Source organism: Desulfobacca acetoxidans DSM 11109 (genome assembly GCF_000195295.1).
In the GTDB taxonomy this organism is placed as follows: domain Bacteria; phylum Desulfobacterota; class Desulfobaccia; order Desulfobaccales; family Desulfobaccaceae; genus Desulfobacca; species Desulfobacca acetoxidans.
Genome location: NC_015388.1, coordinates 2,824,960 through 2,881,067, shown reverse-complemented (window position 1 = coordinate 2,881,067; position 56,108 = coordinate 2,824,960). Strand labels below are relative to the sequence as shown.

Genomic DNA, 56,108 nt, shown 5'->3' with positions numbered 1-56,108 from the left:
CCATCGCAGTGGCTGGCTAGCGGGAAGTTTATTGGTAGGCGCCGGGATTAGCATTATTTACTACGCCGAGCATTTTTTCGGCTTTAAGGCCGAGTTGCTGCCATTTCTGCAGATGGCGGCGGTTGCCTTTATCCTGAGTTTACTGATGAACTGGCAGGACCGTCTCGAAGTGGTTATAGGCGGTGCCGCTATCCTGGTAGCAATTTTGGAGGTTGGCGTTTTTTCCCTCCATGCCTGGCAGCAAAATTTAACGCCGATAGAGTATTTGCAGCAGGCGGTACAGGAATTTTGGACGGCGATTGTGCAACTCCTCCAAAAAGAGCATCTGCTTGAGAAGGAAATGGCGCTCTCCGGTCTGAACGCAGAAGTGGCGAGTGCCTATATTATTCAAATAACCCCGGCTTTGCTCCTGATAAATAATATGGTGGTGGTTTTGCTTAACTATGTTCTCAGCCAGCGCCTCGGGGATAGCGCCGCTTGGAGGAAACAGGGAGGACCGCTAAGCTGTTGGGGCTCCCCCGGTTGGTTGGTTTTCATTTTTATCGGCGCCGGTTTTCTGCTGTTGGCGCCGATCCATCTGCTCAATATGATCGGTGTAAACCTCCTGTTGCTGAGCGGAATGCTCTATTTTTTTCAGGGGTTGGCCATCATAGTCTTTATTTTTCAGCGTTTTCAGGTACCGCGGTTTTTTCGCTGGTCCAGTTATGTGCTGCTCGTGCTGATAAAGCCGGCAATTTTCCTGGTGGTGCTCATCGGGCTTACCGATCTCTGGTTTGATTTCCGCCATCTGCATCGGCCTCCACCCGAGTTGTAATCCCACATGGCCTTCATTTCGGGAAAGCCACGCACATTTAATAATGAGGTATAATTACGTGAAAGTTATCTTAATTGATGAGATCCCTAGCCTAGGCACTATAGGCTCTATTGTTGACGTTACTCCCGGCTATGGCCGCAACTATCTCATTCCTCAGGGCAAGGCGCTGGAGGCCACTAAAGGCAATCTGGCCCGTTTTGAACAGCAGCGGGCCCGCCTTCTGGCGCAGCATGCCAAAGAGATCGATCAGGCCAAGGCTATGGCCGCCCGCTTGGAGGAAATTACCCTGACCATTCAACAACGCGTGGGAGAATCCGAGCGTCTTTACGGTTCAGTTACTAACGTTCATATCGCTGAGGCCCTGGCGAAACTGGGACTGGACATTGACCGGAAGAAGATCGATATGCCTGAACCGATCAAGACCCTTGGGGTGCACGAGGCTGTCATCAAACTGCACCCTGAAGTCCGGGCTGCCATAAAAATAGAGGTTCAAGCGGAGAATACCGCCGGATAGTGGTTTCCGGTTTCCGTTTGTTACCATGAAAATAGCGATTGCACAGGCAATAAGATCATATTGTTCTGTCAGGCAGCGGCTGTTGTACCAGAAAAACGGTAGTGCAGACCTCCAGGTCTGCGTCATGAGGAGCCCTTGATGATCCCGGACTTGCGGTTTCTGTCTTGCAACAGGATCTGGAATGAGCCGCATGATGGAAAATACCCTCTGCACAGGCTGGAAGGCCTGTGCTACCAGAAGATGATTTTCATGGTCGGCGGGTGACCTGCAGGTAATGACAATTAGACTCTTTCACCTCCAAAAGCAGTTGCCGGATGGTGAAAGATTATTGGTATGGAGCGGATTCAGGGGAAGAGGCCTGCAAGAGCTCAAGATATTGCTCATATAGCGCCTGCCAGACCAGAACCGGCCGAAACTGTTGTACCACCCATTCCCGCCCGGCCTCTCCCATCCGCTTGCCCAGGTCTGGATTCAAGATAAGCCTTTCGATCGCCATAGTCAGGGCCGGGCTATTCCTGGGGGGGACGATAATCCCGGTGATCTCGCTTAGGGTGGCTTCGGGGCAGCCATCAACCGAGGTGGTAACGACAGGTATTCTCATGGCGGCGGCTTCCAACGGGGTGTTTGGGAACCCTTCCCGGTAGGTGGGTAGAACCATGATATCCATGGCGGCATAAAAAGGCGCCAGATCATTTACCCAGCCGGTGATGATGACTTTGGGGTCAGCTTGCAAGCGTTGCCATACTTCGGCAGGGATGGGATCCTGGGTCTCCAAGTCGCCGACCAGGAGCAACAAAAGTTCGGGGAATCTCCGCCGCAATTCCCTCCAGGATGCCTCCAGTTCAATTATTCCTTTATCCCGCACAATCCGTCCAACGAAGCCAACTACGAGAGAATCTAACGGGATGTTATATTGCTGCCGGAGGGTTTCCCGGCAATGGGGCGGCAATAGACCCGGATTAAAACGAACCTGAGAATCTACCCCATTGCTGCTGCCGTTTGCCAGGACCACGATCTTATCGGCTGGACAGAGGCCTGTTTCAATAATGGTCTGTCGGATAGCGCGGCTCACCGCCACGACGCGATGGGCCCAGCCACAAGCAATCATCTCCGTCCAGCAGAGCAATCGCCTTTTCAATCCGGTGGCGGTTACAAAGGGGAGGCCTCGCAGTCCATACATAATGACTCTGGCGCCGGCTAACCGGGCGGCGATTACTCCCAGAAGACCTCCTTTGGGGGTGTGGGCGTGAACAATGTCAGGGCGAAGGCGTCGGCACAATCTGTAGAGCTGAAGCAAAGCCTTGAGATCCGCCCAAGGTGTTATTCGACGGGGCATGACAATGGGGGTTACGGGAATCTGTTCTCTTTTAATGACGGCAGACAGCTCCTTCCCGGGAGAGGCAACCCCATGGATACGAAACCCTCGTTTTTTCATGAAGGCTATCTGACCCCGAAAAAAAGTAAAGGTTTCCGGCACTGTGACAATGTGCAGCAGAGTTATCTGTTTAACCATGATATGGCGCGCCGTGTAAGCCGGTGTTGGAGCAGTTGAGGGCGAATACGAGATTCGCCCTACACATCTAAAAAGAACTATTGCCTGAAGGTTGATAACGTGTTACTTTAAAAGAAAATTCTTCTCTTGCCAACCATTTTTTGACAATACTGTGGCCACGGTGGGGCGCCGTTGCGTTAGTAATGGAGGATATCCCGCTTTAAGGGCCTTATTTTCTGATAGGATTTTTTATGGAAGAAGTGCAGAAAATAGTAGCCATGCCAACGTTAGAGGTACACCGGACGCTCAACCTGCTTGCCGATGCCATATTGGAAAAAAATGTTGATCTATCTTCTCTGGCATTGGTGGGTATTCGCACCGGCGGGGCCTTTTTGGCTCAGCGGTTGGGAGAGATGATTCAGATACGCACCTCGGTAGCCGTACCGGTGGGGATTCTGGATATTACCCTCTACCGGGACGATTGGACCCGCATCAGCCACAAACCTCAGGTAGGTAAGACCGAACTGGACTTCTCTCTGGACGATATCGATGTGGTGTTGGTCGATGATGTCTTATTTACCGGTCGAACCGTGCGGGCCGCTATGGATGCCCTGACGGACTTTGGCCGACCACGGCGGATTGAGCTGGCGGTCCTTGTCGACCGGGGTGGAAGGGAACTGCCCATTTGTCCTGACTTCGTCGGCCGCACCTTGGCGCTAGTCGGCGGCCAGAGAGTTAATGTCTATCTGACGGAAATGGGGCGTACTGATGAGGTGGTTATTGAAACCGCCCCCAGAAATAAAGGGTAAGATACATGGGAGAAGATTTATTGCCACGGTCGGCGGCCAGGTTTCTGGCCAGCCTGCCTGCTGAAATACGTGAAGTCATAAGTCCGGTGGCAGTTAAGGTGCATGAGGCCCTCCTGAGTCAGGCAGACAGACACCACATTATAGAATTATTGGCAGCCAATCCGGTGGGTGAGCCGCCGGTTGAACTGGCCCTGCTCGAGGCCCTGGCGCGAATGACGCACCCGCTCCTGCCGGAGGTTTTACAGGCGCATTTCGGGGGCAGCACAAATAAATCTCTCAAGAAGGCTCTAAGAAAGGCCTATCACCGTTTAAAAACCGAGGGGGTAAAGATTCCGGCAGAGTTGCTCAAGCCGGAGACTGCGCCGATGCTACTCCCGCCGGTCAGCCCGGAACCGGGGCGTGGTTATGTCAGCCGCATTGAAGGCAATGGCAGCCGTATGGTTATTCTGCAATTGCCCTGGGAAAGAATGACTTTTTATCTCTTCCTGGCGATCTGCAACGATAGTGAGGGCCTCAAAGATGCTTACCTGCTTCAGATCAGCAAAAAAGGGGCTAAAAAATACCTCGAGGACACCAGGAGAAACATGCCGGGAGAACTCGTGGAGGTTCCGGCTTCCTATGCCCTAAAACTCATTGAGAATGCCTACCAGCTCCAGCCGGACGCTTCCGAGGAGGGAGGCGCCGCCTACAAGAAGGTGCGTTCGCAGTTATTGAAGCGGCTACCCCTGGAGGAAGCACCTGACCTTACAGAACTTCTCCCCGAGTTAGATGTTGACGAAGCTGCACAGTACTTGAAAGAAGCAGGAGAGTTGTTAAAAGAGGAAGATTTCTGGAATTGGAACTTTAGCTCCGAGGAATTGACGCCCTGGCTGGAAAAGATCGTTGCGATCGATGAGAGTCCCCTCATCCTCTCTCCCGAGCAACGCATCTCCCGGATGGCAAGGGTCATGGAGGAAGCCCATCAAGAATTCTTCCCGTTTGAGAAAACTCGCCTGTTGAGTCAACGTCTGTTGGAGATGGCCTATTATCTGGACCATACCGGCAGGCCGCATCTGGCCCGGCAGGCTCAAGCCGCCGGGGAGGACCTGTTGCGGGAACGCACTATCCTGGAACAGAAAAACCCTTTCCTTGCCAATCTGTTGATGCGGCCGCTGAAAGAAATGTATGATGCGGCCAAGGAGAGCCAGGCGCAACAATCACAGGAACGTCAAGGCTTAATTATTACCGATGCTTAGTGGTAAGGAGACAATCATGACCTACACCTTGGAGGTCAAAACCAACGCATCCACCGAGCTGCTGGATATAACTGCGGCGATACGGGATCTGGTTGCCAGGCACGGCCCCATGGATGGCGTCTGCTTTTTGTATTCCCCACACACCACTGCCGGGATCACGATTAATGAGAATGCCGATCCGAGTGTCAAAGCCGATATTTTGATGGTGTTGAACAAGATCATACGGGCGGATGAACCGTACCGACATGCCGAGGGCAATTCTCCGGCCCATATCAAGACTACGCTCACCGGTTCCACGGCAGCAGTCCTGATCGAGTCGGGGCGCCTGGTACTGGGGACCTGGCAGGGAATCTTTCTGTGTGAGTTTGACGGTCCACGCCGGCGGCAGGTAAAAGTCAAGTTTCTCCAGGGTTGAACTCGTGAGTCTTCCTGCCTATTTCTCCGAAGTGCGTTTGGGCGACAATATCTCCCTGGCGGAGGTACAGGCCGGAAGCAGAAAAATTACGGATCGTCAGCTCCTGAAAGATTTTTTGGAATATATTCATATCAAAAAGGGGCTATTGGAACCTTATAATGGGGAATATCCCCTGATTGACGGCCGGGAATTGCTGCCTTCTTTTGAAGTTAATTTTTGCGAATATAAATTTCTGCCTTCCTTTAGTATGATTGTTCTCAACCGTCCTTTGGAGTACCAGCAGGAAGTATTTCAGTTTGACCTCCTGCACAGCCTGATCGAAGCTCCGGCGGATAAAGGACCTGTAAAGCCGCGCCGGCTGAGCAGCCGGGATCGATTGCAGAAGGATAGCCTCGAGAAATTTCTGCCGCATCTGACCAAGGAGCTGCGGGTTGATTTCAAGGCCAGGTTTCTACAGCACGATCTTACCGACCTGTCCTCTTATGAAGAGGTATTAGCTTTTCTGCTGCATATGGATCGAGCCCATGTTATTGCCCGCGACCAAACCGGCGTTTTTCGCCTTTTAGGTTGCTATGCCTCTTTTCCTTCCGATTTAGATGCCGAATTGAAGACCTTCGGCCGGCGTATCGGCAAATTCAAGCTCAAGGATCATGCCTCGTATGAAAAACATCGCACCTTTGTCTATCAATTTTTAATGGAGCTCTATGGTTTCCCTATTTCTTCAGAGCGCCGCACCTCCAGCGCCCTGTTCGCCCGAAAATTAAGCCGTCTGAAAGAACAGTATATTATAAAGGTGTTGGGCGCCTCAGACCGGGTGATTACCAGCTTGAACGGCATGGAACAGAAGCGGTATCCGGTAGTGGAAAAAACCGCCTTAGTGCGAGTGCATTCGGATCGCCAGGATATCCATGAAAATCTGCGGGAAAAAGGCTTTTACGTAGACGCCGACCGTCGGGTGGTGATTGTCAAGGTCACCTACATGCAGCATAAATATGGCCGTAATAATGTCCAGGAGGACCGTGCCCTGTCGGTCATCAGACAGGAGCTTATTCACCCCATTAGCGGGGAGCGAACCTCTTTAAATATTATCAAAGACACGCGCAGCTTCCTGGTGACGTTGAACGATATCATTCGGGGCGAATACCTCGGAGGGATTTCTTATCGACAGGAAGGTATAATCAACTCTACCAAAAATCACGATGACCGCCTGAAATTCTTGTATGCCTGGCTGAGCAAAAACCAGCGCCGCCTAACGGCCTATAGCCGGGAGTTCTTCGAAGAATTTAAGAAGACCCTACATACCTATATTTTAAATCCGGAGAACAAGCAGTATTTTCAGAAATATCCTGAATTGCATCGCGAGGTGCTCTCCAAGATCGCCTATTTGCAGCAATCACATCACATTCAACAACTGGAAAAACTGGCCTTACGGCGTCCTCCGTACGATCATCGACTGACCCTGGTCAAAATGCTGGCTCTGGCGATAGAGTTTATTGAAGACAATTATGAGGAAATACTTCATTACTATGACGATCTGTTCGATAAGTGTCTGACCATCCTCATGCTCATCGGCTCTAACCCCTGTTTAAAAAATATCGCCCAGTTGACCGAGGCACCCCAACATCACTATAAACGCACCTTATGGATAATGCTTCGGCGACTGCAGGTCTTGCGAGAAGATCTTTTGCATGATCGCCATCGGATAAAAAAAGCCGAAGAAGAAGGAACTTTTGCCCGACTCCTTCTGAGAGAGTCTTCTTCTCACCCGACGGCGGCTCAGGAGATTTCCGGTCAGCGGATTAAATAACAGGCTACGGGGCATCTACAAAATCTATTTCTAAAGGATACTTCATACCTGTTTGTACAGGGAAATAACCTCGGCACAGGCTCGAAAGCCTGCGCTAGCAATAAACCATTTTCATGGTTTGTAGGTGATTTTGCAAGCATGGCAGATAGTATTAAATAGTATGTCCGGCAAAGATAGGCAGCCCACGATATAAGGATTGCTTAGGGAGAGTTATGACAAAGAATATCATTCCTTTTGAAAAAGCCAAAAGGTCTGTAAAAGAAGTTGTGGAAAGGTTCTATCAGGATTTGGATGACATCGAAGAAATTGTCATCATAGCCAAAGACCGCCACGGAGAGTGGATTTTCGCCAATTCGGAGTTGGCCAACGAATTGGAATGGGTCGGTAGTCTCTATCGATTCATCAATAAAAGTATCCTGGATGATTCGGACGAAATGGATTATTTTTCAGACTAGCATGAAGCCGGGACGATAAACCGGGATAACAAGACCGCACCGCCAAAAAACCCGGCTCAGACCCGAACAGAGGTCTGGGGGGAAAACAGAAGCAGCAGAATTAATGACTCAATATCAACCCTACACTAATTCTGACGATCATACTGCAGGTAATTACGGCAGACATCTCGGACAAAGGCCTGGGTCTCGGGGATGTTGGGAACATCCTGCCGCTTTTCTACCCTTTGCGGTCCGGCATTATAGGCAGCCAGGGCCAGAGGAAGTTTAAAACCGAATTTCTCCAATAACATCCGGAGATAACGAGTTCCTCCGTGGATGTTTTCCTGAACGTCATAAGGATCGCTCACCTGTAATTGCTCGGCGGTACCCGGCATCAATTGCATCAGGCCTTGGGCGCCTTTGGGAGAAGTGGCGGCAGGATTAAAGTTCGATTCAACCCGGATGACGGCCTTGATCAGCGCTGGCGGCAGATTATGCCGGCGGCTGGCCGCCTCGATCAGGGGTTCCAGTTCCCTGGCCGACCGCCGCCGACCGGCAGTCGAGGCACAGAGTTTAATCCTGCCACGTCCGGCATATGTGGCAATATGGCTGGTTGGCGTTGGCCGGTTGGAAAAATAATAACAAATCACCCCTTTTTTGCATACCCGGATGAACCTCTCGGCATGGAGGGCTTCGGGCAGGAACAGCAACGCCAGGATGCTCACCAGGGTCAGGGAAAAGGTATGGATCAGGGTCCGGTTGCCCAAAGGCATCACTTTCTCAATTCTCATGTAGACTGGCAATACTCGCGGTGCTTATAACTTACCAGGATTACTTGCCAATATGTAGCAGATTGTCAACTCGAGGTCAAGCTTTTTCGCCATCGGTGATCGTGTTATAATATTTTCAACCTGCCGCGCCTCTTGACGACGCAGCTATAGATTGCCGGATTATTCTTGATTATTGCCGAGGTGCAATTGTCATCATGTCGGATATACAGATTCACTATAAAGTTTGGTTGGAGCAGGACGGGGAGGTCCTTTTTGGCCGCGGCCGGGTAGAACTTTTACGCGGTATCCTGGAATACGGCTCCTTGGCGGAGACAGCCCGCAAGATGGGGATGTCATATAGAGCGGCCTGGGGGCGGCTGAAATCCTCGGAAAAACGGTTGGGCCGTCATCTGGTGGAGAAGGTACCGGCAGAGGGGCGAGGGCAAAAGCTGATTCTGACTCCGCTGGCCAGATTGTTTATCGAAGAGTTCTTGTCCCTGGAACAAGACATGGCAGTGTTTTGTGAGGAGCACAAAGGAAGTTTTTTACGGCTCCTGCGTCGATCAGTCCAACATGCTTAATGAATTGGAAAAAAAGGTTGTCCACGGACTCCAGCGGGATCTTGAGGTCTGCTCGCGGCCTTTCCAAGAAATCGCGGCGGAACTGGAACTGGATGAAGAAATCCTGGTAACGGTTATCCAGCATCTGATGGAGCAGGGTTATATACGACGCTTCGGAGCCACTATCAGGCACCGCATCTCCGGTTTTCAAGCAAATGCCATGGCCGCCTGGGTCGTTCCGGCGGCGGAGGTGGAGCGGGTAGGCCATCTGATGGCCGCCTGCCGCGAAGTAACCCACTGTTATGAGCGCCAGGTAGCGGGCCCCTGGCCCTATAATATGTTTACCATGATTCACGGGCGGACACAGGAAGAATGCGAAGCGATCGCCCGGCGTCTAGCCGCCCAGACCGGCATTGCCGATTATGAACTTCTCTTTAGCGACGTTGAATTAAAAAAAACCACGATGCGGTATTTTCAAAACCGGGAACGATGAGTATCGGGGGTTTGGGAAGAAGGGTTTGACCGTCACGATGTGCCGCATTATTGCGGTATAATATTCAATCTTGCCACAGCATATAGCCTTTAAGACTTGGAATGGTGGGATGCACTTCGCTTTTCCACCCTCCGGATTATGTTTTTTGCTCAGCACTCAGGACTGATGAAGGAATGATGATGATCACACATTCGGAACAGCTTTTCCAGCAGGCCCGGCGTCTGATGCCGGGTGGGGTCAACAGCCCGGTGCGGGCTTGGCGGGCTATGGGAATGTCGCCGCGGTTTATCGCCCGGGCGCAGGGGCCGCACATTATTGATGTTGATGGCAACGTTTACCTCGATTTTGTCGGATCCTGGGGCCCAATGATTGTTGGCCATGCCCATCCCAAGGTTTTGGAGGCGGTACAGAAGGCCGCTGCCGCCGGTACCAGCTACGGCGCGCCCACCCCGGCGGAAGTAGAGCTGGCAGATTTATTGATCGATGCCGTTTCGGGATTGGAGATGGTCCGACTGGTTAATTCCGGTACGGAAGCGACTATGAGCGCCCTGCGGTTGGCGCGCGCGGCTACTGGACGGAAAAAAATCATCAAATTTGACGGCGGCTACCACGGGCACGCTGATACCTTGCTGGTACAGGCGGGCAGCGGCGTCCTCACCCAGGGCATCCCCGGCAGCCCGGGCGTACCAGAGGAGATTGCCTCCCTTACTATCTCGGTAGCTTACAATGACCTGAACGCTGTAGTGCAGGCAATGGAGCACCATGCCGGGGATATCGCTGCCCTCATCGTGGAACCGGTGGCCGGTAATATGGGGGTGGTTCTCCCACAGCCGGATTTCCTACCGGGCCTGCGGCGCTTATGTGACCAGAGGAGTATCGTTCTTATCTTTGATGAGGTGATTACCGGGTTTCGAGTGGCCTGGGGCGGCGCCCAGAAAAAGTTTGGGGTCACTCCTGACCTTACCTGTCTGGGAAAAGTTATCGGCGGCGGCCTGCCGGTAGGGGCGTATGGTGGCCGGCGGGACCTGATGGAACAGATGGCGCCGGTGGGGCCGGTTTACCAGGCCGGCACTCTGTCCGGCAACCCGCTGGCCATGGCGGCCGGATTGGCAACCTTAAAAATCCTTGCCGAACCTGGGACCTATGAAGATCTGGAGGAAAAAGGCTGCTATTTTACAGAGCAGATTTCGGCCCTGGCTCATCTAATGAAGCTTCCCCTGCGCATCAACCGGGAAGGGTCCATGTTCACGATATTCTTTACCGATTGTCCGGTTAATAATCTGGTGGAGGCTCAGACCAGTGACACGGGACGATTCCAGCAGTTTTTTCAGGCAATGTTAGCTCAGGGGGTCTATCTGCCCCCGTCCCAATTTGAGGCCTGGTTTGTGTCACTGGCACATTCCCCGGAAGACCTGCAAAAGGCTCTGTCGGCTGGCGAAAAAGCTCTCTTAGATTGTAAGTAGTCATTGTATCGGTACATCTTGCCCTTTCGGCAGGTTTTGGGCTGAACAGTGGAAAAATCTTCCATGCCATCAATTGGAGATTCTTATTGATACTTAAGATAACAAAAAATCAATTGAAGAAAAATCCATAGACGTCTTAATATTGGACGAACCTAGTCTTATTTTCGACCCGTGATCAAAAATTAATTTTTGAGTCAATTAAAGATTAAAAATAAAATTCTCATAAATTACGCTGATTTCTTCTTTGTCCGTATTTTGAAGACGGCGGTTAATATTCCACTTAACTATTGGAAATAAATATTAGAATGTTTAGACCAAAGGGGAGCAGGGAGGTTTGTCTTAGCAATAGGGCCATGGCAAATCCGGGGCGTATTTTGAACAATCTTATGAGGCGATTTAGCAATAAAAAATGATTTTCAGTTAATTTTTCCTCCAATTCTCCTGGTGTCTTCAGGCGCCAGCTCCTCTTGTTTAACTGCCTACTTAGCCGAATCCGGGTTAGACTACCCGCCATGCCACCAAGTCCTAAAAGTCTTCTACGGGGTCTCCAGTTTAGCTTTTAGTATCAAATATGGCAAAAATATTGCAATATAAGGACGGATGATGCGTCTTTCTAACTTTCAAAGGAGGAGGTGAAAAAGGTTTATTGGCAGGAGTGTGAGGTTGCTTTATCGAACTAAGGAGTCCTTATAGCTATCTTTATCGATGAGGAGGGAATTATGACAGGTGCGGTGGATAAAGTTCCGGGAAAAGCATGGGTAGTCACCTTTGCGGGCACCGCGGTGAACCTCTGCTTGGGTATCTTGTATGCCTGGAGTGTGTGGGCCAAGGCGCTGATTAATGAAAAAATGGCCGGTCAGGCCATGACCGGAGTGAATGAGGGTTGGGTATACCTGACCAATGCCGAGGCGGCCACGCCTTTCTCGTTGTGCGTCCTTATTTTTGCCTTATTCATGATTCCAGGAGGCCGCATCCAAGATAAGTTCGGTCCCAAAGTCGGCGCTATCACTGGCGGTCTCTTCCTGGCCATCGGGTGTATTATCGCGGGTGTGTCCAAGAGCTATGCCGGTTTAATCGTCGGTTTCGGCATCTTCGGCGGCATTGGCATGGGCATCGGCTATGCCGCGCCCACCCCGGCGGCTTTGAAATGGTTCGGCCCCCACAAACGTGGCTTGATCGCCGGATTGGTCGTCGGCGGCTACGGCGGCGCTGCCCTCTATATCGGCCCGCTAGCGGCTTACCTGTTACAAGGCGGTATCACTTATAGCTTTGTCTTCCTGGGGATCTTATTTGCCGTGGTGGTTATCATCGCTGGCCTGCTCCTGGCCTGGCCGCCCCAAGGCTACGTGCCGCCGGTTCAGGTGGTTAAAGCTGGCGCGGCGCCGCCGAAGGCCGCCGGTACCGTCATCGACTGGAGTGCGGGCGACATGGTCAAGACGTGGCAATTCTATGCCTTGGTCATTATGTTCATCGGCACCACCCAGTCCGGTCTGATGATTATCGCCAATGCCGCCAAGATCCTGGCGGAAGCAGCTAAAGGCGTGCCTTTCCTGGTGGCCAACGCCTGGATCCTGGTCTCCTTCGGTGGTGCGGTCAACGCCCTCGGGCGGGTAGGCACCGGCATGTATTCTGACAAGATCGGCCGCGGCAATGCCTACGCCCTTAACTGTCTGGTCTCGGCCCTGTGCCTCTTCCTGATGCCCTGGATTACCGTTTCAGGCAGCGTCTTCCTGCTCTTCCTGGCCGTGGGTATTGCTTACTGGCAGTACGGCGGCGGTCTGGCCCTGATGCCGTCGTTCACGGCCGACTTCTTTGGACCCAAAAACCTGGGTTTCAACTACGGTCTGGTGTTCATCGGCTGGGGTTTGGGCTTCTTTATGGCCAGACTGGCTGGCACGATTAAAGACATCACCGGCAGTCTGAACTGGGCTTATATCATTTCCGCGATTATTCTCGTGATAACGGTCCTGCTCAGTTGGGCCACGAAACGGCCTCTGCTGGAAAGTGAAAGATAACTCCGCCTGAAGCCAAGGCGAAAAATCGAGAGAAGGTAGGGGGTACACCCTACCTTCTCTTTGCTTGGGTGAAGGTGAGGAGGTAAGGCGAGTTCTATGGCTTCCGCGGCGTCAGTTCCCTATCTTTTTGATTTTCATAACATCCAGATTGAGAGCCTGATCGGTTTTATCTTGGGAATGTTATTTTCGGTGCTTTTCAATGCCGAGGGTCAGGCATACCTAGCCACCGTTTTGGGAGACCGCCGCGAAGCTCCGAAAGACCGCTTTCATTTCAATGCCTTCCTGCACCTGGACATTTTGGGAACCGCAGCGTTCTTGTTGGGAGGTTTCGGTTGGCCGAAACAGATCTCCGTTGAGGAGAAAAATTTTCCTCATCCTAAGCTCTACACCATTATCACCCGCTTAAGTGGGCCGCTGGCCAATCTGTTGGCTGCCGGCATTGCGGCCAGCATGATTAGCATTCTCATGGCCTTAATGCAATTACATCCTCAGATTTTTTTAGGGGTTGTGGCTGTGAACGTCACTGTGGCCGTGTATAATCTCATCCCCATCCCCCCACTGGCGGCTGGCAATTGCCTGGTGGCCCTCTTATCCGACCGTCTTGCCCCGTTGAAAACAAAGCTGCAGTTCATCGGCCCCTGGGTGATTGTGGCCTTTCTGGTATTCGAACGCCTGTATCCAACCGGCATTTTCGAGGGGTATCTGAATCCCTTGGTCAGAACCGTTTATGGATTTATCACGGGGTAGCCTGGGTGCTGAATAGTTTTAAGGCGAACCCAGGATTCGCTGCGGGCAGTGGAAATCTACGTTTGCCGGATAATTGGTATCAGTCGATCGTTTTGCGGGCGCGCCGGGCTTGCCACTCCGAAGCCAGTTGTTTTTCCCGCCCCTGTTCTCCAGGCTCATAGAAGTTTTCCGCCGACAGTTCCACCGGCAGATACGCCTGTTCAACATAGTGTCCCGGATAGTTGTGGGGGTATTTGTAGCCTTGGCCGTGTCCCTGAGCCTTGCCATCGCGATGGGGGTCTTTTATATAAGGGGGAACAGGGGCAATGCCAGCTTCTTTTACTTTATCCAAGGCGGCGAAATAGGCCTTGGTGGAATTGCTCTTGGGTGCCAGAGAGAGATAGATGGTAGCCTGGGCGAGATGATACTGCGCTTCAGGCAGGCCTACCCAGGTGAGAGCCTGGGCGGCGGCGACGGCCTGAACCAGGGCCTCTGGGTCGGCTAGGCCGATGTCTTCGGAGGCCAGGATCAGCAGCCGACGGGCGATGAATTTCGGATCTTCACCGGCCTGAATCATGCAGGCCAACCAGTAAAGCGCAGCGTCCACCGCGGAGCCGCGGACGCTTTTAATGAAAGCTGAAATGGTGTCATAATGGGCGTCGCCATCCCGGTCATATAACAGAACCCGGGCTTGCATGGACTCTTGGGCTTCTTCCAAATGTATGACAATGTTTCCCTCGGCATCCGGGGGAGTGCTCAAAACCGCCAGCTCCAGGGCGTTGAGGGCATTGCGTCCATCGCCTCCGGCCATCCTGGCCAGATAGCGCCAGGCATCATCAGTCAGCGACGCCGGAAAGGTTCCCAACCCCCGTTGCCTGTCCCGCAGAGCCCGATCCAATAAGAGGCGAATCTGTTCCTCGGTGAGCGGTTGGAAGACGAATACCCGTGCCCGGGATAACAGCGGCGCGATTACTTCAAAATACGGATTTTCGGTAGTAGCACCGATAAGGATCAGGGTCCCCGCTTCCACATGAGGCAACAGAGCGTCCTGTTGGGCTTTGTTAAATCGATGAATTTCGTCTATCAGCACGATGGTCCGCTGTTGTTGGAGCCGTTTCTTTTCCGCCTGGGCCACAACTTCCCGGATGTCTTTCACGCCGCTGAGCACTGCGCTCAGGCTAACGAAATGACTACGGGTGACGCCGGCGATAATCTGGGCCAAGGTGGTTTTGCCGCACCCCGGCGGGCCCCAGAAGATAAGGGAGGAAAAGAGCCGGTCGGCCTCGATGGCCCGACGCAACAGCCGACCCGGACCGATAATCTGTTCCTGGCCGACGAATTCCTCTAAAGAGGAGGGCCGCATGCGGGCCGCCAGGGGGCGGGTATCCAGAGGCGATGCCATGGCCTTTGAAAACAGGGATTTTTGCAAGGCGTTACCCAGATAAAGCAGTGCTGATGAGAACCTATTGTCATAGTATATATTATCTGCTATAAAAACAACATTAAGCAGAAGGTTGGAGAAATCCATGTTTGGTTATAACATCACTACCCTGATCATCATTTTAGTGATTGCTTTGTTGTTATTCGGTCCCAAGCGGTTGCCGGAGTTAGGCGACAGTATCGGCAAAGCTATACGGGGATTTAAGAAAGCCAGTGAAGCCGAACCGGAGCCCCTGCCCTCGGCTGAGGCCAAGGCTTCTCCCGCGACCGGTAGTCAGACGGTTACTGCAGTCAAGCTCTGTCCCCAATGTCAGAAAGAACTAGGCGGGGATTTTGCTTTCTGTCCCCATTGCGGCCACAAAGTGAAAGAGGCCGGCAACGGTTAGGAGGGGCGAGTTGTTTGGCATCGATTTCCCCGAATTGGTAGTCATTATGATTTTTGCCCTGATCCTTTTCGGCCCCGAAAAACTCCCCGAATATGGTCAAAAAATGGGGCAGATGGTTCATAAATGGAGACGCGCCTACACTAATCTGCAGCGATCGGTGCATTATCCCGCCGACCTGGTACCGCCCTCCGCATTAACCGACCATTATGGAGAGGATCTCTGCCCAAATTGTCGCTATCGGATCGGCAGTGATTTTCTTTTCTGCCCAGCGTGTGGGAAGCGGCTAAAGGAACCGACCACCAATCAATCTGTTTCTGCAGCCTGACCGATATTAAAAAAGGAGCACCGTGCTGCGATGCTCCTTGAATCTACCTATGTGATGGTTCTGAACTTAGTAATTAAACTAATCTTTACTGCGAGCTAGGCTTCGGCTGGGAGGTCTTCACCGTGGTGCCGAATAATTTAACCTCTGGCGCCAGTTCCTGATATTTTATGCTGAAGGCTTTTTGTTGGAATATTTGCGGATTAAAGGCCTTTGTTAATTCCACCTCCCTTTTGTTAAGAATATGGACGACCCCGTACTGATCGACGATAGCAAATTCATCACCCTTGGCAAGACACTGATCCACGGTGGACTCGCCACGGTGGGATTTATACGGGGAGATGCATAGCAGCTTCCCTTGGGCCAGAGCTCCGGTAACAAACGCCCCCAGTACCAGGACGCCCACCATGACTACAATCAACCGACTCTTTTTCATGCTTACCTCCTTGAAACATGGTCGAATTTAGCCGTTCGGAAAGGGCTTAATCCCGCGGCTATGTTGCCATACTAACAATTTTCAGCAACCTTGGCAAGTTGCTAACGAAATAAAAATAGAATCTATTGCTTTCCGGCGGGTACTGGCGGCCGAAAGTCTGGGACTATTGATGAATCCGTAAAGCGTCATTTTCATCCCTCACTCTGATCCTCCCACCTCAATGGGCGATGCGGTTAATTTTGTAATACTAACGTGATACAAATTAACGGCAGCGTGATCTTCTCAGCGATAGCTTGAATCGTATCCTTTTGCGAGCCTATCAATCTCGAAAGGATTCGCCAGATTGTCAGGAAGTTAAAAACAACCCAAAATAAGACCAGCGATAAGGCGATCAGCAATTTTGCGACAATCTAATGGATATGAGTTGCTGTGGACTGCGGCGGCAATTGGTCCAATCTTCTCGGGGCGTATATCCGGAACCTGGCGTAGGCGATGGAAAGCTTTTCCCAGGAGATTGGCCTGGCAGGAGAGGTGGGTTGAAGTAATCGTAATATTCAGGCTTTTCATTTTTGCCCTTCCTATCGAGGCGTGTCAAAAACAACTGGATAGTATGGAACCCCAAACACAGTTAAAAACCGAGACTCTTGCCAGACAGCGGTTTTGGCCATCTTAAACAAGGTGAAGGATCATAGTCCCTAAAGAACTTTGGAATCCTCGTGACACTCAGAATGGCAAGGGAGAATAATTAATATTTTCAAGAGCCTCAATCTTTTCCAGGAACAGGAATAGGGAAATTCTTCCTGATAAGAAATATGAGAAACCCTAGGTTTGTTACTAGTATCGGCTTCTTTTAAGAAACCTTGAGAAATTTGCGATTTATCTGAGATAAAAGGAGGGCCGCTAGTGGGCCGGATGGTGGGGCCACCAGAGATAATAAAACTGCGGCAGGGCTAGGGTGGGAGAGACGGGGTCCGGAAGTACCCCTAAGCCCTGCTGAGGCATTGGAGTGGCGTAGACGTTGCCGCGATAGCTGTCAGCAGTATGGTACATGATGATCCGGGCTGTTTCGATTCCGGCTAATTCTTTGGCACGATTAAAAGCGTCGTCTAGATAACCAAGTTGGTCGACAAGGTTGAGGTCTAGAGCTTGAGTGGCGGTGAAAAGGCGGCCATCGCCCAGACGCTGGGCGGTAGCCGGATCAAAGTTGCGGCCAGCGGCAACGACGGCGACAAAGCGACGGTGAAAGTCATCCAGAAGGGCTTGCATGATACGGGCTTCTTCTGCGGTGGCCGGCCGGAATGGAGACCAGAGGTCCTTTAATCTTCCGGTTTTGACCAGTTCGGTTTCCACCCCGAATCGGTTCAGAAGTCCTTTGAGGTTGAATTTGAGGGCGATGACCCCGATGGAGCCGATAAGGCTGGTGGGTTGGGCTACGATGACATCGGCGGCCTGCGCCAGGTAATAGCCCCCGGAGGCGGCTAATCCCAGGACGCTGACTACCAGAGGCAGACGGTGTTGCTGTTTAAATTGCTGCAGCTCATGGTAGATCAGATCCGCGGCAGCAACAGTTCCTCCGGGGCTATGAAGGCGTACTACCAATGCTTTGAGACGGCGGTCGGCGGCGGCTTTTTGTAACTCTTCTTTGAGGCGGGCCGGCAGACTGACCTGTTTGCCGACGCCAAGCCACGTTGCCGGTGCTTGTTCCAGCAACAATCCGGAGATATCCAGGAGAAGAATTTTATCCGGGCCGTAGCCGGAGATGACTTTTTCCTGCAGCGGGCCGGGCTCTTCCCAGAGCGAGACTTTGACCGTGACGCAACCCGGCAGGCATGCGGCTGCAAAGCAGAAAAAAACAGATACGGTGATGCAGACTATAACCTGCCGATAGAGCAGGAGCGGGAGAGCGCTAAGGGGCATGAGGTACCGGATGCTAGGAAACCGGCCGAGGGTTCTGGAAGATTTTGTGCATCATGGCACTGAGTTGGGTGATATTATACGGTTTGGGCATGATTCCGACAAAACCGGACTCATAGAAATTGTCTATTACCGGGTCGTCAAAAAAACCGCTGGAGACAATCACCTTGGCCTCTGGGTTGATCTGCTTGAGATCGCCGATAGTTTCTCTTGCCCCCAGGCCGCCAGGAACGGTGAGGTCTAAAATAACGGCGTCAAAGGGAGTGCCAGCCTCCATTGCCTCCTGATAGAGACAAATGGCTTCGGCCCCATCCTGGGCGGCGGTGACCTCGTAGCCCAATCTTCTTAACATAGCACTGGAGACCTCTAAAATCATTTCTTCGTCGTCCATGAGTAAGATTTTGCCCCGACCGAATGTCAACGGCAATTTCTTTTCTTTGAGGAGCGGTCCCTTTTTTTGGCTGGCGGGCAGATAGACGGTGAAGGTGGCACCGCCGTTAGGAGTCGATTCGACGGTAATATATCCGTCATGGTTTTTAATGATGGTATAAACCGTGGAAAGGCCCAATCCGGAGCCCCGCCTTTTGGTGGTGAAAAAGGGATCGAAGACTTTATCCAGATGCTCCGGCAGGATGCCCACGCCCTGATCCCGGATGGTTATCTTGATATAGGTGCCGGGTGTGAGGGGCAGCCGGGACGCCTCGCCAATCTTAAAGTTTTCGGCGAAGATATATATAACGCCACCCTGCGGCATGGCCTGATCGGCATTAATCAGCAGGTGATTGACGGCCTGTTGGATCTGTTCTTCATCTACTTCGGCCCACCAGAGCGCTTCAGGAATGTTGGCCTGACGCCGGACGTTGGAACTCCGCAACATCAAACTGGCCGAGGTTTTCAACAGGTCGCCGATAGATGCCAGTTTTTTCCGGGGCTTTTCGCCCTTGGAGAAGGTCAGGAGCTGCCGGGTGAGGTTTTGAGCCCGCAGGCAGGCTTTTTCGGCTTCAGCTAGGCGTTCCAACACGAATGGTTTGGTGTCGGCATTGAGTGAGGCCATAGCGATATTGCCAAGAATTGCAGTAAGCAGGTTGTTAAAGTCATGGGCAATACCGCCAGCCAAGACACCGATGGACTCCAGTTTACTGGTACGGATCAATTCATTCTCCAGGTTCTTGCGCTCGGAGATATCGCGCGCCGTAACAATAACCCCGATGAGTCTTCCCTCGCGATCTTTCAAGGGCGACAGAGACAGGTGGGCATAAAAGAGGTCGCCAGACAGGCGTCGTAGCCGCAACTCTGCTTCATACAGACCTTTTATTTCCAAGACCTTCATGATCTGAGAGGAGATCAGATCCTCCGGATCGGTCGTCGGATAAAGCAGCAAAAGAGGTTTTCCCATAATGTCGCGGGCGACATAGCCAAAGAGACGTTCGGCGCCGTTATTCCAACTCGTAATAAATCCCTCCAGGTCAACCGATATAACGGCTTCATAAATCTGATCGACAATATGGGCCTGGCGCCAGAGTAGCTCCTCTACCAGTTTGCGTTCAGTAATATCCGCCACCATGATCAGGGTACCATGTAGGGCGCCGCCGCGAGCATAAAAAGGATTTGCCGCTAATAGCAGGTAGAGATTTTTACCGTCCCGGCGGCGGAAACAAAAGTCGGTGAGTACCGGTTGGCTTTGTTTCAGGGAAGATAACAGGCGCATACATTGAGAAGAATCGATAAATTCCGCCAATGACCGGCCCAGCATCTCGGCAGCGGAATATCCCAACAAGACTTTCAGACGGTCATTCGTATAAAGGGTACGATCTTGCGAATCGAGAATCCAGACACCTAGATGAGTCTTTTCGACAACCTCTCGCCAGGGAGCTTCCATCGGACTGATCTTCTCTATTTAAGGTAGACGGCGATTCTGACTGCAGGAGGGCTAAAGATAGTCATTATGGTATCAGGTTGAAAAAACGATGTCAACAGATACAGGCTATTAGATCGTGCAACTTCTCACAAAAGAGTTTTACATTATTCAGTTACTTAGGTAAATTTGCGATGTCGGGCAGGACTAAGTTTTGTACCGGCAGGCGTCCCTCATGTATGCGGCGGCATTGAGGTCTTTCTTTGAGGGAGCGGTTCTTGAATAAGGAGGGTTCCAGGCATCGCCCTCTAAACAACTTTCACCAGAAAGAAATTCCTCTTGGAATAGCGAAGTGTTACAGCGGTACCGAATCCAGTTCAGACTCCAGCCGGTCGAAGATGTCTTCCAGACGGTAGAGCAATCGGTCAGCGGCGGCGAGATTCCAATCGGCAATATTCACTTCGATATCCTGGTGCAGTTGGCGGATCGTTTTATGGTGTCTGAGAAGAATCTCTCTCAAAGGAGTGCCATCATAGGAATAGAGAAGCTTATCCACCTGCCCCGCCAGGTCGAAGAGCGACGGGTTGGCCTGTGCTATATCCGGATTGAGAAAGCCCAGGTGGCGGGCCAGTCTTGGAAACGCCGCCGCCAGATCCGGTTGATAATAGGGACGAACGGTGACTGTGATCTGCATGTAGCGGCTCATGGTTGATCCTCCGGCACCCGACTGATTTCTGAGACGCCAGTTTTAGGCTTTAGCGCCCAGGTTTCATGAATTCCAAAAATTTCTTTAGTCCCCAGGCATTGACAATATCATCCTTCTCCGCCCATCCCCGCCGCGCCTGGGCAATGCCGTAGGGCAGGTAACGGAGTTGATCGATATGGTGGGCGTCGGTATTGATGATCATTTTGACCCCCGTCCGTTTGGCTGCCAGGATATTGCTGTCCCCGAGGTCCAAGCGTTCCGGATAGGAGTTAATTTCTAGAATTGTTCCGGTTTCTCTGGCGATCTTGAGCAATTCACCCACCGCTACCTCGTATTCTTCCCGTTTCTTTAAAATCCGGCCGGTGGGATGGGCAATGATATCTACGTGAGGGTTGTTCATCGCGGTTCGCAGCCGCGCCATCATTTCGACCCGGGGCATGCGAAAGGTGGAGTGAATACCGGCGATAACATAGTCCAGCTCCGCCAGGACTTCATCCGTTATATCGATCGACCCGTCATTCATGATGTTGGCTTCACAACCTTTCAGGACCGTGAAGTGTTTGCCTGCCCGGCGCAACTTTTCGTTTAAGGCGTCGATCTCCCGGTTCCGCTGGCGCAGTTGTTTTTCATCCAACCCGTGTTCGATGCGCAGGAACTGGGTATGATCCGAGATGCCGACATATTCATAGCCTAGAGCCATTGCTGCCTGGGCAATTTCTGCGATTGAGTTGACCCCGCCATCCCAAGCGGAGTGGACGTGCAGGTCACCCCTGATATCCTCCAAGCGAATCAGGGTTGGGAGGGTCCCGGCCTGAGCAGCCTGAATCTCACCCCGGTCCTCCCGCAGTTCTGGGGGTATCCAAGGAAGACCGAGTTTAGCGTAGACCTCTTCTTCGGTCGCCCCGGCTATCATGCGGTCTCCTTCGAACAGTCCGTATTCGTTGAGTTTGTAATCCTTGTCGATGGCGATCTGCCGAAGGGCGATGTTGTGTTCTTTGGAGCCGGAAAAATATTGCAGAGCGGCGCCGTAGCTCCCGGGCGGGATCACCCTCAGGTCCATGTCTACGCCCTGGCGCAGGCGGACTGAGGACTTGGTCTGACCGCGGCCATAGACCTTGACTACTTCGGGTTGTGAGACAAAGAAGTCCATGACCTTCTCCGGCTGGGAGGAAATCGCCAGGAAATCCAGGTCGCCAATGGTCTCTTTCATCCGCCTGAGGGACCCGGCGACATCGGCCCGCTGGACCTCGGGCAGGGCTCGCAGGGTTGCCAGTACCCGGTCGGCCAGCGGCAGGACTTCTCCCAAAAGAAACCGGCCGGTGCTTTTTTTGACAAATTCGATGCCCTCTATGATGTTGGCTTCCGTCTTGTCGCCGAATCCTTTTAAGGGGGCAATTTTATGAGACCTGGCAGCCTCCTCTAACTCGGTGAGATTGGTGATACCCAGCTTCTCGAAGAGCATCTTGGCCTTTTTCGGACCCATGCCCTCTACGGCGATCAGCGCATCCAAATCGATGGGCAATTTCCGCCGGAACTCTTCATAATACTCGATCTTCCCGGTGTTTAAATACTCCTCGATCTTTTGGGCAATGCTCTCCCCCACTCCGGGGATGGCCTTCAGACCCTTAAGACCGCCCTGGTTGTAGATATCTTCGACGCTGTCCTTGAGGTTCTCCAGCGTGAGGGCGGCCTTCTGGTAGGCATAGGGTTTGAAGCGAACCCCCTCCATTTCCAAATATTCCGCAATCACCTGAAAGATTCTGGCAATTTCATGATTTTTCATGGTATTGATTTCTTACTGTTGGCGTTTATGTTATTTTATGTGCAATGTTATAATTATCAAAGCGATATCGACTTCAGGGAAGGAAGAAAGTAAATATGCCAAAGGCATTTACCCTAGATATTCTTCGTTAAAGTGATGAAACTGAGAAACATTCATATCCCTCAGGCGAAAATCGAGGCTTTTTGCCGACGTTGGCAGATTAAGGAGATGTCTCTCTTCGGTTCAGTACTCCGAGAAGATTTCAGACCGGAGAGCGATGTTGACGTCTTGATTACTCTGGAACCGGGAGTCCATATGACATTGGCCAACCGATTGGCCATGCTGGATGAGTTAGCAGACATCTTTGGCCGCCAGATTGACCTGGTAGAGAAAAAAAATATCCGCAACCCCTTTCGGAGACATGATATTTTGGCAACCGAAAAGGTTATTTATGCCACTTGAGGCTCGAGACCCGGCTTTTCTTTTCGATATGGTTCAGGTTGGGGAAAAGATCATCGGTTATATTAAAGATGAGAATTTCGCGAGTTTTATAGACAATGACCTGCTCAAGGATGCTGTTGAGCGCAATCTGGCGATTCTGGGAGAGACAGCTCGCAAGCTTTCCAAGGCTTTTAAACAAGAACATCCGGAAATCCCTTGGCGACAGATTATTGCTTTGCGGAACGTTCTTATCCATGAGTATGAAATTATCAACGAGGAGGAGATCTGCGAAATTATCACTAGGCAATTGCCCGAATTATTGCCCCTCTTAGAGCAGTTTATGCCTCCAATTCCCTCAGATATCGATGTATGAACTTGAATATCTTCTCCCTAAGGGTTCATTTTTCCCTCGAATTAGAAAGAAGAGTATGAGCTTCAAGTTTTGAGAAGAGATAATGATATCCGTGTCTGCCCAAAAATACCTCTTGAGAATATTATCTTTGATTTTAATCTGAAACCGGAAGCTTTAAACTATAGTTCCTCAGATGACGCAAATGATTTTTCAAGGAGAATATGAATGGAGAATCATCATGCCACCCCGCTGCCCAATTTCATCCGCTATATCATGGAGGAGGATCTGCGCACCGGCAAGTTTGGCGGCCGGGTGGTCACCCGTTTCCCGCCCGAACCCAACGGTTATCTCCACATCGGTCATGCCAAGTCCATCTGTCTGAACTTCGGTTTGGCGGCGGATTTTGGCGGTTATTGCAACTTCCGCTTTGACGATACCAACCCGAGCCGAGAGGAAGTGGAGTATGTCGAATCCATCCAGGCGGACGTGCACTGGCTGGGGTTTGATTGGGATGACCGTCTCTACTACGCCTCTGATTATTTTGAACAGCTCTATGACTGGGCCGTGCAATTGATCAAGGCTGGCAAGGCCTTTGTTTGTGCCTTGAGTCCCGAGGAGATGCGGGAATTTCGCGGTACCCTGACGGCGCCGGGAAAGGAGAGCCCTTATCGCAACCGCCCGGTTTCGGAAAACCTGGACCTCTTCGCCCGGATGCGGGCCGGGGAATTCCCCGACGGCGCCCTCACCCTCAGGGCCAAGATTGATATGGCTGCTCCCAATATCAACCTGAGAGATCCGGTGATGTACCGCATTAAGCATGATCCGCATCACCGCACCGGCGATTCCTGGTGCATCTACCCTATGTATGATTGGGCTCACGGCCAATGCGATTCCATCGAAGGTATCACCCACTCCATCTGCACCATGGAATATGAGGACCATCGGGCACTCTATGACTGGTATCTGGAGCAGTTGGGGATTCATCACCCGCAACAGCTAGAATTCGCCCGCCTGAACTTAAGCCATACGGTGCTCAGCAAACGCCGGCTCATCCAGTTGGTGCAGGAAGGGCTGGTCAATGGGTGGGACGATCCGCGGATGCCGACCTTGGCCGGGCTGCGCCGCCGAGGCTACCCGCCCGCCGCCATCCGTACCTTTTGCGAACGCATCGGCGTGGGTAAACGGGAAAACCTGGTGGATCTGGCGCTCTTGGAGTATTGTGTCCGTGAAGAGCTCAACCGCTGGGTCCCCCGGGTCATGGCAGTGTTGCATCCCCTGAAGGTGGTGATCGAAAACTATCCGGAGGGTCAGGTGGAAGAGCTGGAGGCTATCAATAACCCGGAAGACCCGGCCGCCGGAACCCGGAAGGTTCCCTTCTCGCGTGAGTTGTACATTGAACGGGAGGATTTTCTGGAGGAACCGCCCAAGAAGTTTTTCCGGCTCTCCCCGGGGCGGGAGGTGCGACTGCGCTATGCCTTCTTCCTGAAATGTATTGGTATGGTAAAAGATCCGGCCACGGGCGAGGTAGTGGAACTGCGCTGCACCTATGATCCGGAAACCCGGGGTGGTGACGCCCCGGATGGGCGGCGGGTCAAGGCCACCCTGCACTGGGTATCGGCGGCCCACGCCCTGCCGGTAGAGGTGCGCCTCTATGACCGGTTGTTCAGCGTTCCCCATCCGGCTGCGGAGGAGGGAGACTTTAAACAGTTCCTCAACCCCAACTCCCTCGAGACCATCCGCCCTTGCTGGGTGGAGCCGACTCTGGCCAATGCCGCGCCAGGCAGCCACTACCAATTTGAGCGGCAAGGGTATTTCTGCGTTGACCCGGATGCCACCAAGGGCAATTTAATATTCAACCGCACGGTAACCCTAAGGGATGCCTGGGCCAAGCTCCAGGAATCAGAAAAGAAGGTAAAAGCACCATGACGGGTTCCGTACCCAACCTCGCAGGTGCGCTTCAGCGCCTGCGTGAGACCCAGCCGGTGGTACACCATATCACCAATTGGGTGACTATCTACGACTGCGCCCAGGTAGTGAAGGTTCTCGGCGGCTCGCCGGTGATGGCCCATGCCCGAGAGGAGGCAGCGGAAATGACCGGCTTGGCGTCTTCCCTGGTGCTCAATATCGGCACCCTGACGCGGGAGTTGGTTGAGGCCATGCTTCTGGCGGTGCGAGCGGCCAATGCCCAAGGCATTCCGGTAGTTTTGGATGCCTGCGGCGCTGGGTCCACTGCCATGCGGGATGAAGCCTGTCTGCGACTGTTTGACGAGGTCCGTATTGATATTGTGAAAGGCAACGCTTCGGAGATCGCCCGCCTGAGCGGCGCCCAGGTGCGCACCAGGGGCGTGGATGCCGCCGCAGTGGCTCTCGACCTGCGCCAGACGGCGCAAGCCCTGGCTCGTGAACGGCAGTCGGTGGTGGTGGTCACCGGGGCGGAGGACATCGTGGCCGATTCCGCCAGGCTTTATCTCGTTCGAAATGGCCACCCCATCATGGCACACGTGGTAGGCGGCGGTTGTATGGCGGCCTCGGTGATCGGCGCCTTTGCGGCGGTGGAGCCTGACCTGACCGTCGCGGCGGCAGTCGCCCTGACCTGTTTTGGCGTGGCGGCGGAAGTCGCCGCTCAAACAGCGTTAGGACCGGTTAGCTTTAAAGAGAAACTGCTTGACGCCCTCTTTTATCTGGATGAAACGACTCTGCAGGAGAGGATGAAGCTGGCGGAATGAAGGGCTACTACTTTATCACTGACGCCAGACTGAGCCGAGCCGGTAATGTTAGCGATGTCCAGAGTGCCCTGGCCGCTGGCGTCAGGGTGGTGCAATACCGTGACAAATGGGCTGATGATGCTGCCTTGATTGCCGAGGCCAGGCTGCTGCGGCGGTTATGTCAAGGGGCGTTCTTTCTCATCAATGATCGGGTAGAAGTGGCGTTGGCGGTAGGGGCCGACGGCGTCCATTTAGGCCAAAAAGATCTTTCCTGCCGCGAGGCCCGCCGCTGGCTGGGAGCAGGAAAGATTATCGGTATCACGGTCAACACCATGGAACAGGCTTTGGAAGCAGCCCGTCAGGGAGCCGATTATTTAGGTGTTGCCCCTATCTTTGCCACCCATACAAAACCTGATGCCGGGGCGCCGGCCGGGCTGCGTCTGCTGCGGGAAGTCCGCCGCCGGGTAAACCTGCCCCTAATCGCTATTGGCGGCATCAACCAGGACAACGCCCCGGCGGTGATCGCAGCCGGTGCCGACGGTATCTGCGCTATTTCGGCGGTCGTCACCCGGCCCGATGTGCAGGCGGCCATTAGCGGTTTTCAGAGGCTTTTCGGTTGACCAACGAAGGAATACGGTGCGTAGAAATAAAGCTCTTAGTTTTCAGTTGCTGGTCGGAAAATACCTTCTGCACAGGCTGGAAAGCCTGTGCCATTGGTAAGTGATTTTTATGGTTTGGGGTGACTTACAGGTTGTGCACATGCCATGTTGGATAAACCTCTCATCCATACGTTAATGGCTGCCGCCCGGCAGGCAAGGGAGGCGGCCTACGCCCCCTATTCCGGGGATTTTCGCGTGGGGGCGGCGGTGCTGACAGGCGACGGACAGGTTTTTACCGGCTGCAACGTCGAAAACGCCTCATTCGGCGCCTCCATGTGTGCTGAGCGGGTGGCGATTTTTGCTGCAGTAGCCGCCGGTCAGCGGCAGCTAACAGCCCTGGTGGTAATTGCCGACACGCCACAGCCGATTCCTCCCTGCGGCCTCTGCCGCCAGGTTTTGGCGGAATTTGCCCCCGCCTGCCAGGTTATTATGGCGAATACGAAGGGGGACTATCAGGTGGCGACCATGGAGCAGTTGCTCCCTTACCCCTTTGAATTTCGGCAACCCTAAGTGATTGGAAGTCCCTCAGAAATGAGGCGCGTATCCCGCCTGCCCCACTCTAATCTGCACCTTTTACTAAGATTGATGTTCCTCTCAGACCAGTAAGGTGTTACAATAATCTCTGCTAATTACCCATTACTGACATCTGACCACGGTAGCCGACATTGGTAACTGAGACGCTTAATGAAAGATAAATCTACAGTATATGTTGATCTGCACGTGCACTCAACCGCTTCCGATGGGTCATTTTCCCCGCGGGAAGTGGTGATCAAGGCCAAGTCCCGAGGATTGCAGGCGATAGCCCTGACCGATCACGACACCGTCGACGGACTGGAGGAGGCCCTGGCAGCCGGTAAGGAAGTTGGGCTGGAAGTGATCCCGGGTATCGAGATCAGTGCCGAACATGAACCGGGCTCTATGCACATCTTGGGCTATTTCATCGATTTTCGCAACCGAAGATTGGCCGAGCGGCTTCAGGTGCTGCAACGGGCCCGAGCCGAGCGTAATCCACAGATTATTGCCAAATTACGCCGGTTGGGAATTGATATCACGTTAGAGGAGGTGGCCGCAGTCAGTGGCAGCGGGCAGATGGGTCGACCCCACATTGCCCGGGTCCTGCTCAATAAGGGTTATGTGGCCGACCTGCACGAGGCTTTTGAACGGTATATCGGTAATAGCGGTCCGGCCTACGTGAGAAAATTCCGTTTTCCACCGCAGGAAGCCATCGGCTTGATCAACGACTCCGGGGGAGTGGCGTCTCTAGCTCATCCTTTCACTCTCCAGTACACTTCAATCCAACATTTTAAAATGATACTGGGCCAGTTGCGGGATTGGGGACTGGTTGGCCTGGAGGTTTATTACCCGGAACACTCAGCCGACATGCAGGAAACCTTTATCCGGTTGGCGGAAGAATGGGGGTTGCTCTGCACCGGAGGTTCGGATTTCCACGGGGCTAATAAACCGGGCATTGAATTAGGGCAGGTTAGACAGCAGCGCTTTATGACCTATAAACTGGTGGAGAAACTGAAGGCAAAATTAGGCCGCAAGATTTAAAAATTGACTTTTTGAGATGATTAAATAGAATATAAGTGAGTTATGTTCAGGCGCAGGCCACCCAGACTCAGTGGGTGGCCTTTTGCTTTTCTGGGGGTGATCATGCGGCTGGTGATTATCGATAACTATGATTCTTTTACCTATAACCTAGTGCAGCTATTTTTTGAATTCGAGCTTGAGGTCATGGTCTTCCGGCATGACCAGGTCAGCCTGAACCAACTTGAGGCCCTTCGGCCTGATTGGCTCTGTATCTCTCCGGGTCCCAAAGCGCCGCAGGACGCTGGCCTTAGCAAGGCGGTTATCGCTCACTTTTATAAAACTCTTCCCATCCTGGGCGTCTGTTTAGGGATGCAGGCGATTAATGAAGTCTTTGGGGGCGTTACCGAGCCGGCCCCGGTGCCGGTGCACGGCAAACGACATCAGATTTTCCACCAAGGGATCGGATTGTTTAAAGGGCTGCCCTGCCCGTTCTGGGCTGCCCGATATCACTCCCTTATGGTCCGCCCGGCTTCCAAGGAGCTCATGGTCACGGCTTACAGCGCTGATGGGGTGATTATGGGACTGAGCCACTGGAGTTATCCTCTCCATGGGGTGCAGTTCCACCCGGAGTCTTTTCTTACCGAGTACGGCCGGGAGCTGGCCGCTAATTTCCTGCGGCTGGCGCCGGGGTTCGCGGTCAAGGCGCCGGTAGGGAGGCTTTCCGGACTTAAACGAACCACCTCGGCTGCTTTTTCCTTGCCTGCCGTGGCAGGACAGTTTTGATATCATGGTAGGGCGGGTTGTTGATCTGATTATCCGACCTCTAAGCCTGCCGGCCGGTCCTGGCGGTCTGGAGAACCTTTTTTGGGGTCTGCGGCGGACGCCCTATGCCATGCTGCTGCTCTCCGGGGGCTCTCTGGATTGTTCCCGCTATTCTATTATGGGATGGGATCCTTACCTGGTCATGCAGGCCAAAGGAAGGCAGGTAACGGTGCAGGCGGCGGCCGGGGTGCAGAGCCGGGAGGCCGATCCGTTTACCGTGTTGGCGGAGGTCCTGGCCAGTTTAGAGCTGCCGGGCGAGCCGCCGATACCGCCCTTTAGCGCCGGGGGGGTGGGGTTCTTGGCCTATGAACTGAAGAATCATCTGGAACGGCTGCCCCAGGATGCAGTGGATGATTTAGGCCTGCCGGATATGATCTGGGCCTTCCCCCGGCGATTGGTAGTGCAGGACCGTTGGGCAGGACGTTGTTGGCAGATACAGGTGGTGCACGAACCTCCCGGTGGCCGGGCAGGAGGTGGCCGGGATCAGCCGGAGTTGGCGGACCTCCTGGCGCAGTCGGATCACGGACTGGCTTCATATGCGGTGGGGCGCTTAAGGAGCACGTTCGATCGGGAGCGTTATCTCCAGGCGGTCGCCCGGACGCGGGAGTATATCCGGCAGGGGCATATCTACCAGGTGAATCTCTCGCAGCGTTTTTCTTTTCCCTTTCAGGGTGATTTTTACACCTTGCTCCTGCAACTCTTCCACCGCAATCCGGCACCGTTTTATGCCTACCTCAACTGCGGCGGCTTTCAGATTCTCTCCACCTCCATGGAGCGTTTTCTTCACCGGCAGGGGGAATATTTAGAGACCCGGCCCATTAAAGGGACCAGACCTCGAGGGGCAACACCGTCGGAGGATGCCATCTTCCGGCGCGAGCTGGAGGCCAGTCTAAAGGAAGATGCCGAATTATCTATGATTGTGGACCTGCTGCGCAATGATCTGGGCCGGGTCTGCTGCGGGGGAACTATCGGGGTGAAGGAACACAAACGTCTGGAGGCTTATGAGAACGTCTATCACCTGGTATCAATCGTCACCGGGGGGTTGCGTCCGGACTGCAGCCACGTGGACATTCTCCGGGCCACCTTCCCGGGCGGTTCTATCACCGGCTGTCCCAAGATTCGGGCCATGGAGATCATTGATGAGCTGGAGCCGGTAGTGCGGCACGTGTATTGCGGGTCTATCGGCTACCTGGGACTGCACCGCAATCTTGATCTCAGCATCGCCATCCGAACGGCCATCCGCTACCAGGATCAGGTGCATTTTGCCGTCGGCGGCGGTATTGTCTACGACTCTGAGGAGGAGGCGGAATATGAGGAGACTTTGCACAAGGGGATGACTCTGTTTAAGATTATCGGTCAGGGGGGAATGGACAAGGATTCGGTGAAGGCGGCCGCAGCAACCTCAAGATTAAAGAGGGGCTAAGTTTTACCGTAAAACTCTTCGATAATAACCAGCCAATCAGCCAAACTCAGGCGGCTGGCAAAATGATCTTCGCCGTCATGGGGTGGGCTGCATTCGTCGGCCATGGTGTTGGCTGTCAGAAGGCAGACCGGCCAGCCAGGGGCGCCGGGGGATTTGCCGTGTGCCGGCAGCAGGCGGTAGACCACGAAGGCCTCTTCATCGCAAGCGATGAGGTAATTTTCTCCTTCGTGGTTAACGATAAGCCTCTGTTTATATATACCCCATTGTTGGAAGAGCTCTTGTAGGCGATGCAACAGGCGGGTGGGGGGCAGGGTATGCAGATTTTCAATGATGGCCTTCATGATCCCTTGGTCTTCTCTGCCGCAGGGGCGCTACAAAAAAGAGTTGCTAGCCGGAGGTATGGTGCCCCATTTCGGGTAATATTACTATTAAATGACTACCCCCCCGGTTGGTTGCAGGACAGACCGAACGCGCCGTTAAATTTCCCCGAATTGGGTGCGGTAGCGCTCCCAGAACTCTTCCGGGGTAAAATAGTGCTCCTGGGTACCGTGGCATTCCACCGCATAGGTAGCGCAGACAGCCCCGATCTGGGCGGCGGTTTGCAGGCCAAACCCCATAACCAGACCCTTGATCAATCCGGCCCGATAGCCGTCCCCGGCACCGGTAGGGTCAAGCGCCTGAGATGCCGGTACCGCCGGTATCCGCACCTCTTCTTTACCGGACAGAATGACTGATCCTTGTTCTCCGAGGGTGGTGATGAGAGCGCCGGTGCGTTGTAACAACTCGGTTTTACTCAGACCGGTCTTGTTGATAATCATCTCCAACTCATAGTCATTGATGATTGTCAGGTTGGAGCCGGTCAGCATTTCCACGAGGCGGTCTTCCTGCCAGGCCGGGATGGATTGACCCGGATCAAAGATATAAGGGATCTGTTTCTCGCGGTAAATCTGGCTATATCCGAGCATGTCTTCGAGATTTCCTGGGGCGATGATGGCGATTGCTTTACCAGGATCGATGCCGTCGAATTGGAACAGGGAGCGGTATTTCATGGCGCCGGGGTTAAAACCGGTGATTTGATTGTCGGACTGGTCGGTGGTGATATAGGCGCTGGCGGTAAATTCCTCAGGAATAATTCTGATGCCGATGAGCGGCAGGTTGTGCTTCTTTAGCCATTCTTCATAGCTGCCAAAATCTTTGCCGGCAGAGGCCAGTACGAGAGGTCGTTCCTCCAACAACGCCAGACTATAAGCGATATTCCCAGCCGTGCCGCCGAATTTTTCTGTTAAACCGTTTACCATAAAACAAACGTTCAAGATGTGAATCTTGTCAGGCAATATATGGTCGGCGAATTTGCCGGGAAAATCCATGATCCGATCATATGCCAATGACCCGGAAATAAAGATTTCCATACCGGGGCTCCTTCTGAAACCACAAAAAGACGATGTTTCCGGGAATTGTATCGCAAGCCACCTACCGGAGCAACCGATTTTTTGTTTAAAGAATTATCTGCGAAATACTTCGAGTTCGAACGTTGACCTTTTGTCAAAGGTTCTGGTTTTTTAGTTGAATTTTTATTCCAGACAGGTGAATATATGGATGTGTAATTTTCCTCGGCAGCAGTTTCACGTCCATTTAACCTGCTAATAATACTTTATAATCTATAAGGTAAGACAATGACCCGGTTTACTCCCGCGTCTTCTCAAGGCAAAAAACCTGCTCTTCCGGAGGGGCGGGTGCCTCCGGCCAATCTAGAGGCAGAGCAGTCGGTTCTGGGCGGCATCCTGTTGAAACCGGGAGCATTGGATCTGATTGTCGACAGCTTATCGCCCAATGATTTTTATCACGAGACCCACCAAAAAATTTTTGAGATTATGCTGAACCTTTATCAGCGCCGAGAACCGGTTGACCTGGTATCCGTTACGGCCCTGCTGCACGATCGACAGCTCCTGGATGCAGTTGGGGGACCCGGATTTCTGGCTTCTCTCAGCGACAATGTCGGAACCGCGGTCAATATCGAATACTACAGCAAAATTGTCCTGGAAAAATCCATCTTGCGCCAGCTCATTGACTGCAGTAATGGCATTGCCGTCGAGTGCTATGAGCAGATCGACGACGTTGATACTTTTTTAGATGAGGCCGAAAACCGCATCTTTGCCATTGCTGAGGCTCGAATGCGGCAAGGTTTTTTTGACCTTAATAAACTGGTGGATAACGAAATCTCCCTATTGGAGAAGTTGTACGATCGGAAGGAAATCACCTCGGGCGTGGCCACCCATTTCCAGGATCTGGACCGTTTCACCGCCGGGCTGCAAAAATCCGATTTGATTATTTTGGCCGCCCGCCCGAGCATGGGGAAGACCGCCCTGGCCCTTAATATCGCCTATAATGTGGCCCACACGTCCCACACGCCGGTGGCTATTTTTTCTCTGGAAATGTCTAAAGAGCAGTTAGTCCGCCGCCTGCTGAGCGCTATCGGCCGCATAGACGCCTCTCTACTCCGACAGGCCGCCTTTCTCACCCGAGATCAATGGACTCATCTGCAGGAGGCTGCGGGCAAACTTATGGATTGTCCCATTTATATCGATGACACCCCGGCTGTGACCGTTCTCGAGGTCCGGGCCAAATGCCGGCGCTTGATGCGCGAGAAAGAGCTGGGCCTTGTCTTGATCGACTATCTGCAGCTCATGCGCGGCCGGAGAGACAGCAGCAGCCGGGAACAGGAGATTTCGGAAATATCCCGCTCTCTCAAGTCATTGGCTAAAGACCTGAACATTCCCATCGTCGCCCTCTCGCAATTGAACCGGCGGGTAGAAGAACGACCGAATAAACGGCCGCAACTGGCGGATTTGCGCGAGTCGGGCGCTATCGAACAGGACGCCGACGTGATACTCTTTATTTATCGGGATGAGGTCTATCGGAAAGATTCTCCCGACAAGGGGATTGCAGAGATTATCATCGGCAAGCAACGCAACGGCCCTACCGGCGTTTTTAAACTACACTTCGCTAATCAATTCACTCGGTTCGATGACTTTTCGGAAGAAGTCCCGCCGGAGTTCTAATCCTGTAGTAGCCTAGACCTCCAGTTATATGGCAAATTATTCCGGTACAGGCTGCAAACCTGTACTGCCAGTAAACGTTTTTCATGGTTTGTGAGCCATTTATACTTATTGACAATTAGTTGGCTACCGACCGGCCCCGAAAAATTGAGGGGAGAGTCTGGGACTCTCCCCTTAAGAGACATCAATAACGTGTAGAGGTTATAAGGTTTAGCGCTGTTACTGCCCTTTCCGCCTGATGCCGATCAGGCGCAACAACCCGGAACCGAAGAGGAACAGGCTGGCAGGAATCGGAACCGCCGCCGCATTTACCTCAACTTTCACATTGTCCAATCCCCAAGACTCGTCCGTAATTCCCTGTAGTCCGGCGGCCCAGAAACTCACCGCCAGATCGCCGCTGTGTGCGAAGGTAAAACTTAGTTGATAAACAGAATCTCCATAAAATCCGTAACCGAGAGCATTATGTTCTTTCTCACCGGTTCTCGCAGGATGGTCAGCGGGATAGGGATCGGGATACGACTGCGGTCCATTTGCTATGCCGAACGTTGTCTTGAATTCTGAACCACCTTGAGGCTGAAAAGACCAAAAGTCCGTCCCATAAGAAGCGTTTTGGCCGTCCCAGGATTGAATAATATACAGATCAAAAGAGACCGTGGCCTGGGTATGATTGGGCAGGCCGGTGAGGGTGAGGATGGTGGTTTCGTTGCCAAAGCCATAAGTGGCATGGGTTCCCAAAAAGTGACGGCCGCTGGGGGTGGTGGCCTTCCCGCCGGCTGACCACTCCGCCCACGGCGCTGTCCCCTCAAAATCGTTAAAATAAACCTCAACAGCGTTCGCCGGCGGGGACGTAAAACCCAACCAGATGACGAGTAAAGCAAGGAGCATCACATATCTGTTGTTCAATCTTTTCACCAATCTATGGCCTCCTTTCTTAAGAATATCCCTATATGATTAAAGAGCAAATATTGTGCCATTTTTCTAGGTATGTATCTATTTGAATATATGCATTATTTTTATATATCCTCTGATGGTAAATTACAGAATGTTCACTAAATGAAACAATAACGTTGAGAGAAGCTTTTATGTCATTAATATAATTAAGTATATTATGTTTTAAATAATTAACGTGCCATACCGGAAATTGACCATGAGCTGGTCAATCCCAGACCTACCAGGATGAAAATCACTCAGTCCTGCAGGAGAAAGCTCATTGTCAGAAACGCCATCTTCTTATACAATCTACGCCCAGGCCTAGATGTCATTATTTCCAGATCAGGGAGAGAGCAATGAACGATATTAAGAAGATGTACCGAACTGTAATGGACGACCATTTTCCAGAAAAGATTACCATTGAGTTCGGCGACCAGAAGCTGAAATACCGCAAGCGGACCTGGAAGCTGTCGGATGACAAGACCGGGGAGGTCATCGAAAAGGGTCTGCGCTACGGCGAAAATCCGGGGCAGGAGGCGGCCCTCTACGAATTGGTGAAAGGTCATCTGGAGTTGGGGGGATGCCGTTTTTTGGAGCCCGGCTACGGTATGGTGAGCGCCATCGACGAAGCGGCTATGCTCCAGGCCGGCAAACACCCCGGCAAGACCAACCTCACGGATATCGACAACTCCCTGAATATTATCAAGTTTCTGCTGAAAAAACCATGCGTCGTCATTGTCAAACACAACAATCCCTGTGGCGTCGCCTACGGCGATACCCTGGCCCAGGCCTACGACCGGGCCAACATGGCCGACCGCATCGCCGCCTTCGGGGGCTGCGCCGTCTTCAACCGGGCTATGGACAGGACCACGGCGGAGCTGGTGGTGCAAAACTATCTCGAGGTGATTGCGGCGCCCGATTATGAGGCCGGGGTGGTGGACATCCTGAAAGTGAAAAAAGACCTGCGCATCATCCAGATTCCCCACTTCGACCGCCTGGCCGATTTATGCCAACGCCGGTTTGTCGAGTTCAAGAGCCTCAACGACGGCGGTCTGGTAGTGCAGCAGTCGCCGCTCAATGCCATTTTAAAGGTCAGTGACTTCAAACCGGCGGTGGCCACCCATCAGGGAGTGGAGTACCGTACCCGACCGGCTAACGCAGCAGAACTAGAGGATTTGCTCTTCGGCTGGCAGGTGGAGCAGGGTGTGACGTCCAACTCCGTTCTCTATGTCAAGGATGGCTGCACCGTGGGTATCGGCACCGGTGAACAGGACCGGGTGGGCGTGGCCGAAATTGCCATCTACAAGGCCTATATCAAGTACGCCGATGCCCTCTGTTTCAAAAAGTTGGGCAAGGCCTATAAGGACCTGGAATTAGAGATCGAACAGGGCAAGGCCGCCAAGGCCTTAAAGGATGAGATCGACGCCGAGACCAAGACGGCCAAAGGCGGCCTCATCGGCGCCGCGATGATCTCCGACGCCTTCTTCCCCTTCCGGGACGGGGTCGACGTCGCCCTCCGGCAGGGCATTCAGGCCATTGCCCACGCCGGCGGCTCCCTGCGGGACTTCGAGTCCATTCAGGCCTGCAATGAGGCGCAGCCCCCGGCGGCCATGGTGTTCACCGGCCAGCGGGCCTTTAAGCATTAGGGTCAGTGGTCAGTGGTTAGTGGTTAGTGGTCGGGGATTGGAGGGTATAACAGAGTAGCAAAGCATCTGCAGCCTTATTATTTTTTTCCGGAAACCGGAAACGATCTTAAAGGTTGATCGGCTGGCAGGTGGGGCAGAAGAAGGTGCTGCGCCCGGCCATGACCAGGCGGGTAATGGGGGTCTGGCAGACTGGGCAAGGGCTGCCAGCCCGGCCATAGACCTTGAGCTGCACGCCAAACAGGCCTGATTGCCCGTCGCAGTCCACATAGTTGACGATGGTGGTGCCGCCGGCCTTGATGGCCCGGCGCAGGATACGTCGGATGGCGCGCAACAAAGTTTCCCAAGTCTTGAGGTCGATCCGGCCCACCGGGGTCTGAGGGTGCACCCTGGCCTCAAAGAGTGTCTCAGAGGCGTAGATATTGCCGATGCCGGCGATGAAGCGGCCGTCAAGCAGGAAATTTTTCACCGGCCTGGTTAGTCGCACCGTCTTTTGGCGCAGCCACTCGGGGGTTAAGCCCCGGGAAAAGGGCTCCCATCCTACCTGCTCCAGAGCTGGCGGCCTTTTGCCGGGAGGATAGAGGAGTATCTGGCCGAAGCGGCGCATGTCCTGGTACAGCAGTTTATGACCGGTCTGGCAGTGTAAGGTGAGGTGGACGTGGGGCGGCAGCGGGCAGGAGTTCGTTTGCAGGAGCAGGCGTCCGGTCATGGCTAGATGTACCAGCAGCGTCTGCCCCTGATCCAGGTGCAGCAGGAGATATTTGCCCCGCCGGGTCAACCGGCTGAACGTGTGCCCCACCAATGAGGCCAGTTCGCTATCGAGGGCCTGTCGCCGCAGTCGCTGCCTACCCAAATCAACGGCAATGATCTTATCGCCTACCAGTTTCTTTGCCAACCCGCGGCGTATAACCTCCACTTCCGGAAGTTCAGGCACAGATTAATCTCCTGAACCTTTATTTTTTTGAGTCCTCATCCCTGGTGCCCCCCTGCTTTTTCGCCGCCCCTGGCGCGGCGCCTCCTTCAGGTCTCCAGCCAATCCTGGATACGGGGCATTTCTTCCTGCTCCCAGGCCGGGGAGAGCCGTACCTGGAGGAATTCTTGAAACAGACCGTCCATAATGTGGGAGACTTCCTCTACCTGGTACATCTGATCGAAAAAGAAGGCCTCCTGGTCCTCATCATCACCCTGGACAGAGGTATTCTGGCTCTTTAAGCCTTTGATCTCCAAGGTAGTGGCCTTGAGGGTAAGCTGCCATTCATCCCGGCCGCGAGTTAGCTTCAGGTGCATCTCCTCCGGCAGTTTACCCTGCCTGAGACCGAGTCGGGCTTCCTGATGTTCGGAGCGGCTGCCCTGAAGTACGAGGGTTTCCCGATATTCCCCATCGCTGGTCTCCAACATCATCTTGTCGCCCACGGCCAGGCTTACCGGCTCTGTCTCGGGTAGTCGCATTAAACCGTCAGTTTCTGCTTCACTTCTGAACCAAAGCCAGGTGAGAAATTCCCGACCCAAAAAGCGGTAGGCGAACAGCAGTTCCACTAAATCGCGCATTACTTGTCCTTTTTTCCTCTTTCCTAATCCCTCGTGAATACCACCGGTTCCACCATTTCCAGCCGGTTGAGTGCGGCCTCGGATTTGAGGAGGTCCTGGGCCAGGGTATAGGGAAAGAGGAGATAGATATCCAACTCAAAGGTTTCGCGGAACAGGGATTCAAAGGTCTCGCGCACTTTGGGGCTGGTGGCAAAGAGCCATAAACGCTGCCGGTCCGGATGCCAGACAACATCGAATATGGTCGGTTGCGGCATCTGCCGGCGGAGCAGATCCTGCATAACCGATTTTTTCAGTTCGAGCTTCTGTTGACGGCTGAGTCGGCGGAACTTCTGCTGCTCACGCACGGTGAGTTCAGCTATTAGAAAATGCTTGCGAAACAGGGCGGCCGGCACTTTCCGGGCGTCGAGGCGCAGCGAGAAGGCCAGGTATTCCCCTTTATGGGCCTGGCCACCGGTAAATTCGGGCTGCAACAGATTGTCAAATTCCACCCAACCCCAGGATTTTTCATCGTTGGTGTCATCGATCTCCCGAAAGGCGAAGTGTTGTAGTCGCTCGTCCGCCCACGATAAAAAGTCCTCCGGCAATTCCCCGCGCACAAAATAGCGGGTGCAGCTCAGGGACTTGGAAAATAATCCCATAACTCTCTCCTCAGCGTAGCTGGTAATTTCTAACTGATCTCACTCAGCGGTGCAAGCCCTTTTCACGAGTGCAACAGGGAGACGCTAGGTATCAGGAAGTCTTTCTACAATTTGATTTTTTATTTTGGTTGCGGTCCTGGGGCCGCGCTGTGCTATCAGCAAATGATTGACGTGGCTGGCGGATACTTTTTGGAGAATAACATTTACTTATGGATTGGTGCCGCCGTTAGGGTCATGGCGGCCTCCCGGCCCAGGTTGAAGGCCTGCAGGTTGGTCGTGAGATGCTTGCTGGGGGTGTGAGTTTGGACCACCTTGACCAGAATTTCAGGTTCGAACGGGAGCCGGCCGGTGCTCAGCAGGGCGCCCAAAAGCACCATGTTCACCGCCAGGGCGCTGCCAGCCTGGAGGGCCAGGTCATTGGCGTTCAGGCCGATAAGGCGGCCTACCGAATCTTGCAGGATATTCAGCATCTCTGCTACGGGCGGGTAGGTTGTTTGGCCAGTGGCTACGGTATAAGGCACATTGACGCCGATATTGGTTACTACCAGGGTATTGGCATGGCAGCGATTGAGGGACCGGAAGGTCTCCAGGACTTCAAAACCGATCAGGATGTCAGCTTCACCCAGTGAAATGATAGGGCTGGAAAGGGCGCCCAGGACGAGGGTGGATTCCACAACGCCGCCGCGTTGGGCCATCCCATGAGTTTCGGATACCTGCGCCATAAAGCCGGCGGCCATGGCGGCTTCGCCCAGAAGGCGGGTGGCCAGCAGCGTACCCTGGCCCCCGACGCCGGTGCAAAAGATGCGAAGTTTTATGTCATTAGGCATGATGCTCTCTATCCGGTGTTTCTTGTGGCTGAAAATTTGCTGTGGTATAAATCAACTTATTCCTTACTTTTTGCTCTGATCGCTCTCTTTTCGCATAGTTGCAGACAGAAGCCGCAGGAGGCGCATAGGGTTTCATCGATGATTAATGGCCCATTGCCGTCGAGTGGCGGATGCAAAGCCGGACAGCCGAAATAATCCAGGCAGTGGCGACAGTCCCGGCATTCCGGCCCTACGATAAAGGTTTTGGCCCGCTTCTTACCGGACAGTCGCTGCATATAGAGGACGCAGGGAGAACGGGCGATGATCACCCGCACTCCGGTTTGATCAAGGGCGTTTTTCACCGCTGCGAGCGTCAGCCGATATTGCATGGGGTTGACCACCTGGACTTGTTCCACGCCCAGGGCCTGTACGACGTTTTTGATATCGAGACTGAGGCCGCCATATCCGGGAGGGGCGGGTTTAACGCCCGGATGCGGCTGGTGTCCGGTCATGGCTGTGGTGCCGTTGTCCAGAATGATGAGCAGAAAATCGTGGCGGTTATGGACGGCATTGACCAGACCGGGGATGCCGGAGTGAAAGAAAGTGGAGTCGCCGATAAAGGCGATGACCTTTTGCCCGGTGGCTCGGGAGATGCCAGCAGCCGTATTAATGCTGGACCCCATGCAGAGGAGATAGTCGGCCACACTCAGGGGGGGCAGGAGTCCGAGGGTGTAGCAGCCGATGTCGGTCGGGAAGATGCCTTCCACTCCCAAGTCCCGCAGGGCAATTTTAACGGCATAATAAGTGGCCCGGTGGGCACAGCCAGGGCAGAGGTTGGGGGGGCGCTCCGGCAGTGGACGGCCCAGCAATTTGGCCGGTTCCAGAGGTTGCGGGGGAGAATAAGGCACGCCAAAGTAATCGGCGATGACCTGCCGCACCAGACGGGGATGGTACTCGTAGAGGCGGCTGAAAAGACCCGGTCCTTTTCCCATGATCGGAATCTGTCTATCCAGGCTAGCGGCTAGGGCCCGGAGGCCCTCCTCCAGGTATGGTTCCAACTCTTCGACGACCAATATCTTTTTTACCCGGGCGAAAAATTTTCCTATCAGGTCAGCGGGCAGGGGATGGGTGAAGCCGAGTTTCAAAAGGGTAACCTGGTCCTTCAGGCCTAGATCGCTGATGGCGTCCCGGACATAGCTGACGCTGACGCCGTTGGCCACAATACCCCAGGGGCCGTCTCCTATGAGCTCATTAAAGGGGCAGGTTTCGGCCTCATCAGAGGCTTTGGCCTGCTGCTGCAACAGGATGGCATGCGCCTGACGCGCCACGGCTGGGACCATGACGTAGCGAAAGGGGTTTTTGACAAAGTGGCCCTGGGATTGTCGAGGAGTCAGTTCACTCAGGGAAACGACGCCGCGGCTGTGATTGATGCGAGTGGTAGTGCGCAAGATGACCGGCAAGGCCAAACGTTCGGAGAGTGCAAAGGCGTACCGGGTCAGATCTTTGGCTTCCTGGGCACTGGCCGGTTCTACCATGGGCAGCCCCGAAAGTTTGGCGTAATAGCGGTTGTCCTGTTCATTCTGGCTGGAGAACAAAGAGGGATCGTCGGCCGAAACCAGTACCAGACCTCCCTTGACGCCGGAATAAGCCAGGGTCATGAGGGTATCGGCGGCCACGTTGACGCCGACATGCTTCATGGAGCACATGACCCGCAATCCCGAGGCCGCGGCGCCCGCCGCCACCTCCAGGGCCACCTTTTCATTGGTGGAGTATTCGAAGTACAAATCGGTTTCCCGGGAAATCTGGTAGAAGCGGTCGCCGATCTCAGACGCCGGGGTGCCGGGGTAGGTGGTAGCCAGGGCAACTCCGGCCTCCAGGGCGCCGCGCACGATGGCTTCATTGCCCAACAACAGTTTTGAGACGCCCGGTTCGCCGCTCAGCAATGGGTGCATAAAGGACCTCAACAGAAGACAATGCCGACATTTATGCCGGTTGCGATCTTTTTCAGATGACAGATTGCTCAATTAAAATTTTCAATTACCATATTAAAAGTGGGGTTACAATAAAAAACATAAGCTATTATGAAACCGGAAGGACAATCGGGGCGCTCAGCCTTTTTCTCGCCCTACGCAATTGCTCACTGCCCACTGTATTATCTTAGCGATATAGGATGATTATTGAATAACAGGCAGACAAGAGCGCATCCCTGCCGGAGTTTTTTTCTGGCGTCAGGAAAGTTTATGCTGAACGTCTTGATCGTCTTTTTGGCCGTCATGGCATTTTTGACGTTGCTCACTATGCATGAAGGCCTGGTGGAGAGGATGTTTATCTTTTTCCCCACCTCACGTTTGGATTATCTCCCTTCCCAGTATGGGTTAAACTGTCAGGAGATCTTTTTTACCACTCCAACCGGATTAAGACTTCACGCTTGGTATGCGGAGGCTGCTCCTAAAGCGCCGGTGATCTTGTACTGTCATGGCAATGGCGGCAATATCAGCCATCGGTTGGGGATTATGGCGGCGTTTCGAAAAGTTGGATTGGGAGTGTTTTTATTCGATTATCGGGGTTACGGCCTCAGTCAGGGAGTTCCCAGCGAGAACGGCGTCTATGAAGATGCCTGGGCGGCGTACCGTTACCTGGTAACCGAGATTGGGTTATCACCTCAGCAGATCGCTATTGCCGGTCATTCGTTGGGAGGTGTGATAGCCGTTGATTTGGCCAGCAGGGAGCCCTGCCGGGCGTTGATTCTGGAATCCACCTTTACCAATGTAGGAGATATGGGGCGCTATTACTTTGCCTGGCTGCCGACGCGCAGGCTTTGGAGGGATAAGTTCAACGCAGTTCGGCGAATACAGCCCCTTAAGGTTCCGAAACTCCTGGTGCACGGTGAATGTGATCGTATTGTTCCCTGCTATCTGGGGAAGAAATTATTCGATCTGGCTCCGGAGCCGAAAATATTCTATCAATTGGCTGGCGCCGGACACAATAATCTTGACGTTGTCGGGGGCGATGCGTATTTCCTTTTTCTTAAACGGTTTATCGAAACGGCGCCAGAAAAAAGGGTTGCAAAATAAACGGGAGATGTTTATAAATCACTTTCGTTAGCCTAAGCATCGGCTCCGATTATATAGAGGGGGAAGATCAGGTGAAAGAAGTGCGAGAGCTCCGTTTTAGCCAGGACCACCTCTGGGCCCGTTTGGAGGAAGATGGCCGGGTAGTTATCGGCATTTCAGACTATCTCCAAGAGAAGTTAGGGGAGATCTATTCCTTGCAGCTGCCGGAGGAAGGCGATGAAGTGGTGAAGGACGAGACTTTTGGTATTCTCGAAGCTCAAAACGGGCGGGAAGAGCTCTTAGCCCCAGTATCCGGTGAAATTATCGAGGTAAATTATGAGCTGAATGATGTTCCGGAATTGGCCAATGAAGAACCCTACGACGATGGCTGGCTGCTCCGCCTTGAGATGACGGCGCCGTCAGATTTTAATGAGTTGCTTACCGAAGACGAATATGAGGAGTACTTAAAGGAAGAAGAGGAATACGATTTCGACGAAGACTATGAAGAGGACTATCCACCTGAAGATCGAGAGGAAGAATAGATCGGCAGAGTTGCTCAATTCCTTGGCCGTGCTTTTAACACGCACCGGAACCCTAGATATCCAGCCTCAACTTTGAAGTTGCTATTAGGCGCCTCACACACCCGCCTTGCAATCGATTGATTTAGCGAATAGGCAACAGACAACCATGCTCTCCCGTTTATGGGATGGGTTGACGTCCATCCGTCTGGCATTATTAAGTCTCCTGCTCCTGGCAGTAGTAGCTATCATCGGGACGTTGCTGCCACAGGGCCAGTCATGGGAATTTTACCAAGAGAGGTTTGGCGACCTGCTGGGAGAACTATTCTGGCGACTGGGTCTCTTCGATGTCTATCGCAGTCCTTTGTTTCTAATGATCATTGGCTTATTCATAGTTAATCTGACAGCCTGTTCTCTCAAGCGCCTGCCCGAGGCGCTGAGGGTTTTTCAGCGGCGTCCCGAACTCGAAGTTTATAAAATTCTGCCACCACGGCTGCAATTCACCTTGCCTGTCCACGATAAAGCCACATCTGAGCGGATGGATAAAGCTCTCCGGAGTATTTTGGGTTGCGCCCTGGAGGTGCAGGATCAAAGGACTGCCTGGCGTCTGTATCAGCGGGGGCGTTGGGGGCGTCTGGGCCCTTACCTGATTCATCTGAGCATCATGGTGATTGTAGGGGGAGGTGTTATCGGCGGTATCTGGGGGTACCAGGGGCGGATGGATCTCCTGGAAGGGCAGAGTGCAAATACACTGGCGTTGAGTGATTCCGACAGGTCGCGGCCCCTGGATTTCACCGTACGGTTGGATCGTTTCCAGGTCGACTTTTATCCGAATGGTTCACCACGGGAGTTTCGCTCCGATCTCACTTTCCGGAAGTCCGGACAGGAGAATCACTCAGCCGTATGTCGGGTCAACCATCCCGTTGCTTTTGATGGATTATCTTTCTATCAGTCTTCTTATGAGGCTCTTCCCAGGGCGGCCGTGAAATTAGGGGTGCAGGTTGCGGGGAGGCATCTCGTTTTAGAGGCTCCTTTGCGACGGCGGTTGCCGCTGCCGGATGGCCGGGGCATGGTTATGGTCCTGCGGCTGGAACCTGATCTAGGTGGCATGGGGCCGGCGCTGCAACTGGCCTACCGGTCCGATGCTGCCGGGCATCCTCGCATCGTCTGGGTATTGGCGGATCGTTCGCAGAAGCAATTGCCTCAGCCGGGGCCTCATATCTTCTCGGTTGAGGAAGTGGAGATCACCTACAGGTCTGGTTTGCTGGTGAAATATGACCCTGGCGTCTGGCTGGTATATTTGGGTTTTCTGCTTATCCTGCCAGGGTGCTGGCTGGCCCTGTTCACTCCGAGGCAGCGTTGGGCAGTAGCGTTAGCACCGCAGAAATCGGGGGAATTAACAATAACGATCCACGGCGTTGGAGATCGACATAAGTACGCTTTTCAGCGACGTCTGGCCCGGCTGGAGGCCAAATTAAAGGAATGGCAATGAGTTCCAAGCTGTTGGGATGGGTCGTGCTGTTGTATTTCACCGGCGGTCTGACGTATCTGGTGGCTGCCGTCTTCCAACAGGCTCCGCTCAATAGGTTCGCTCGCGGGGTCACGTATTTAGGCTGGGCGCTGCACACAGTAAGTTTCCTCTGGCGGTGGGTGGAATCATACTATTTAGACATCGGCCATGCACCTTTGGCCAATTTTTATGAATCGCTGCTGTTTTTTTCCTGGGCGGTGATCTGTGTCTCGCACGGGTTTTTCGGACGGCAGATGCGTGATTATGTGGGGGGCATTACGGCGACATTGGCGTGTTTAATACTGGCCTACGCCTCTTTTGGGGGGCATTCCAACCAGATCATGCCCCTAATGCCGGCCCTCAAGAGCAACTGGCTGATTATTCATGTGGTAACCTGCTTTTTAGCCTATGCCGCTTTTGCCTTAGGTTTCGGGGTGGCGATCCTCTTTTTTTTCCAGAGAAGGGCATCCAAGGGGTCGGTTCACACAAAGGGGTACGGGATCAACCTGCCAGAACTGGATGAACTGATTTATCGGGCTATCATCATCGGTTTTTTCATGCTCACACTGGGCATCCTCACCGGCGCAGTCTGGGCCGAATCCGCCTGGGGCCGCTACTGGAGCTGGGACCCGAAAGAGACCTGGTCGCTCATTACCTGGTTCATCTATGCCGGATTTCTGCATGCCCGTCTGGTGCGGGGTTGGCAGGGCCGACGGGTCGCAGTCTTGGCAGTAGTGGGCTTTCTGGCGGTGTTATTTACCTACTTTGGCGTTAGCTTCCTCCTGCCGGGGCTGCATGCCTACCTGACCTGAAATGAGTGAGGGCCGTGCCTAACCGGCCAGATAGCTCACGGCGGGATCAAGACTTTGGTATAGGTCGACTAAATTTTCCTTTTAAGGAACCGCCGCCTCTTCCCAGCCTATTTCTTTCATCTGGCCTATTTCTTTCATTTCGGCGGCCAGCTCCATCCAGGGAATATCGACTCTGCTCTGCAAACGCAGCCTGTAGGTTAGAATATGTTGCATGTAATCGAGGTGACAGTTGCTGAAATTGATGGTAATACCCCTTCTGTTCAAAATGGATTTAATCTGATCTGACAGATCCTGTCCCTGGCTGAACCTTATGGTCAGAAGAGTATGTTCATCTGTGGGCAGGTGCCGCTTGATGCGGCGGAATCCGTAGAGCACTATCAGACTGAGGCACGTGCTGGCCACTGCTGGCGCATAGTACTTGGCGCCAATAGCCATGCCGATGGCGGTGACCAGCCACATGCTTGCCGCAGTAGTGAGACCTTTTACGTTTCCCTTACCCGTGATGATGGCACCGGCGCCCAGGAAACCCATGCTGGCAATGGCATAAGAAGCTATCCGGGCCGGGTCTAAGCGAACCACGGATTCATTCACATTCAAGTATTGATAGATTTCCACCATATGCAGTGATAACATCATGAGTAGACAGCCTCCGGTGCACACCAAGACATTGGTGCGCAGGCCGGCGGCCTGGCCATGAGTTTCCCGTTCGAGACCGATGATGCCACCGATGATGGCGGCAAGGAATAATTTGCCCACCTCGTTGCTGAGTTCTAGAATGTTCCACATATCGTTTCCTTTTGTATCCTGTCAGCACGCCGCCGACGTTAAAGAAATGCAGGATAAATCCCGGCATACTGAACGCTTTTGGGTTGGAGTATATTTTTCTCCAGTATGCTGCTATACTCTCAGTTGAGGATTTCAGGTCTCATGCCAGCCTCCGTTTGGTTTGGCCAGGAGATAATCGAGTCTCGAGTTTGGAGTTGGGAAAATATTTCTTTTTGGTTTGATCTCGAAATCAGAGACTTAAAACTCAAAACAATAATTAATTTTGATAACAACTTAAATTATTAGCATATCGTTAGAGAAAAAGCTAATCTGAGACTATTGCCAAACATTATGTAAATATTTCTTAGCTAAGATAAAAAAGGCCCGCCCAAAGGAAGTAATTTTCCAGAGATGATATGACCGAGAAGGGTAGACCCAACGAGGTATTATCGACATGATCAAGACATTGAAAATTAAAAACTATTTGAGTCTCAGGAACATTTGTCTCGAATTGGGTCTCAACAATGCGTTTGTCGGTCCTAATAATGCCGGAAAAAGCAATATTATCGAAGTATTCAGGTTTATTAATAAGATTGCCTCCTCCGGTCTCTCTGCGGCAGTGAATGACCGAGGTGGGTTCGCCGAAATTCTCTGGAAGGGTCTGGATGACGGAGAAATGAGCTTTTTTATCGAATGTCAGGTCCCAGTCGGTGAGGAGGCGACACCCAGGACGTATCAATATGAATTGGTTTTAACCGGAAGCGCCAAAACCGGGCCAGGAGCTTTTTCCGTTGAAAAGGAGAGCCTGAAGCGATGTGAGCCTGAATCCAACTTTGGCAGTTATACCTTGGCTTCATTTATGGGAGGTCGTGGACAAGGTTTTCACCCGGATGGGACTATCGCTTTTGAACAGAAAGAGATGACCTCGAAATCTTTCTTAGAATATTCTGTCCCTGGCTGGGAAGGCATGTATCTTAAAAACTATGTCACCTTTTGGCGATTTTATCGTTTGATTCCCTTTGCCATGCGGCAGGCCAACGCCATCAGCGAGCAGTTTTTCCTGAATGAGTACGGTGACAACCTCTCCGCCTGGCTGCTGACCTTACAGACGGGCTACCGGGAAGAATACAGACGTTTAGAGCAGGCGGTCTTCGATAATTTTCCGGAAATAACAGGAGTCTTAACTCCCCCTAACCAGGTTGGGACAACCTTCATCCAACTGCAAGAGAAATATCTCAAGCGGCCTGTAAACCTTTGGAAAATTTCCGAAGAGATCAGGATCAGGAATGCATTAAGACAGTTGTAGAAAAGCTGCAAAATAAGTTGGCAGGCCATAGATATCCCTTCAAGATTAAATTTTGTGTCATTAAAGTGACCATTGAAACCTGGCTGCTTGCTGATGAACGGGCTATTGGTAATGTTGTTGGACAACATGTTCCTCCAGTCATGGGCAGTCTTGAGGATATTGAAAACCCTAAGGACTGTTTAATGCAAATCCTTACGACAGCTAAGGTTGGTTATACCGATGAAAAAGCGGGGCAAATAGCGGCGGCAGCGGATCTGGAAAAAATCGCCTACCGTTGTCCGGGGTTTAATCGCTTTCGGGAGGATATTCAGGATTGTTGATCGGTTTGGTCTCGTTTTCTATTGTCTAGAGGCTGACTGCATGCAAAGTTTAGACTCAGGCAAACTTATCTATGGCGTGCATCCGGTCCTGGAGGCCTTGCGGCGGGAAGGGAACGCCGTTGAAGAAGTCATTGTCGTTAAGGGCCGGCGGGCGCCTTGGTTTGAGGAAGTCAAAGCCCTGGCTCAGAAATATGGGGTGAGGTTCCGTCTGGCCGACCAGACCTGGATCAAGCGTCTCGTCGGTCCGGTCAACCACCAGGGGGTCATTGCACGGACGCATGGCTACCGGTATATGGCAGAGCCTGAGATGTTGCAGCGTTTGCAACAGGCGGATAGGAACGCCCTGCTGGTGGTAGCCGATTGCATACAAGACCCGATGAATCTCGGCAATCTGTTGCGTACCGCCTATGCCGTGGGGGCGCAGGGGGTGCTGATTCCCAAAGATCGGGCGGTTGGGGTAACTTCGGTGGTGATCAAGGCCGCGGCCGGGGCCATGGTGCATCTCCCTGTCTGCCGAGTGACCAATCTCACGACGGCCATCACCCATTTCAAAGAGATCGGTCTCTGGGTGATCGGGGCTGAAGCAACGGCCTCTCAAACCCTTTATGGTGTTGATCTCACCGGTCCCCTGGCCCTTGTTATCGGTGGCGAAGGGCAGGGGCTGCGTCCTCGGGTGAAGCAGGCTTGTGATCTTCTCGTGGCCATTCCGATGGCGGGGGAACAGGTCGGCTCACTGAACGCGGCGACGGCCGGAGCGGTCATGATGTATGAGATCTATCGTCAGAGAGCTGCGGCCCAGCTCCGAAGAAAGTGATATACTTAGCCAATTTACTGAATTTACAAGGCCAAACAGGTTAAATAATGAGTTTGAAAAATGTCGTTGACTTCCTATTCAATTGTTGGTATGTAAAAGAAAACTATGAAAGCTCGGCCAGACTGATGAGTGTATGGTCAGAAAATTAAGGTTATTTAGGATGGTCAGGGCATCCGGTTTTTAGACTAATAACTCGACGCTGCGAAACTCAAATCACCCGAACGCACCTCATTCCAAAACGCCGCTTTGTTAAGAGAAAAAGCAAGAAATGAGATCATCTATTTTCAGGAAGAATTTGTCTTTTTATCCCCGACAGGGACTGTGGAGAAAGAGACTTCTCTATATCCTGGCCGGCTGCGGCGTTTTCGCCCTGGCAGGCCTGATCTTCTTGATTTATCTCGCTTTGCAGGTGCCGGTGGACCGTTTGGCGGGGGAGATACCGTTTCCCCGGGTTGCCACCACCTTCCAGAAAACCGAGCCTATTCCCCAGGTAGACACGGCCAAGCCCGATAAACCTCCCACCTTGATACCCGAGGCGGGCAATGTTCCTGCCTATGCCCTCTTTTATGCCGCTCAACCGGCGGGACAAGAGCGGATCAAGCCTGAAAAACATCGTTCGCGCCCCTATTCCAAACCGGAGAAACGTACTTCGGGCGCTGTAAAAGCTAAGCGATCTTCCTAATCACGTCAGTTGTCACGTGAGCGCCGCTGCGTCCGATCAGACCGGTAGAATAGCACGTTCAGCCGGGGCGGTAGGTATTGCTGTCTTTTGCAGTCGCATCTTGGGTCTGATCCGGGAGCAGGTATTGGCCAACCTGTTTGGGGCCGGAACTGCCATGGACGCCTTTGTGGTCGCCTTTCGGATCCCCAATCTGCTGCGCGATCTGTTTGCCGAGGGGGCCTTAAGCGCAGCTTTTGTCACCGTTTTTACCGATTATGACGAGCGTTGGGGTCGGGCTCGGACCTGGCGGTTGGCGAATGTTGTTCTGGCGGTCCTGACACTGTTGGTAGGCGCCATTGCGCTGGTGGGCATCTTTGCTTCCGATAAGCTGGTGCGTCTCATGGCGCCGGATTTTGCCCTCGTGCCAGGCAAGACAGGCCTCACGGTCATCATGACCCAGATCATGTTTCCCTTTCTGCCCATGATCTCGCTGGCAGCAGTGGTCATGGGCATTCTGAATGCCAAGGGGAAATTTTTTGTTCCGGCCATGGCGTCCACTTTTTTCAATCTGGGCTCCATCGTTTCCGGGGTGGCGCTGGCAATGATCCTGCCGCGTTACGGCGTGCCGGCCATTATCGGCATGGCTGTTGGCACTCTGTTGGGCGGGGGGCTGCAGCTGGCGGTGCAGACACCGCTTCTCTTTCGCGTAGGCTATCGCTTTCAGTGGGTAATCGACTGGCGGGATGAAGGACTGCGTCGCATTTTACGGCTGATGACGCCGGCTATCATCGGACTCTCGGCCACCCAGATCAATGTTTTCATCAATACCTTTTTTGCCTCCAGCTGCGCTGAGGGGAGTGTTGCCTGGCTCAATTACGCCTTCCGGCTGCTGCAGTTTCCTATTGGAGTCTTCGGTGTGGCCATCTCCATCGCCGCCATGCCGGTGGTGTCGCGCTACGCCTCGCAGCAGGATCATGAGGGTTTAAAACAGGCCTTCACTTCTTCCCTGGTCATGACTCTGCTCATTACGATTCCGGCCTCGGTCGGCCTGGCGGTGCTGGCCGAGCCGATCATTGCCCTGATTTTTCAACACGGCCGTTTCTCCGCCGCCGACACCGGACAGACTGCGGCGGCTTTGTGTTTCTATGCTATCGGTTTGTTTGCCTATTCCGGCGTCAAAGTCGTGGTGCCGGTGTTTTACGCCCTCAATGACACCAGGTATCCGGTCATTGGCAGCTTTCTGGCGGTGGGGGCTAATTTTCTCCTGATCATCCTGACGTTGAGCACCTTGCAGCACCGGGCCATCGCCCTGGCTACCTCTTTCAGCATGATCTTGAATTTTGTTTTTTTGAGCAGTGTGCTGTATCGCAAGGTTCAGGGCTATCCTCTAAAATATGTGGGTTGGTGTCTGGTCAAGGTATGTTTGGCGTCGGCAATTATGGGGCTGTCGATTCATTGGGCGAACGCCTTTCTGCAACCCCTGGCAGGCGCTGGACTCGTGGGGCGCCTGTTCGCTCTCCTGTGTATTATCACCTTCGGGCTGGTTGTGTATGGATTCCTCCTGCGATTCAGCAAGATTCCAGAATTTCAGGAGTTAATCAAGCTATTGCAGGGTCTTGGCGGCCAGCGGGCCACGAGGCCATAGTGTTAAGGGAAACGATCATGTCACCACCGGAAAAGATGCAGGCTATCCTGCCGTTGCTACAGAGGCTCTACCCTAAGGCGCATTGCACCCTGGATTTCGCTGACCCCCTGCAATTGCTGGTGTCAACCATACTATCGGCTCAGTGCACGGATGAACGGGTGAACCTGGTGACCCCGGCGGTATTTCAGAAATACCGTACGGCTGCCGATTATGCCGCGGCGCCTTTAGAAGACCTGGAGGAGGCTTTTCATGCCACCGGCTTCTTCCGGCAGAAGGCCAAGAGCATCAAACAGATCTGTCAGACATTAGTCGAGAGATTCGCCGGCCAGATTCCCCCATCCCTGGAGGAGCTGGTAAAATTTCCGGGCATCGGCCGCAAAACCGCCAACGTCATTTTGGGCAATGCCTTCGGCATTCCGGGGATAGTCGTAGATACCCATGTGGGTCGGGTGTCGCGACGACTCGGCCTGACCACCAATAAAGATCCGGTAAAAATCGAATTTGACCTGATGGCGCTTGTGCCGCAAGAGGACTGGACCGATTTTTCTCATCAACTCATCTGGCACGGCCGCCAGGTCTGCATGGCCAAGAAGCCCAGGTGTACGGCCTGCGCTCTGCTGCCTTACTGTAACTTTGGCCAGAAACAGCAATAAACCGCCGCGAGCTGCAGCCTGGCAGAGTTCAACTGGTGATAGGGCCTACGAGCCGATGCAGGGGTCGGTTTGTGGCTCCTTTAGAGATAACCGCTGAAAACCGGATCGAAGTTATCCTGGGTTTTTTTAAGCCTTTCGGTTGACAGAACGGCTTTTCCGGATTATAAATAAAGCTTGTTGGGGGATCGTCTAGCGGCAGGACAGCAGACTCTGGATCTGCCTACCGAGGTTCGAATCCTCGTCCCCCAGCCAGACAGGCAAGATCGTCCGTGCTGAAAAACCATAGATTCTGCAGTGCCGGTTAAAAAAAGTTTTCAGCCGGGAAGAGATACGTTATAATTAGCGGCGATGCTATGTTCCCCGGTAGCTCAGTCGGTAGAGCAGGTGGCTGTTAACCACTTTGTCGGCGGTTCGAGTCCGTCCCGGGGAGCCAGATCTCAAAAAGGCCGTCTTTCGTCGGGAAGAGGGCCTTTGCTTTTTCGCAATACTCTTTTTAGAAGATGTCTTTTTGAACAGGAATATAATACAATAGATTTAGGACCTACAGGTATAAACCTTCCATTTGAGCATAACCATGAAGTCGTATCATGGAAATCTGTTCATATCCTTTTGATCGCATACTTATTCCCTATGATGGCAGCCCTTCGGCAAAGAAGGCCGTGGAGTGGGCTGCATGTTTGGCCCAGATCGGAAGCGATTCGGTAGAAAAGGTCACCCTGCTTCGGGTCATCGGCGGCGGGTATCTGGCCCGGCACATTCAAAACGTGGACCTGCGCGTGACCCGCATGGACCAGGTCGCAGCCTGGCGCCGGATACGACAATACCACCTTGATCATGAAATCATGCCGCTTTTGGAAGAGGGCAAACGGTTTTTACAAGAAAAAGGTGTATCGGTCCCTATTGAGACCAGGGTTGCCGAGGGGAAGATCGGAGAAGAGATCAGCCGATTGGCCGATGAGGGCGGATATAGCGCCATCGTCATGGGCCGGCGGGGATTATCTCCGGTAAAGGAACTGTTTCTGGGAAGCGTGACCCGTCAGGTCTTGTCTCTGGCCCAGAAAAAGACTGTTTTTGTGGTTGGTTTGGAAGCGGTTTTCAATCCAGACTGTCCCATTTCTCCTTTGCTTTTGCCGGTGGATGGTTCGGAGCCGAGCCGGGAGGCGGTCCGTCAGGGAGCAGTACTGGCCCAAGGATTGCGTGCCTGCCAACCTCGACTGAATCTTTTGTACGTACCGGACGATTGAGAGATTCAGAAAGTCAAACGTGGCAAAAGAACCAGAAACAACCTCCACTCAGGTCCTCAGGCTCTACCGCGACCTGGCAGACTGGTATCCGCTCTTGACGCCGGTGGGCGACTACGCCGAAGAGGCCACCTTTTACCGGTGTTTGTTCGAGGCCCACTGTCAGCGGCCCCCTCGGACCCTGCTCGATCTCGGCAGCGGCGGCGGCCACAATGCAGCCCACTTGAAGGCGGCGTTAGCCTGTACTCTCGTCGACCTGGAACCAGCCATGCTCGCGCTGAGCCGCCGATTGAATCCGGAGTGCGAGCATATTCAGGGCGACATGCGTTCAGTACGGCTCGGGCGCGTCTTTGATTGTGTCCTCGTACACGACGCGGTCAGCTACATGACCTCGCGCAGCGATCTTGCCAGCACCATTGCCACGGCTTTCGCACACACCGCTCCGGGAGGGGTCGCGATGTTCCAGCCAGATTTCGTCTCGGAGACCTTCGAGCCGGGAACCGAGACAGGCGGCAGAGACGGGAACCGGCGCGGCTTGCGCTACCTCGAATGGCGGTGGGTTCCCGACTCAAAAACCGACATGTACGTGATCGACATGGCGTACCTCTTGAGAGACGTGAACGGAGCAGCCAAGGTCATTCACGACCGTCACTTCATGGGTCTGTTCCCGAGAACCGTGTGGTTGGAGCTGATCTCAGCCGCCAGCTTCGAACCACTCGTGGTCCCCTTTGAGCACAGCTCGTACAGCGATACCGGACACGAGGTGTTCCTCGGGCTGCGGCCTGTCGCCGACGAAAGAGGTACGACATGAGCGAACCCTCGCCGCGCTTCTGGCCGATCTTTTTCGAGCTCTACGAGTCGCTCCCCCGGCAGGGTCCGGGCAACCGAGACTGCGCCGCCAGAGCCCTTGCTCTTTGTCGCGATCTGCCCCTTGCGCCGGGAGTGCTCGATCTGGGCTGCGGCGTCGGCGGGCAGACACTTCATCTCGCCGATCTCATATCAGGGTCCATCGTGGCCCTTGACAGCCATGCTCCGAGCATCGAGCGGCTGCGCTCGACGGTCGCTGTGCGAGGGCTGGCCGAGCGGATTCAGTCTATTGTCGGCGACATGGCCGAACCCGGGCTGCCGCCTGCGAGCTTCGACCTCGTCTGGTCCGAGGGGGCGCTCTACAACATCGGCATAGAAAAAGCCCTGCGCGTCTGCAGCCGGCTGCTGCGGCCCGGCGGTTACCTCGCCTTCACCGACGCGGTCTGGCGCAAGGACAACCCGCCCCCCGAGGTCAAAGCGAGCTTCGATGCCGACTATCCGGCCATGGGCCGGGTTTCGGATGTCCTGGCGGCAATTGAAAGAGGCGGCTTTTCGCTCATCGGCCACTTCACCCTGCCGGACGAGGCCTGGTGGGAAGACTTCTATACACCGATGGAAATTCGCATCGAGGAACTGCGCGCTAAATATGGAGCCGACGACGAAGCGCTGGCCGTGTTGGATCAACTCGCGCAGGAGCCCGAGATGCACCGGAAGTATTCAGACTGCTACGCCTATGAGTTCTTTGTGGCGCGACGGGTGGAGTGAAAGAACCCAAAGTGCCGGGGAAAGATGATTCAAAACCGCTTCCGCCTCACCGGGATCGGACTGCTCTTTGATAACTCGTTGAATGATAAGCACTTTCGGATTGACATCCGAGTGGAGAACGGTTATGAAGAGGGTTGCACACGGGGAGCCAGATCTCAAAAAGGCCGTCTTTCGTCGGGAAGAGGGCCTTTGCTTTTTCCCAATACTCTTTTTAGAAGATGTCTTTTTGAACAGGAATATAATACAATAGATTTAGGACCTACAGGTATAAACCTTCCATTTGAGCATAACCATGAGGTCGTATCATGGAAATCTGTTCATATCCTTTAAACCGCATACTCATTCCCTATGATGGCAGCCCTTCGGCAAAGAAGGCCGTGGAGTGGGCCGCATGTTTGGCCCAGATCGGAAGCGATTCGGTAGAAAAGGTCACCCTGCTTCGGGTCATCGGCGGCGGGTATCTGGCCCGGCACATTCAAAACGTGGACCTGCGGGTGACCCGCATGGACCAGGTCGCAGCCTGGCGCCGGATACGACAATACCACCTTGATCATGAAATCATGCCGCTTTTGGAAGAGGGCAAACGGTTTTTACAAGAAAAAGGTGTATCGGTCCCTATTGAGACCAGGGTTGCCGAGGGGAAGATCGGAGAAGAGATCAGCCGATTGGCCGATGAGGGCGGATATAGCGCCATCGTCATGGGCCGGCGGGGATTATCTCCGGTAAAGGAACTGTTTCTGGGAAGCGTGACCCGTCAGGTCTTGTCTCTGGCCCAGAAAAAGACTGTTTTTGTGGTTGGTTTGGAAGCGGTTTTCAATCCAGACTGTCCCATTTCTCCTTTGCTTTTGCCGGTGGATGGTTCGGAGCCGAGCCGTGAGGCGGTCCGTCAGGGAGCAGTACTGGCCCAAGGATTGCGTGCCTGCCAACCTCGACTGAATCTTTTGTACGTAATGGAAATTGTCCAAATAACCGCCTCAATGAATGAGGCAAATGTATTGGTGCGCGATGGAGAAAAAATCCTGGCGGACAGCCATGCCATTCTACTGGAGGCAGGTTTCCCAGGAGAAGTGGAGGAAAGGCTGCAGGTTGGAGAACCTCCCCGAATTATTGCTGAAGAAGCTGAAGAGGGGAGCTATGCTCTGGTCTTGATGGGGGCCCGGGGGCTATCCTCTTTAAAGCAACTGATTCTTGGCAGCGTCTCCAGCGGTGTTCTGCATCGCGTCTCCCGGTCCGTTATCGGGATTGTTTATCTCTGATGCTGGTCGGAAAATGACTCTTCACAGGCTGGAAGCCCGCGCCACCAGGGAAAATGCCATCAGGTGAATTGTTCGGGCTAACTTCTTGCTGCTGTTATCATAGCTTCCTGGAGCAAGACCTCGCGGTATCTTGCGATGAATTCATCGAGATCAGTTTTCCAGGGGCGCATCAGATTAAGGCCCTGATCCTTGAGCCGGCGATTTTCCAGGATGGAATTTTTCGGTCTTTTGGCGGGAGTTTGATATTCGGCGGTGGTGCAGGGATTAATCTGGATTTCGATTCCCATCCGCCGGAGGAAGTAGTCGGCCACTTCAAACCAGGTGGCATACCCCTCAGCCGTCGCATGATAAATGCCCTGGCCGCCAGCCTCTATGATCCTGGCCAGTTGTTCGGCCACCCGGTATGACCAGGTAAGAGAGCCGAATTGATCATTGACCACTTTGATCCTGGGTTTGGGGTTGCTGAGGGCCAGTCGGAGCATGGTCTTGAGAAAATTGGGACCATGCAGTCCGTAGACCCAGGCAGTCCGGACGATGATATAGTGGGATAGTTCCTGTTTTACGACAGTTTCGCTTGCCACTTTGGTCTGGCTGTAGTATGAAAGCGGGCCTACCGCATCGTCTTCTCCATAGGGTTCCGGGACGGGCCTCTCCCCGTCGAACACTGAATCGGTGGAGATATGCAACAGGGTGCCGCCGTGGCGGGCCAGACTGGCAGCCAGGTTACGGGGGCCGACGACATTAACCCGATAGGCCAACTCCCGCTCCTGCTCGGCAGCATCCACTCTGGTATAAGCCGCACAGTTTATCAGGACCTCGGGTTGATAGCGCCGCACAGCCTCCTCAACCTGGACCGCATCGGTTATATCCAATTCCCTGGAGCCCAACGCCACCAGATCATGCGCTCGGTTTAACACCAGGAGACATTCTCTGCCCAACAACCCATTCTTGCCGACCAAGACTATCTTCATAACCCGGATTCCTCATGCCCCTTAAAGCCGGCACGAACTATTCATATTTCAACCTTTCTCCCGTTCCCTATCCGGAGCTTGGGGGCG

58 protein-coding genes and 2 tRNA genes (1 of these 60 running past the window's edge) are annotated in these 56,108 nt (G+C 53.3%); 41 read left to right on the top strand and 19 right to left on the bottom strand.

The window, feature by feature from the left end; translation table 11 throughout:
* Both DESAC_RS12965 and rplI read left to right on the top strand, forming a co-directional pair.
* Positions 1-814, top strand: the 3' portion of a protein-coding gene (locus tag DESAC_RS12965; RefSeq protein ID WP_013707531.1) for a DUF2232 domain-containing protein. 140 nt of this gene lie to the left of the window's left edge; 814 of the gene's 954 nt are visible here — the last part of the coding sequence; the start codon falls outside the window, past its left edge; it ends in the stop codon at positions 812-814.
* Positions 815-872: 58 nt separating this feature from the next.
* Complete coding sequence (rplI, locus tag DESAC_RS12960; protein WP_013707530.1) at positions 873-1,328, top strand: 50S ribosomal protein L9; 456 nt, start codon at positions 873-875, stop codon at positions 1,326-1,328.
* Between the two features lie 325 nt (positions 1,329-1,653).
* Here the strand turns inward: rplI and DESAC_RS12955 are convergent, their stop codons facing one another.
* On the bottom strand, positions 1,654-2,841 hold the full coding sequence (locus DESAC_RS12955; RefSeq protein WP_013707528.1) for a glycosyltransferase family 4 protein: 1,188 nt from the start codon (positions 2,839-2,841) through the stop codon (positions 1,654-1,656).
* A gap of 230 nt (positions 2,842-3,071) precedes the next feature.
* Here DESAC_RS12955 and pyrR point away from each other — a divergent pair, with 230 nt between their 5' ends.
* The 5 genes from pyrR to DESAC_RS12930 all read left to right on the top strand — a co-directional run bounded on the left by pyrR (position 3,072) and on the right by DESAC_RS12930 (position 7,541).
* Entirely contained in the window at positions 3,072-3,629 is a 558-nt protein-coding gene (pyrR, locus tag DESAC_RS12950; RefSeq protein ID WP_013707527.1) for a bifunctional pyr operon transcriptional regulator/uracil phosphoribosyltransferase PyrR, read from the top strand.
* A 5-nt stretch (positions 3,630-3,634) separates the two neighbouring features.
* Positions 3,635-4,864: a hypothetical protein gene (locus tag DESAC_RS12945; RefSeq protein ID WP_013707526.1), complete on the top strand. Its 1,230-nt coding sequence runs from the start codon at positions 3,635-3,637 to the stop codon at positions 4,862-4,864.
* Positions 4,865-4,880: 16 nt separating this feature from the next.
* Positions 4,881-5,279 (top strand): secondary thiamine-phosphate synthase enzyme YjbQ, encoded by a 399-nt coding sequence (locus DESAC_RS12940; RefSeq protein WP_013707525.1) that lies wholly within the window; start codon positions 4,881-4,883, stop codon positions 5,277-5,279.
* Between the two features lie 4 nt (positions 5,280-5,283).
* On the top strand, positions 5,284-7,086 hold the full coding sequence (locus tag DESAC_RS12935; protein WP_013707524.1) for a hypothetical protein: 1,803 nt from the start codon (positions 5,284-5,286) through the stop codon (positions 7,084-7,086).
* A gap of 212 nt (positions 7,087-7,298) precedes the next feature.
* Entirely contained in the window at positions 7,299-7,541 is a 243-nt protein-coding gene (locus DESAC_RS12930; RefSeq protein WP_013707523.1) for a hypothetical protein, read from the top strand.
* A 125-nt stretch (positions 7,542-7,666) separates the two neighbouring features.
* Here the strand turns inward: DESAC_RS12930 and DESAC_RS12925 are convergent, their stop codons facing one another.
* On the bottom strand, positions 7,667-8,311 hold the full coding sequence (locus DESAC_RS12925) for a lytic transglycosylase domain-containing protein (protein ID WP_013707522.1): 645 nt from the start codon (positions 8,309-8,311) through the stop codon (positions 7,667-7,669).
* A 194-nt stretch (positions 8,312-8,505) separates the two neighbouring features.
* Here DESAC_RS12925 and DESAC_RS12920 point away from each other — a divergent pair, with 194 nt between their 5' ends.
* From DESAC_RS12920 to DESAC_RS12900, 5 genes are all read left to right on the top strand, one after another.
* Positions 8,506-8,871, top strand: a complete 366-nt coding sequence (locus DESAC_RS12920; RefSeq protein WP_013707521.1) for a winged helix-turn-helix domain-containing protein — start codon at positions 8,506-8,508, stop codon at positions 8,869-8,871.
* Positions 8,864-9,343 carry a siroheme decarboxylase subunit beta gene (gene ahbB / locus DESAC_RS12915; RefSeq protein ID WP_013707520.1) on the top strand — a complete coding sequence of 160 codons (480 nt, stop codon included), beginning with the start codon at positions 8,864-8,866 and terminating at the stop codon, positions 9,341-9,343. Before DESAC_RS12920 ends, ahbB begins: the two co-directional genes overlap by 8 nt.
* Positions 9,344-9,519: 176 nt before the next feature.
* Positions 9,520-10,806: a glutamate-1-semialdehyde 2,1-aminomutase gene (gene hemL / locus DESAC_RS12910; protein ID WP_041283977.1), complete on the top strand. Its 1,287-nt coding sequence runs from the start codon at positions 9,520-9,522 to the stop codon at positions 10,804-10,806.
* A gap of 719 nt (positions 10,807-11,525) precedes the next feature.
* The gene (locus DESAC_RS12905) at positions 11,526-12,821 is read left to right on the top strand and encodes an L-lactate MFS transporter (protein WP_013707517.1); all 1,296 of its coding nucleotides are present in this window, start codon (positions 11,526-11,528) and stop codon (positions 12,819-12,821) included.
* A 96-nt stretch (positions 12,822-12,917) separates the two neighbouring features.
* A complete protein-coding gene (locus DESAC_RS12900; protein ID WP_013707516.1) occupies positions 12,918-13,568 on the top strand; it encodes a zinc metalloprotease in 651 nt (216 codons plus the stop codon).
* 79 nt (positions 13,569-13,647) lie between these two features.
* Here DESAC_RS12900 and DESAC_RS12895 read toward each other — a convergent pair whose 3' ends face one another.
* Entirely contained in the window at positions 13,648-14,976 is a 1,329-nt protein-coding gene (locus tag DESAC_RS12895; RefSeq protein WP_237671358.1) for a replication-associated recombination protein A, read from the bottom strand.
* A gap of 97 nt (positions 14,977-15,073) precedes the next feature.
* Between DESAC_RS12895 and tatA the strand changes: the two genes are divergently transcribed.
* Both tatA and DESAC_RS12885 read left to right on the top strand, forming a co-directional pair.
* The gene (gene tatA, locus DESAC_RS16880) at positions 15,074-15,373 is read left to right on the top strand and encodes a twin-arginine translocase TatA/TatE family subunit (RefSeq protein WP_013707514.1); all 300 of its coding nucleotides are present in this window, start codon (positions 15,074-15,076) and stop codon (positions 15,371-15,373) included.
* A 10-nt stretch (positions 15,374-15,383) separates the two neighbouring features.
* Positions 15,384-15,698, top strand: a complete 315-nt coding sequence (locus DESAC_RS12885; RefSeq protein WP_013707513.1) for a twin-arginine translocase TatA/TatE family subunit — start codon at positions 15,384-15,386, stop codon at positions 15,696-15,698.
* A gap of 85 nt (positions 15,699-15,783) precedes the next feature.
* Here DESAC_RS12885 and DESAC_RS12880 read toward each other — a convergent pair whose 3' ends face one another.
* The 6 genes from DESAC_RS12880 to polX form a co-directional block, all read right to left on the bottom strand.
* Positions 15,784-16,131 (bottom strand): hypothetical protein, encoded by a 348-nt coding sequence (locus DESAC_RS12880; RefSeq protein WP_013707512.1) that lies wholly within the window; start codon positions 16,129-16,131, stop codon positions 15,784-15,786.
* A gap of 354 nt (positions 16,132-16,485) precedes the next feature.
* A complete protein-coding gene (locus tag DESAC_RS17045; protein WP_041283976.1) occupies positions 16,486-16,698 on the bottom strand; it encodes a flagellar biosynthesis anti-sigma factor FlgM in 213 nt (70 codons plus the stop codon).
* Positions 16,699-17,031: 333 nt separating this feature from the next.
* Positions 17,032-18,048: a signal peptide peptidase SppA gene (gene sppA, locus DESAC_RS12870; protein WP_013707511.1), complete on the bottom strand. Its 1,017-nt coding sequence runs from the start codon at positions 18,046-18,048 to the stop codon at positions 17,032-17,034.
* 13 nt (positions 18,049-18,061) lie between these two features.
* The gene (locus DESAC_RS15440) at positions 18,062-19,924 is read right to left on the bottom strand and encodes a hybrid sensor histidine kinase/response regulator (RefSeq protein ID WP_013707510.1); all 1,863 of its coding nucleotides are present in this window, start codon (positions 19,922-19,924) and stop codon (positions 18,062-18,064) included.
* Between the two features lie 331 nt (positions 19,925-20,255).
* Entirely contained in the window at positions 20,256-20,606 is a 351-nt protein-coding gene (locus tag DESAC_RS12860) for a hypothetical protein (protein WP_013707509.1), read from the bottom strand.
* Positions 20,607-20,655: 49 nt separating this feature from the next.
* Entirely contained in the window at positions 20,656-22,389 is a 1,734-nt protein-coding gene (gene polX / locus DESAC_RS12855) for a DNA polymerase/3'-5' exonuclease PolX (protein WP_013707508.1), read from the bottom strand.
* A gap of 135 nt (positions 22,390-22,524) precedes the next feature.
* On the opposite strand from polX, the gene DESAC_RS12850 reads away from it, so the two are divergent.
* The 9 genes from DESAC_RS12850 (at position 22,525) to DESAC_RS12810 (ending at position 30,303) form a co-directional block, all read left to right on the top strand.
* Positions 22,525-22,830, top strand: coding sequence for a nucleotidyltransferase family protein (locus DESAC_RS12850; protein WP_013707507.1), 306 nt, complete (start codon positions 22,525-22,527; stop codon positions 22,828-22,830).
* Entirely contained in the window at positions 22,820-23,182 is a 363-nt protein-coding gene (locus tag DESAC_RS12845; RefSeq protein WP_013707506.1) for a HepT-like ribonuclease domain-containing protein, read from the top strand. The genes DESAC_RS12850 and DESAC_RS12845 overlap by 11 nt, the downstream gene beginning before the upstream one ends.
* A 204-nt stretch (positions 23,183-23,386) precedes the next feature.
* The gene (locus tag DESAC_RS12840) at positions 23,387-25,087 is read left to right on the top strand and encodes a glutamine--tRNA ligase/YqeY domain fusion protein (protein ID WP_013707505.1); all 1,701 of its coding nucleotides are present in this window, start codon (positions 23,387-23,389) and stop codon (positions 25,085-25,087) included.
* Entirely contained in the window at positions 25,084-25,887 is an 804-nt protein-coding gene (thiM, locus tag DESAC_RS12835; RefSeq protein ID WP_013707504.1) for a hydroxyethylthiazole kinase, read from the top strand. Before DESAC_RS12840 ends, thiM begins: the two co-directional genes overlap by 4 nt.
* Positions 25,884-26,486 carry a thiamine phosphate synthase gene (gene thiE, locus DESAC_RS12830; protein ID WP_013707503.1) on the top strand — a complete coding sequence of 201 codons (603 nt, stop codon included), beginning with the start codon at positions 25,884-25,886 and terminating at the stop codon, positions 26,484-26,486. Before thiM ends, thiE begins: the two co-directional genes overlap by 4 nt.
* 144 nt (positions 26,487-26,630) lie before the next feature.
* Complete coding sequence (cdd, locus tag DESAC_RS12825) at positions 26,631-27,035, top strand: cytidine deaminase (RefSeq protein ID WP_013707502.1); 405 nt, start codon at positions 26,631-26,633, stop codon at positions 27,033-27,035.
* A 174-nt stretch (positions 27,036-27,209) separates the two neighbouring features.
* Positions 27,210-28,079 (top strand): PHP domain-containing protein, encoded by an 870-nt coding sequence (locus tag DESAC_RS12820; RefSeq protein WP_013707501.1) that lies wholly within the window; start codon positions 27,210-27,212, stop codon positions 28,077-28,079.
* A 102-nt stretch (positions 28,080-28,181) separates the two neighbouring features.
* Complete coding sequence (locus DESAC_RS12815; protein ID WP_148231245.1) at positions 28,182-28,841, top strand: anthranilate synthase component II; 660 nt, start codon at positions 28,182-28,184, stop codon at positions 28,839-28,841.
* Positions 28,842-28,845: 4 nt separating this feature from the next.
* Complete coding sequence (locus tag DESAC_RS12810; RefSeq protein WP_013707499.1) at positions 28,846-30,303, top strand: anthranilate synthase component I family protein; 1,458 nt, start codon at positions 28,846-28,848, stop codon at positions 30,301-30,303.
* Here the strand turns inward: DESAC_RS12810 and DESAC_RS12805 are convergent.
* The gene (locus tag DESAC_RS12805) at positions 30,300-30,644 is read right to left on the bottom strand and encodes a hypothetical protein (protein WP_013707498.1); all 345 of its coding nucleotides are present in this window, start codon (positions 30,642-30,644) and stop codon (positions 30,300-30,302) included. The genes DESAC_RS12810 and DESAC_RS12805 overlap by 4 nt on opposite strands.
* Positions 30,645-30,779: 135 nt before the next feature.
* A complete protein-coding gene (locus DESAC_RS12800; protein ID WP_013707497.1) occupies positions 30,780-31,712 on the bottom strand; it encodes a carbohydrate kinase family protein in 933 nt (310 codons plus the stop codon).
* A 264-nt stretch (positions 31,713-31,976) separates the two neighbouring features.
* Between DESAC_RS12800 and dnaB the strand changes: the two genes are divergently transcribed.
* The gene (dnaB, locus tag DESAC_RS12795; RefSeq protein ID WP_013707496.1) at positions 31,977-33,362 is read left to right on the top strand and encodes a replicative DNA helicase; all 1,386 of its coding nucleotides are present in this window, start codon (positions 31,977-31,979) and stop codon (positions 33,360-33,362) included.
* Between the two features lie 216 nt (positions 33,363-33,578).
* Here dnaB and DESAC_RS12790 read toward each other — a convergent pair whose 3' ends face one another.
* On the bottom strand, positions 33,579-34,271 hold the full coding sequence (locus tag DESAC_RS12790; RefSeq protein ID WP_013707495.1) for a hypothetical protein: 693 nt from the start codon (positions 34,269-34,271) through the stop codon (positions 33,579-33,581).
* Positions 34,272-34,645: 374 nt separating this feature from the next.
* On the opposite strand from DESAC_RS12790, the gene DESAC_RS12785 reads away from it, so the two are divergent.
* Entirely contained in the window at positions 34,646-35,935 is a 1,290-nt protein-coding gene (locus tag DESAC_RS12785) for a phosphoribosylaminoimidazolecarboxamide formyltransferase (RefSeq protein ID WP_013707494.1), read from the top strand.
* 106 nt (positions 35,936-36,041) lie between these two features.
* Here DESAC_RS12785 and mutM read toward each other — a convergent pair whose 3' ends face one another.
* From mutM to iorA, 5 genes are all read right to left on the bottom strand, one after another.
* A complete protein-coding gene (gene mutM / locus DESAC_RS12780) occupies positions 36,042-36,866 on the bottom strand; it encodes a bifunctional DNA-formamidopyrimidine glycosylase/DNA-(apurinic or apyrimidinic site) lyase (RefSeq protein ID WP_013707493.1) in 825 nt (274 codons plus the stop codon).
* 86 nt (positions 36,867-36,952) lie between these two features.
* A complete protein-coding gene (locus DESAC_RS12775; protein WP_013707492.1) occupies positions 36,953-37,480 on the bottom strand; it encodes a hypothetical protein in 528 nt (175 codons plus the stop codon).
* 23 nt (positions 37,481-37,503) lie between these two features.
* Positions 37,504-38,118, bottom strand: coding sequence for a recombination-associated protein RdgC (gene rdgC / locus DESAC_RS12770; protein ID WP_013707491.1), 615 nt, complete (start codon positions 38,116-38,118; stop codon positions 37,504-37,506).
* A gap of 203 nt (positions 38,119-38,321) precedes the next feature.
* Positions 38,322-38,945 carry an indolepyruvate oxidoreductase subunit beta gene (locus tag DESAC_RS12765; RefSeq protein WP_013707490.1) on the bottom strand — a complete coding sequence of 208 codons (624 nt, stop codon included), beginning with the start codon at positions 38,943-38,945 and terminating at the stop codon, positions 38,322-38,324.
* 56 nt (positions 38,946-39,001) lie between these two features.
* The gene (iorA, locus tag DESAC_RS12760) at positions 39,002-40,876 is read right to left on the bottom strand and encodes an indolepyruvate ferredoxin oxidoreductase subunit alpha (RefSeq protein ID WP_013707489.1); all 1,875 of its coding nucleotides are present in this window, start codon (positions 40,874-40,876) and stop codon (positions 39,002-39,004) included.
* 288 nt (positions 40,877-41,164) lie between these two features.
* Here iorA and DESAC_RS12755 point away from each other — a divergent pair, with 288 nt between their 5' ends.
* The 4 genes from DESAC_RS12755 to ccsB all read left to right on the top strand — a co-directional run bounded on the left by DESAC_RS12755 (position 41,165) and on the right by ccsB (position 44,817).
* Positions 41,165-41,998, top strand: a complete 834-nt coding sequence (locus DESAC_RS12755) for an alpha/beta hydrolase (RefSeq protein WP_013707488.1) — start codon at positions 41,165-41,167, stop codon at positions 41,996-41,998.
* Between the two features lie 71 nt (positions 41,999-42,069).
* Positions 42,070-42,519 carry a glycine cleavage system protein H gene (locus tag DESAC_RS12750; RefSeq protein WP_013707487.1) on the top strand — a complete coding sequence of 150 codons (450 nt, stop codon included), beginning with the start codon at positions 42,070-42,072 and terminating at the stop codon, positions 42,517-42,519.
* 145 nt (positions 42,520-42,664) lie between these two features.
* Positions 42,665-43,987 carry a cytochrome c biogenesis protein ResB gene (gene resB / locus DESAC_RS12745; RefSeq protein ID WP_013707486.1) on the top strand — a complete coding sequence of 441 codons (1,323 nt, stop codon included), beginning with the start codon at positions 42,665-42,667 and terminating at the stop codon, positions 43,985-43,987.
* Positions 43,984-44,817: a c-type cytochrome biogenesis protein CcsB gene (ccsB, locus tag DESAC_RS12740; protein WP_013707485.1), complete on the top strand. Its 834-nt coding sequence runs from the start codon at positions 43,984-43,986 to the stop codon at positions 44,815-44,817. The genes resB and ccsB overlap by 4 nt, the downstream gene beginning before the upstream one ends.
* An 81-nt stretch (positions 44,818-44,898) precedes the next feature.
* Here ccsB and DESAC_RS12735 read toward each other — a convergent pair whose 3' ends face one another.
* A complete protein-coding gene (locus tag DESAC_RS12735) occupies positions 44,899-45,603 on the bottom strand; it encodes an MgtC/SapB family protein (RefSeq protein WP_013707484.1) in 705 nt (234 codons plus the stop codon).
* A gap of 433 nt (positions 45,604-46,036) precedes the next feature.
* Between DESAC_RS12735 and DESAC_RS12730 the strand changes: the two genes are divergently transcribed.
* From DESAC_RS12730 to DESAC_RS12675, 12 genes are all read left to right on the top strand, one after another.
* Positions 46,037-46,888 carry an AAA family ATPase gene (locus tag DESAC_RS12730; RefSeq protein ID WP_013707483.1) on the top strand — a complete coding sequence of 284 codons (852 nt, stop codon included), beginning with the start codon at positions 46,037-46,039 and terminating at the stop codon, positions 46,886-46,888.
* Entirely contained in the window at positions 46,837-47,208 is a 372-nt protein-coding gene (locus DESAC_RS12725; RefSeq protein ID WP_013707482.1) for a hypothetical protein, read from the top strand. The genes DESAC_RS12730 and DESAC_RS12725 overlap by 52 nt, the downstream gene beginning before the upstream one ends.
* A 40-nt stretch (positions 47,209-47,248) precedes the next feature.
* A complete protein-coding gene (rlmB, locus tag DESAC_RS12720) occupies positions 47,249-48,022 on the top strand; it encodes a 23S rRNA (guanosine(2251)-2'-O)-methyltransferase RlmB (RefSeq protein ID WP_013707481.1) in 774 nt (257 codons plus the stop codon).
* A gap of 295 nt (positions 48,023-48,317) precedes the next feature.
* Complete coding sequence (locus tag DESAC_RS12715) at positions 48,318-48,704, top strand: hypothetical protein (protein WP_013707480.1); 387 nt, start codon at positions 48,318-48,320, stop codon at positions 48,702-48,704.
* A gap of 16 nt (positions 48,705-48,720) precedes the next feature.
* Positions 48,721-50,328: a murein biosynthesis integral membrane protein MurJ gene (murJ, locus tag DESAC_RS12710; RefSeq protein ID WP_013707479.1), complete on the top strand. Its 1,608-nt coding sequence runs from the start codon at positions 48,721-48,723 to the stop codon at positions 50,326-50,328.
* A gap of 17 nt (positions 50,329-50,345) precedes the next feature.
* Positions 50,346-50,981, top strand: coding sequence for an endonuclease III (gene nth, locus DESAC_RS12705; RefSeq protein WP_041283973.1), 636 nt, complete (start codon positions 50,346-50,348; stop codon positions 50,979-50,981).
* 178 nt (positions 50,982-51,159) lie between these two features.
* Positions 51,160-51,233: transfer RNA gene (locus tag DESAC_RS12700), tRNA-Gln, on the top strand.
* A gap of 105 nt (positions 51,234-51,338) precedes the next feature.
* Positions 51,339-51,414: transfer RNA gene (locus DESAC_RS12695), tRNA-Asn, on the top strand.
* A 154-nt stretch (positions 51,415-51,568) separates the two neighbouring features.
* The gene (locus DESAC_RS12690) at positions 51,569-52,225 is read left to right on the top strand and encodes a universal stress protein (RefSeq protein ID WP_013707477.1); all 657 of its coding nucleotides are present in this window, start codon (positions 51,569-51,571) and stop codon (positions 52,223-52,225) included.
* 19 nt (positions 52,226-52,244) lie between these two features.
* A complete protein-coding gene (locus DESAC_RS12685) occupies positions 52,245-53,033 on the top strand; it encodes a class I SAM-dependent methyltransferase (protein WP_013707476.1) in 789 nt (262 codons plus the stop codon).
* Positions 53,030-53,794: an SAM-dependent methyltransferase gene (locus tag DESAC_RS12680; RefSeq protein ID WP_013707475.1), complete on the top strand. Its 765-nt coding sequence runs from the start codon at positions 53,030-53,032 to the stop codon at positions 53,792-53,794. Before DESAC_RS12685 ends, DESAC_RS12680 begins: the two co-directional genes overlap by 4 nt.
* Before the next feature lie 305 nt (positions 53,795-54,099).
* Entirely contained in the window at positions 54,100-55,050 is a 951-nt protein-coding gene (locus DESAC_RS12675) for a universal stress protein (RefSeq protein ID WP_013707474.1), read from the top strand.
* Positions 55,051-55,127: 77 nt separating this feature from the next.
* Here DESAC_RS12675 and rfbD read toward each other — a convergent pair whose 3' ends face one another.
* Complete coding sequence (gene rfbD, locus DESAC_RS12670; RefSeq protein WP_013707473.1) at positions 55,128-56,021, bottom strand: dTDP-4-dehydrorhamnose reductase; 894 nt, start codon at positions 56,019-56,021, stop codon at positions 55,128-55,130.
* Positions 56,022-56,108: the final 87 nt, after the last annotated feature.

What these genes read in the sequence shown, in the direction of transcription:
- DESAC_RS12955 (WP_013707528.1), bottom strand. Translation starts at nt 2,841, where the DNA reads ATGGTTAAACAGATAACTCTGCTGCACATTGTCACAGTGCCGGAAACC.
- pyrR (WP_013707527.1), top strand. Translation starts at nt 3,072, where the DNA reads ATGGAAGAAGTGCAGAAAATAGTAGCCATGCCAACGTTAGAGGTACAC.
- DESAC_RS12945 (WP_013707526.1), top strand. Translation starts at nt 3,635, where the DNA reads ATGGGAGAAGATTTATTGCCACGGTCGGCGGCCAGGTTTCTGGCCAGC.
- DESAC_RS12940 (WP_013707525.1), top strand. Translation starts at nt 4,881, where the DNA reads ATGACCTACACCTTGGAGGTCAAAACCAACGCATCCACCGAGCTGCTG.
- DESAC_RS12930 (WP_013707523.1), top strand. Translation starts at nt 7,299, where the DNA reads ATGACAAAGAATATCATTCCTTTTGAAAAAGCCAAAAGGTCTGTAAAA.
- DESAC_RS12925 (WP_013707522.1), bottom strand. Translation starts at nt 8,311, where the DNA reads ATGAGAATTGAGAAAGTGATGCCTTTGGGCAACCGGACCCTGATCCAT.
- DESAC_RS12920 (WP_013707521.1), top strand. Translation starts at nt 8,506, where the DNA reads ATGTCGGATATACAGATTCACTATAAAGTTTGGTTGGAGCAGGACGGG.
- ahbB (WP_013707520.1), top strand. Translation starts at nt 8,864, where the DNA reads ATGCTTAATGAATTGGAAAAAAAGGTTGTCCACGGACTCCAGCGGGAT.
- hemL (WP_041283977.1), top strand. Translation starts at nt 9,520, where the DNA reads ATGATGATCACACATTCGGAACAGCTTTTCCAGCAGGCCCGGCGTCTG.
- DESAC_RS12905 (WP_013707517.1), top strand. Translation starts at nt 11,526, where the DNA reads ATGACAGGTGCGGTGGATAAAGTTCCGGGAAAAGCATGGGTAGTCACC.
- DESAC_RS12900 (WP_013707516.1), top strand. Translation starts at nt 12,918, where the DNA reads ATGGCTTCCGCGGCGTCAGTTCCCTATCTTTTTGATTTTCATAACATC.
- tatA (WP_013707514.1), top strand. Translation starts at nt 15,074, where the DNA reads ATGTTTGGTTATAACATCACTACCCTGATCATCATTTTAGTGATTGCT.
- DESAC_RS12880 (WP_013707512.1), bottom strand. Translation starts at nt 16,131, where the DNA reads ATGAAAAAGAGTCGGTTGATTGTAGTCATGGTGGGCGTCCTGGTACTG.
- DESAC_RS17045 (WP_041283976.1), bottom strand. Translation starts at nt 16,698, where the DNA reads ATGAAAAGCCTGAATATTACGATTACTTCAACCCACCTCTCCTGCCAG.
- sppA (WP_013707511.1), bottom strand. Translation starts at nt 18,048, where the DNA reads ATGCCCCTTAGCGCTCTCCCGCTCCTGCTCTATCGGCAGGTTATAGTC.
- DESAC_RS15440 (WP_013707510.1), bottom strand. Translation starts at nt 19,924, where the DNA reads ATGGAAGCTCCCTGGCGAGAGGTTGTCGAAAAGACTCATCTAGGTGTC.
- DESAC_RS12860 (WP_013707509.1), bottom strand. Translation starts at nt 20,606, where the DNA reads ATGAGCCGCTACATGCAGATCACAGTCACCGTTCGTCCCTATTATCAA.
- polX (WP_013707508.1), bottom strand. Translation starts at nt 22,389, where the DNA reads ATGAAAAATCATGAAATTGCCAGAATCTTTCAGGTGATTGCGGAATAT.
- DESAC_RS12850 (WP_013707507.1), top strand. Translation starts at nt 22,525, where the DNA reads ATGAAACTGAGAAACATTCATATCCCTCAGGCGAAAATCGAGGCTTTT.
- DESAC_RS12845 (WP_013707506.1), top strand. Translation starts at nt 22,820, where the DNA reads ATGCCACTTGAGGCTCGAGACCCGGCTTTTCTTTTCGATATGGTTCAG.
- DESAC_RS12840 (WP_013707505.1), top strand. Translation starts at nt 23,387, where the DNA reads ATGGAGAATCATCATGCCACCCCGCTGCCCAATTTCATCCGCTATATC.
- thiM (WP_013707504.1), top strand. Translation starts at nt 25,084, where the DNA reads ATGACGGGTTCCGTACCCAACCTCGCAGGTGCGCTTCAGCGCCTGCGT.
- thiE (WP_013707503.1), top strand. Translation starts at nt 25,884, where the DNA reads ATGAAGGGCTACTACTTTATCACTGACGCCAGACTGAGCCGAGCCGGT.
- cdd (WP_013707502.1), top strand. Translation starts at nt 26,631, where the DNA reads ATGTTGGATAAACCTCTCATCCATACGTTAATGGCTGCCGCCCGGCAG.
- DESAC_RS12820 (WP_013707501.1), top strand. Translation starts at nt 27,210, where the DNA reads ATGAAAGATAAATCTACAGTATATGTTGATCTGCACGTGCACTCAACC.
- DESAC_RS12815 (WP_148231245.1), top strand. Translation starts at nt 28,182, where the DNA reads ATGCGGCTGGTGATTATCGATAACTATGATTCTTTTACCTATAACCTA.
- DESAC_RS12810 (WP_013707499.1), top strand. Translation starts at nt 28,846, where the DNA reads ATGGTAGGGCGGGTTGTTGATCTGATTATCCGACCTCTAAGCCTGCCG.
- DESAC_RS12805 (WP_013707498.1), bottom strand. Translation starts at nt 30,644, where the DNA reads ATGAAGGCCATCATTGAAAATCTGCATACCCTGCCCCCCACCCGCCTG.
- DESAC_RS12800 (WP_013707497.1), bottom strand. Translation starts at nt 31,712, where the DNA reads ATGGAAATCTTTATTTCCGGGTCATTGGCATATGATCGGATCATGGAT.
- dnaB (WP_013707496.1), top strand. Translation starts at nt 31,977, where the DNA reads ATGACCCGGTTTACTCCCGCGTCTTCTCAAGGCAAAAAACCTGCTCTT.
- DESAC_RS12785 (WP_013707494.1), top strand. Translation starts at nt 34,646, where the DNA reads ATGAACGATATTAAGAAGATGTACCGAACTGTAATGGACGACCATTTT.
- DESAC_RS12775 (WP_013707492.1), bottom strand. Translation starts at nt 37,480, where the DNA reads ATGCGCGATTTAGTGGAACTGCTGTTCGCCTACCGCTTTTTGGGTCGG.
- rdgC (WP_013707491.1), bottom strand. Translation starts at nt 38,118, where the DNA reads ATGGGATTATTTTCCAAGTCCCTGAGCTGCACCCGCTATTTTGTGCGC.
- DESAC_RS12765 (WP_013707490.1), bottom strand. Translation starts at nt 38,945, where the DNA reads ATGCCTAATGACATAAAACTTCGCATCTTTTGCACCGGCGTCGGGGGC.
- iorA (WP_013707489.1), bottom strand. Translation starts at nt 40,876, where the DNA reads ATGCACCCATTGCTGAGCGGCGAACCGGGCGTCTCAAAACTGTTGTTG.
- DESAC_RS12755 (WP_013707488.1), top strand. Translation starts at nt 41,165, where the DNA reads ATGCTGAACGTCTTGATCGTCTTTTTGGCCGTCATGGCATTTTTGACG.
- resB (WP_013707486.1), top strand. Translation starts at nt 42,665, where the DNA reads ATGCTCTCCCGTTTATGGGATGGGTTGACGTCCATCCGTCTGGCATTA.
- ccsB (WP_013707485.1), top strand. Translation starts at nt 43,984, where the DNA reads ATGAGTTCCAAGCTGTTGGGATGGGTCGTGCTGTTGTATTTCACCGGC.
- DESAC_RS12735 (WP_013707484.1), bottom strand. Translation starts at nt 45,603, where the DNA reads ATGTGGAACATTCTAGAACTCAGCAACGAGGTGGGCAAATTATTCCTT.
- DESAC_RS12730 (WP_013707483.1), top strand. Translation starts at nt 46,037, where the DNA reads ATGATCAAGACATTGAAAATTAAAAACTATTTGAGTCTCAGGAACATT.
- rlmB (WP_013707481.1), top strand. Translation starts at nt 47,249, where the DNA reads ATGCAAAGTTTAGACTCAGGCAAACTTATCTATGGCGTGCATCCGGTC.
- nth (WP_041283973.1), top strand. Translation starts at nt 50,346, where the DNA reads ATGTCACCACCGGAAAAGATGCAGGCTATCCTGCCGTTGCTACAGAGG.
- DESAC_RS12690 (WP_013707477.1), top strand. Translation starts at nt 51,569, where the DNA reads ATGGAAATCTGTTCATATCCTTTTGATCGCATACTTATTCCCTATGAT.
- DESAC_RS12680 (WP_013707475.1), top strand. Translation starts at nt 53,030, where the DNA reads ATGAGCGAACCCTCGCCGCGCTTCTGGCCGATCTTTTTCGAGCTCTAC.
- DESAC_RS12675 (WP_013707474.1), top strand. Translation starts at nt 54,100, where the DNA reads ATGGAAATCTGTTCATATCCTTTAAACCGCATACTCATTCCCTATGAT.
- rfbD (WP_013707473.1), bottom strand. Translation starts at nt 56,021, where the DNA reads ATGAAGATAGTCTTGGTCGGCAAGAATGGGTTGTTGGGCAGAGAATGT.